A 57671-nucleotide genomic window follows, 5' to 3' on the forward strand; every position below is an offset into this window, starting at 1 on the left:
CGCGGCCGACCCTCGACGTCCTGTCCGCGCTCGTCGAGGACGTCGCCACGGACGCCGACTGCGCCGCCAGCGCCGCCACCATGGTCGGCGTGGACGGGCACGTCGAACTGGGCGTCGGAGGCTGGGAACCGACCGTCACCCGGGCCCTCGTGCACTCGAGCGGGCTGCACAAGATCCTGCCCAGGGCGGGGGTGTACGCCAAGCCCCGGCCGCACGAGGACATCGACGTCGACTGGACGACGGGGGCCTGCATGGCGGTGCGCCGCAGCACGTTCCTCGAACTGGGCGGTTTCGACGAGGACTTCTACGTCTACAACGAGGACATGGCGTTCGGCCGCGCCGCCCGCGAGCGCGGGATGCACGAACGGCTGCGCACCGACCTGCTCGTCCCCCACTCCGCGGGCGGTTCGGGGGCTCCCTCGCTGGAGATGCTGCAGCTGCGCGGGGCGGCCATGTCGCGCTACCTCTCCCGGCACCACTCCCCCGCGACGCACAAGCTCCTGACGCTGGCCCTGGCCAGCGGTTACGCGGTGCGCACGGTGCAGCGCCGGGCGTTGAAGCAGACCGACCGGGCCGAGCAGCACTGGGCCTACGTGCGCGGGGTGCTGACCGGGACGGCGACCGTGGCCGGCCAGGTGGTCATGTCGCGCTGAGGACGCGTGCGGGTACGCGGACGTCGAAGGGCCCCGGGGGAAACCCCGGGGCCCTTCGACGTGGACGGGTCGTCAGCGCTCGGGTTTGTCCCACCGCAGCACGCGGTCACCGCGCAGGTACCGGCGCATGCCGCCGAAGGCCACGAGCTGCAGGTACAGGACCTGGGCGACGACGCGACCGGGCAGGGGGACGCGCACCCCCTTCTCCTGGGCCACGAGGGCGGCAGCGCCGACGGCGTGACCGGCCAGGAACAGGCGGGCGGTGCGACTGCGACGGACCGAGGCCGTCGCGACGCCGAGCAGGGCGAGGTGGGAGACCGGACCGAGGGTCGAGCGCCACAGCTTGTGGCCCCACAGTTCGGCGCTGACCAGACCGCGTCGCGGGTCCAGGAGGTGACGCTTGCGCGACATGACGTGCAGGCCCCCGCCCAGGACGCGCGTCTTGCGTTCCCAGGACAGGTTGAACGCCCCGATGGACGGTTCGGTCATGAGGGCGCGCGGTTCGTAGGCGACGGCCCACCCGCGGTCCATCTGGTCGAGCGCGATCCAGAAGTCGTCGTTGGAGATGTCCTGCGGGATCGGCTGCCAGGCTTCGCGACGGACGGCGCACAGGCCCCCGTCCAGGCCCAGGGTCGTGCCGAGCCGGGCCTCGTTGCGCTTGATCCAGGACTCGAAGCGCCAGTAGGCGAGTTCGCCCCCGGTCCCTTCGAGCTTCTCGCCCGCGACGGCTCCGGTCCCCTCGACGACGAGGCGCGACACGAGGTAGGCGAGGGCGTCGTACTCCAGCTCGGAGTTCGCGTCGGAGATGACGACGAGGTCGTGCGAGGCGGCGGCCATCCCCTTGTTGAGGGCCTGGGACTTGCCGTGGCGTTCCTCCAGCAGCAGGACCCGGGCGCCGGCCTCGCGGGCGACGGCGGCCGTCCGCGGGTCCCCGTCGGCCACGACGAGGATCTCGAGCTCGCCCTGGTAGCCGTTCTTCTCGACGTTGGCGATCTTGGCGGCGATGACCCCGGCCTCGAGGTAGGCGGGCACGAGCACCGTGACCGCGGGCCACTGCTCGGGCGCGGGCACGGGCTCGTCCGTGCGCCGACGGGCGGCTGCGGCCACCGCGAGCGGGTAGACGACGTGGCCGACGGCGGCCGACAGGCCCAGCGCGACGGCCAGCACGGATCGTTTGGTCGCCATGCGACTCCCCCCAACATCGACGGACGGTGACCGTCCGGCTCGTTCCCCCGGACCGTCGATCTCCCCACCGGGCCCCCGCCCGACATCGCAGTCCGTGGTCAGGGTAGCGGCGCAGAGCACTGCGGGGAAGCGCAGGTGGACCCAGGTGGCGCAACGATTTCGGAGAGATCACACGTCATCACTCTGAGTGAGAAAAGGGGGCGGGAGTCACCCCACGACGACGAACGGGCCAGGACCCGCAGGTCCTGACCCGTTCCACCGTTCAGCTCACAGGGGGTGCGCCGCTCAGAAGACCTCGCGGTACTTCGCCGCCGAGTTCGGCATCTTGGTGCCGTCGGTGATCAGCCAGCGGTGGTTGTCGATGTCCACGTTGAAGTAGACCTCGTACGCCACCTTGCCCGGGGCGTTGCCCGCGTTGGCCTGGAAGAAATCGTGCATGCCCTGGATGAAGGCCGGCGAGTCGCCGTTCTCCGCGTGACCGGCCCACTCGGAGACGACCAGCGGCAGACCGACGCTCTTGGCGTACGCCAGGTGGGTGGCCAGGCCCTTGGGGGCGCCGTACCCGTCGGTCTCCTGGATGGAGGAGTTGAAGACGGCCGCGGTGCCCGCGTACGGGTACTGGTTGTAGTAGTCGACCCCCATGGCGTCGACGTACTGCGCACCCGGGAAGGTCTGGCGCCAGTCCATGCCGTTGCCGACCGACTCGCGGTTGACGCTGAAGACCAGCTTGGAGGCCGGGAAGATCTGCTGCTGCAACGCGCGGTAGCGCTTCCAGCCGGCGATGAAGTCCGCCGAGTTCGACTTGTTGACCGACCAGGCGTACCAGTTGCCGTTCATCTCGTGCGCGAACCGGATGTACGGAGTGCCGGAGCGGTTGCCCCACTTGGCCTTCAGCGTGGTCAGGGACGCGGCCCAGCGGGCGTCGTACGCACCCTTGGCGGCGTTCGACCAGGACTCCCCGGAGCCGAGGGCGCCGACGGCGATGTCCAGGTCCTGGTTCCAGCTGCCGAACTCCGCACCCTTGTCGAGCTGCCAGAAGTTCGCCGCCGCGGTCGGGTTGTCGGCCCAGGTCGAGGAGACCTGCAGGGCCTGGCCGCGCCAGCTGCCGGCCTGGCCGCTGGTCGCACCGACGCCGGACATGCCGGACTTCCAGGTGCCGGCCGTGGCGGGGGTGCTGGGCGCGGGCGCCGGGGTCGTGGGCGCAGGGGTCGTGGGGGCCGGGGCCGGGGTGGTCGGCGCCGGGACGCTCGGGGTCGGCGTCGGCTGCGTCGGACGCGGGTTCGGCGTCACGACCGGGGTGCTGCCCGTGGAACCGACCGACTGCACGAGGATCCCGTCGACCTTGGCGTTGTTCTTCGTGGCGGAGAAACCGAGGTCGATCGACCCGTCGGTGACCTTGACCTGGAACTTCTTGTCCACCGCGGCGTTCTTGCCGGCCGCGGCGAACAGGTCGAGGTCGCCGACGACCCTCTGCCCCTCGGCGGTCACGGAGAAGACGCGGATGTTCTTGCCGGAGAAGTAGGTCTCGGCCATCTTCAGCGTGACGTCGTAGGTGCCGTTCGGGACCTGCGCGCTCCACTTCGACATGCCCCAGTGCTCGTTCTGGTAGAGCGGGGAGGCGTCGGTGCCGGCGATGCCCGCGGACGTGACGTTCGACACCTGGTAGCCGCCGACGAAGCCGCTGTCCTTCTTCCAGACGTTGCCGGCCGGGTCGGTGTAGTCGGCCTTGGCGGTGCCCTGGCGGATCGTGACGCCGCCCTCGGCCGAGGCGGAGGAGACGCCGGCCGTGGTGAGGCCGGCGGCGACGGTGGCGACGGCGGCGGCGGAGAGGAGGAACTTCGAAACCTTGGACATGGGGGTGGATCAACCTCGCTGTGGTCAGGGTCCCAGCCGCAGGAGGGGGGCGGCGGAACCGGTAAGGCCCGTTCGGGGTGACACAGGAGTCATCGGGCCCGGGCCGCGAGGCCTTGAGGAAAAAGTTCCGGCGAACCTGTAACGCGGGGTCCTCACCCAGCGATAGGTGTGCCCTCCGTGATCACTTCACCCCTCCGGGTGACCGGCGGTCGCTACGATCGGGGGGTGAGAATCCACGTCGTCTACCGCTCGCACGGCGGGGAGAACAGCAAGGCCCGGCCGGACTGGTACTCCAAGCTCGTGGGTCTGCAGTCGTTCTGCCGCGCGGTGGAGACGCTGGCGTCCCAGCGACCCGCCGCCGGCCCCGAGGTCGTCTTCCTCAACGACGGGCCGATCCCCCGGGACCGGGCGCAGCTCATGGCGGCCTGGGGCGACCCGGTGACCATCTCGGCCGGCTCCAACCGCAGGAGCTACCTCACGGGACTGTCCCTGGCTCGGCGGCGGGGGTGGGACGTCCACGACCTCGTGCTGCTGGCCGAGGACGACTACCTCTGGCGGCCCGAGACCCTCGTCAGCCTCCTCGACGCCGCCTGCGACCCGCGCTCGGCCCGCGCGGACTACTTCGCCCCCTACGCCGAGCCCGTCCCCGACGACGGCCGGCCCGCCCGGTGGGGGCCCGTGGAGTCCACGACCAGCACCTTCGCCGTCCGGGTGGGGGCCCTCCTGCAGGACGAGCGGTTGCTGCAGCTGTGCGCCTACTCCGGCGGGGACTTCGACTACGCCAGCTGCCTGACGCTGCAGGGCCGGCGACGCTTCAGCCTGCGCGAACTCGTCTCCCACCACGCCGAGGACGGCGGCTCCTCGCCGCTGCGCGCCCTCGCGCGCGGCGCGTACCTCACGGGGATGCGCTCGGCGGTGAACCTGCGCTCGCTGCGGCGGCCGTCGCGCCGGCGCGTGCTGCTGGGCGCGCAGCCGGCGCTGGCCACGCACATGGAGGAGGGCTGGATCTCCCCCGGCCCCTGGGAGCGGATCGCGCGGGACGCGGCCGACGTCTGAGCCGCGGGGCGGGCCGGGGTCCGGCTCGTGGACGCATCGCGCCAAACCTATTGGCGCGATGCGTCCACGAGCCCGGACCCCGAGCCACCCCCGGACGCACGAGGAGGGGCACCCCGCAGCTGCGGGGTGCCCCTCCTCGTGCGTGTCGGGTGCGTCAGCCTCGGCGGCCGGCCACCTCGGGGGACGGCTGCGGGGTGCCGCCGGCCGGACGCGACCGCTGCTCGAGGCGGTGGTTCTCCCCGCCCCCCGAGCTGGACGTGTCACCGACGACGACCTGCGCCACGACGTCCGGTGCGGCGATGGACAGCTGCGCGAGCGTCTTGCTGACGACCTCGGCGCGCGGGTCGGCCTCGACCTGGACGAGCACGGCGTCGACCTCACCGGCGACCGCGAAGGCCACCGGGCTGGAGACGACCGAGCCACCCACGAAGATCACCAGGTACCCGGCCTCGACGAGGTGGCGGACACCGGAGCCGACGGCGTGCGGCTGCAGCGCCCGGGCGTCCAGCGGCAGGACGCCGACGACGGCACCGCCCCCGACGACCCACGGGCGGATCTCCTCGCTCCAGCGGCCCTGCGGGACGCTGGCGGCGGCCTCGGCGACCGGGGCGCCGAACATCGCCAGCCGGCTGCCCGACTCGTCGGCGTCGACCATCACGACGCGACGGCCGGAGCGGGCCGCGGAGGCGGCAAGGCCCAGGGCGAGCGCACCGGCGTTGCCCGACGCGGCGGTGACCAGCACGGAGCTGACCTCCAGCCGCGGCGTGCGCAGGTGACCCAGGTGCTGCAGACCGACGAGCACGACGCCCGTCGACCGGCTCGGCTCGCTCAGCGGGTCGCTCAGGGAGCGGAACGACGGCAGCGTGTTCCAGCGGGCCAGCTCCGCGACGCCCCCCAGCGGCGGAGCCGTGACGCGCTGCTTGAGGTGCGCGGCCCACGCGACGGCACCGGCGGCCGCCAGCAGGCCGACGATCCCGGCGACCAGGGCGATCTGCCACGGGTACGGGGCGGCGGCCGTGGTCGGGACGAACGCCGCGTCGATGCTCGCCACCCCCGAGCCGTAGGTCGTGGCCGCGAGGTTGATCTGCTGGATCGTCGCGGTGTCGGTGCGCTCGACGTTCGCCAGGGCGGCGTCGCGGGCCGCCGTGACGCCCTGGGCCGCGAGAGCGCGGTAGGCGTACGCGACGGCGTCGGCGGTGTCCGCCGCGTCCTGCGCGCGGGAGGCCGAGCTGGTCACCGTGATCTGGTTGGTGTCCGTCTTGGCCGTGACCGTCAGGCCGTCGCGGAAGGTGTCGGCGTCGGCGGCCGGGACCTGCACCGTGCCCGTGCCCGTGCCCGTCGCCACCGGGGCGGTGGCCGCCTCGAGGACGGCGCTGGACTGCACGACCGCGGCCTGCAGGGCCGCCCACTGCGTGGGGTCACCGAGCTGGGCGCCGTTGTTGCCCGTCGCGGTCGCGTCGAACGGGCGGTCCTTGGACAGCGTGATCGTCGTCGTCGCCGTGTAGACCGGCGGGATGAGGTTCGCGGCTCCGAGGTAGCCGGCCACCGCCATGACGACGGCGACCACGAGCACCTTCCAGCGGTGCCGGAACACGGCCGCCCAGGCCCCCGGGCCGCTCCGTTCCGTCGTCCCCATCGTCGTCGCCGCCACTCGAGTCCCTCCTGGTTTCCTCGGATGTCCCCCACCCGGCCCGGCCGTCCGTCGACGAACCGTCGCGTCACTATCCCACCCGCCCACCGGTCCGGGCTCCCTCGCGGAGGGCGCGGAGCGCGGTGCAACCCGTCCGGAGCAGCAGTTCGTCACTCCGATCGGGTGAAGCGGTCACCCAGCGCGCACGATGTGGGGATCCGCCGCTGATCCGGCCCCCCGACCGACGCACCGCGACCTACCATTGCACGCACGGCGCCGTCCTCGACCGCCGTTCACAGATCCCCTACCTCCGACTCCGGGAGCGGCCGCGTGACGACGACCACCGACGTACCGACGCCGGGTGGGCCCGCGCGCCCGGGCCGCACCGCGGCCGGGGCGAGCACCGTCGCCGACCGGCGCGTGCTCGCGGTGGTGACGGTCGTCATCGTCTCCATCACGCTCCTGCAGCGCATCGGGCTCCCCCTCGGCGGGACCCAGCTGTCGGTCAGCGTCCCCGTCGCGATCGGCGGCCTCGCCTACCTGCTCTACCACGGCGACGCCGTGGAGAACCCGCGCGCGACCCGCGTCTTCGTCGTCGCGATGGCCGTGGCGTTCCTCGTCGCCGGCATCGCCCTGTGGCGCGACGGGACCGGGGCGCTGACGTCCCTGATCTACCTCCCGCTCATCTGGGGGGTGTTCTGCTTCCGGCTGCACCCGGCCCGTCACCACTTGTACGAACGCGTCGTCGACCGGTTCGAGACCCTGATGGCCGTCCTCGGCGGCATCGGCGTCCTGCAGACCGCGACCCAGGCCGTGGGCCTGTGGTCCTACGTCGACGTCGTCAAGCAGGTCGTCCCCAGCACGTTCCTGTTCCTGGGGTACAACACCTCCTACCCCATCCAGTACGGCTCCCCGATCATCAAGGCCAACGGGTTCGTGTTCGTGGAGCCCTCGGTCTACGCGCAGTTCCTGGCCCTGGCGATCCTGTCGACGCTGGTCCGCCGGGCGGGCACGTTCCGCGCGATCGTCATGGCGATCGCCCTGGTGTGCACCATCTCCGGGACCGGGATCCTGTTCCTGGCCTTCGGGATCGCGGTCCTGGCCGTGCGCCGCGGTGGGCGCTGGACGGCCCGCATCGTCGCCTTCGTCGTCGTCATCGGCGGCGGTGCGCTGCTCACGCCGTTCGGCAAGATCATCCTCAGCCGCACGACCGAGACGTCGGAGACGAACTCCTCCGGCAGCCTGCGCTTCGTGCAGCCGTACGAACGGATCGTGGAGCAGTGGGGGAACGATCCCCTCAGCGTGCTCATCGGCCGGGGCGCCGGTTCCGCGGACCGGCTGGCCGACCAGATCTTCAAGGCCACCGGTCTGCCCATCAACTTCTCGGGCCTGGCCAAGCTCCTCATGGAGTACGGCATCCCGGCCACGGTCCTGTTCTGCGTGTTCGTGGCGTTCGCCGTCACCACGCGCTCCCCGTCGCCCACGCTGGCCCTGGCGTCGGTGTTCGCCAGCGCGTTCCTCACCGGGTCCCTGCTGCAGCCGCAGGTCCTGTACGTGATGCTGCCGCTGTGCTCGCTGTTCCTCGGGTACCGGTTCGAGGCCGAACGCGACCGCGAGCGCCGCACGTACCGGCTGGAGCACCAGCACCACCGGGAAGCCCGGCCGGTGACGGGTCCGGTGCCCGTCACCGTGCCGCCCGCCTCGCCGGACGGCGGTCTGCGCCGCCGCTGAGCCCGGCCGTCAGGTCTCGAGGGGTCCCGCCCGCAGGCGGGGCCCCTCGTCGCGTTCCGGGGCCCCGGCGCGCGTTCGGGCACGTTGTCCGGCGCTGGGCGCCGGCTCCATCCACGGTCGCTCTCATTGGGACCGGGGAGGCAGCGTGCTCGAACGCGTGCGAGCGGGGGTACCGGCACGTTGACTCACCGGTCGCTTTCATCGCGACCGCGGAGTCAACGTGCCGATACCCCGCCCCCGATGCGCTGGGCCCGGGACGCAGGACGGGCCGGCCCCGCGAGGGGACCGGGCCGTGGCGGGGCGGACGTCAGGCGTGCGGAGCGGCGGGTTCGCCCACCTCGTCGGGGCGGGGGGCGACGGCCTCGGCGGACCGGCGCACGTGGCGGCGGGCGGCCAGGAACCACCACGGGACGGTGAACCAGAACGCGCCGGCCATCCCCCAGGCCGTCCCGACCGCGCCCCAGAGCACGGCGCCCAGGGTCGACAGGCCGATGAGCAGGATCGCGTAGACCGTGTGCAGCCGGATGGTGACCTTGGCCCCCTCGCTGGCGTAGAGCACGGCGGCGGGGCCGACGGACAACGCCGACCCGGCCTGCCCGACGATGATCGGGACCAGCACCTCCCGGGTGCCGGCCCAGGAGTCGCCCAGGACGTACAGCCCCACGGAGTCGGGCAGCATCAGGAACAGCGAACCCCACACCACGCCGGTGGTGGCGACGAGCCCGGAGATGACCCAGGCCGCCACCGTCCACTGCCGCAGCGAGGTGCGTGCGCGCCGGCGGGCGAGCTCGGGGACGGCGAACGACATGAGCCCGGTGGACAGGATGGTCGCCGGGACGGTCAGCATGTTCGCGCCGCGCAGCGAGCCGGCGGCGGCGGTGCCCGCGACGGCGGCGACCACGAGGATCGCGATCTGGGCCCCGGACTGCAGCAGGACGTACTCGGGGACGAGGTAGCGCGTGAGCGAGGACTGCTCCCGCAGCCACGTCAGCGCGGCGGCGGGCCGGGGCCGGGTGCGCATCGAGGCGAACCCGACGAAGGAGGCCGCGAGCGCGGCCCCGCCCCAGGCCACGACGTACGCCGACACCGAGCTGACCCCCTGGGCGAACAGCAGCAGGACGGCGACGAGCTGGAGGACGCCCCAGGTGCCGTCGAGCAGGCAGGCCGCGGCCGGGCGCAGCCGGGCGAACAGGACCTGGCGCCAGGCGTCCTGCAGCAGCAGGCCGGGCAGGATGACGCCGAGGGCGATGAGCGAGTGCCCCAGGACGGTCGGGAACGGGTAGAGGAGCCCAGCGGCGACGAGGACCAGGCCGAGCAGGACGCTGCCCGTGAAGGTCAGGCCCACCGAGGCGGACGTGACGCGGCCGAACTCACGGTCGTCGGCGTCGGCGAACCGCATCCCGAGGGGTGTCGTCGACAGTGCGCGGAAGAACCCGATGGCGACGGAGAAGATCGAGAAGACGATGGCGAAGGTGCCGAAGTCGTCGTCGCTCACGGACTTCGCGATGACGATCTGCACCAGGAAGTTGTTGCCGCTGGAGATCAGCTGGTCGCCGATGTTCCAGAGGCTGCGGGTCATGCCCCCGCTGCGCAGTTTGGCGAGCAGCCCCACCGTCGTTCCCCCTCCGATCCGCCGGTGCGACCAGCAGGCACCCGGCGTCCCCCTCGACGTTACCCTGCGTCAGGAACCGTCCGGGACCACGTCACCCGATGCGCCGAAGCGCTTCAGGAACGCCTCGGACCCGTTCGGGGCGTCGGCCAGGGTCATGCCCACACCGCCGTCGGGGGTGTTGAAGTAGGCCTGGTAGCGCAGGTTCGCGGCCTTCATGACGTCGGCCATCTGGTTGACGAACTCGGGGCTGTCCCCGCCGCCCTGGGTGCTGCCGGAGGCGACCATGGCCCACTCGGGGAAGCTCACGGGCTTGTCGCGGCTGGCCGCGAAGTCGACGACGGCCGAGATGCTGTTGACCTTCTCGTCCTTGGCCTGCCAGCGGGCGGTGGGGTCGATCGGGGAGATGTAGGAGTCGTAGACGTCGACGCCGATGACGTCGACGTAGTCGTCCCCCGGGTAGAGGTCCTCGATGGAGACGGAGTTCTGCGGGCCCTCGGCGATGTTGAAGTCGACCTCGAAGTTCGACCCCTCGACCTCCATGGCCTTGACGATGCGGCGGAAGTACTCCTTCCACTGCTCGCGCTTGTCGGCCGTGTCGCCGACGTAGTGCGTGGCGTACCACTTGCCGTTGAGCTCCCACCCGATGCGCACGATCGAGGAGCCGAGGCCGGCGTCGACGAGGTTCTGGCCGAACTTCACCCAGTGCTCGTCGTACTCCCCCGCCGCGCCACGGGCGCGCCAGTCGTCGTCGGGGTTCTTGGGGACCATGGCGGTGGAGATCACCAGGGTGTGGTTGTCGGGGTCGTCGCGGACCCACTGCGCCCAGTCCTGGCCCTGCGGGGCGTCGATGGCGAACCAGGGCCCTTCGATGGCGGGCCAGTCGGTCTCGGCGCCGAAGACGACGACGCAGTTCAGCGGGCGTCCGAGGTAGTCCTCGAACTGCTGGGCGACGGCGACGTCGTGGGTCTGCACGCCGATCCACTTGGAGTCCAGGTCCGCGGCGGGCACGTGGGCCCGGGGCTGCCAGGTGTGCGGGGTGGGCTGCGGCGCGGCGGGCGTGGCGGGCCCGGACGTGTCGCGCGTGCCCCACCAGACGCCGGCTCCCGCCGCCGCGGCGGCGAGCACGCCGACGCCCGCGCCGATGACCTTGCGCCGGCCGTGCTTGCGCGGCGGCTTCGGCCCACCGGTCGCGGGGCTCTCCTGGTGCGTCGTGTCCACCACTGCGCGAGTCCGCCTTCCCCCTCGGACAGGGGTGACCGGTCGCGTCGACCCCCGTCACCCTCGACCGCACCGCCCCCCGGCCGTGCGAGCCCCTCGTCACGAGGCGCTGGGCACGACTGTAGGTGAGATCCGCCAACTTTGACGCAACGTGAGAGTGGCCGTTCACGGAATCTTCGACCGCGTGGGCGAGCGTCGTGACCCACCGTCTCGCAACCAGTACCGCCAGTGAGGGAAGTGGTGGCGGGCGCGGTGTTCACCGTGATCGTAGGCTGCCGCCGTGGGTCGATTCGAGAACGTCGCGAACCTCGCCGCCATCGCGGAGGGGTCGACCGCCCTCGACCTGGCGTGCGGGGCGGGCCGCACCACCCGGGCCCTGCTGGCGGCCGGGCCGCGCCTCGTGCACGCCGTCGACGTCGGCGCGACCCTCGACGACGACCTGCTGCTCGACCCCCGCGTCCGCACGCACATCGCCGAGCTCGACAGCCTGCCGCTCGAGGACGGCAGCGTCGACCACGCCGTGACCCTCAACGCCGTCGAGCACCTCGCCGACGTCGGCGCCCACCTGCACGAGGTGCACCGCGTCCTGCGCCCCGGGGGCACCGCCGTCCTCGCGCACTCGGACTGGGACACCGCCCTGTTCACCAGCGACGACGACGAGCTGACGCGCGAGCTGCTCGACCGGTTCGTCGCGCACGTGCCCGCCGAGGGCGCCCGCACCGACGGGTTCGCGGGGCGCAAGCTCCTGCGGCACGCCGCGGCGAGCCCCTTCACCGTCGAGTCGGTGCACTCCTGGGCCGACCCGCACCGCCGCTTCGACGAGACGTCGGTCGCGTGGAAGGTCGCGGCGGGCGTCCTCGCCGCCGTCGGCGACGACCCCGACCTCGCCGCCCGGGCCGCGGGCTGGGTCGAGGGGCTGCGCCGGCACGCGCGGGCCGGGACGTTCCTGTTCGCCGTCACCGACGTCGCGGTCGTCCTGCGCAAGTAGTGCGAAACCCCCGCGGCCGGTGCACCGTTGGACCCCACGAGGACGAACGTGCACGACGAGACCGAGGAGGCAGACGTGGCAGGGCTGGTCGGCAAGCTGGGAGCGTTCCTGAAGTCCCCCGAGGGCAAGCGGCTGAGCCAGCAGGTGCAGCGCGCGGCCAAGGACCCCGCGACGCGCAGGAAGCTGACGGACGCCGTCGCGCAGCTGCGGGGCAAGGGCACCACCGGCCGCTCCCCGCGGTGACCGGGTGCTGACCGGGTGCTGACCGGGTGAGTCCCGCGCCCGCGGGAGCGGGCGCGGTCCTCCGTGGGCACCACGCACTCTGACGCTTGGTTAGAGTTCGCCGGTGACCTCCGCCCTCCCGCTGCCCGGTGCTGCCCTGCGCCGGCCGCCGTGGCTGCGGTCCTTCACCGTCCTGCGCACCGAGGTCCTCGCCGGTCTCGTCGTCGCGCTGGCCCTGGTGCCCGAGGCCATCTCGTTCTCGATCGTCGCGGGCGTCGACCCCCGCGTCGGCCTCATCTCCTCCTTCGTCATGGGGGTCACCACCTCGTTCGTCGGGGGCCGGCCCGCGATGATCTCGGCCGCCACCGGGGCCGTCGCCCTCGTCGTGGCCCCCCTCTCGCACGCCCACGGGGTCGGGTACCTCATCGCCGCGATCCTGCTGGCCGGGCTGCTGCAGATCGCGCTCGGCCTGCTCGGGGTCGCGCGGCTCATGCGGTTCGTCCCGCGCAGCGTCACGACGGGCTTCGTCAACGCGCTCGCCATCTCGATCTTCCTGGCCCAGCTGCCCAACCTGCGCGGCGCCGGGCCCACCGGGTACGCCGTGCTGGCGGCGGGGCTCGTGCTGCTCGTCGTGCTGCCGCGCTTCGTGAAGTCGATCCCGGCGCCGCTGATCACCGTCGCGCTCCTGACGGTCGTGACCGTGCTCACCCACGCGGGCGTCCGCACCGTCGGCGACGACGGCGCCCTGCCGCACACGCTGCCCTCCCTCGGGCTGCCCGACGTGCCGCTCACCCTCGACACGCTGCGGACCATCGCGCCGTTCTCCGTCGGGGTCGCGCTCGTGGGGCTCATGGAATCGCTCATGACGGCCCAGCTTGTCGACGAGCTCACCGACACCCGCTCCAGCAAGACCCGCGAGTGCGTCGGGCAGGGCACCGCGCAGATCGTCACCGGCCTGTTCGGCGGGATGGGCGGCTGCGCCGTCATCGGCCAGACGATGATCAACGTCAAGGTCTCCGGCGCCCGCACCCGCCTGTCGACGTTCCTCGCCGGGGCGCTGCTGCTCGTGCTCGTCGTCGGGTTCGGCGACGTCGTCGCGCAGATCCCGATGGCCGCGCTCGTCGCCGTCATGTTCATCGTCTGCCACGGCGCCTTCGACTGGCACAGCATCCGCCCCGCGACGCTGAAGGCCATGCCGCGCAGCGAGACCGCCGTCATGGTCGTCACCGTCGTCATCGTCCTGCTGACCCACAACCTGGCCTACGGCGTCCTCGGCGGGACCCTCCTGGCGTGCGTGCTGTTCGCCCGCCGCGTCGCCCACCTCGTCGAGGTCCGCGGGAGCGGCGGGGCCTACACCGTCCACGGGCAGGTGTTCTTCGCCTCCTCCGGGGACCTCGTCACGCAGTTCGACTACGCGGGCGACCCGGCCGAGGTGAGCATCGACTTCAGCGACGCGCACGTGTGGGACGCCAGCTCCGTCGCCGCCCTGGACGCCGTGAGCCGCAAGTACGCCGAGCACGGCAAGCACGCCGAGATCGTCGGGATGAACCCGACCACCGCGGCGTTCTACGACCGGCTCGCCGGGCGGGTCAGCGCGGACTGACCCCGGCAGGTCCGCGCGCCGGGTCAACCCGGCCCCGCGGTGTGCCGATGAGCTCCGGGGGGGACCGACCCGCCCGCTCCTCCTGCGAGGGGCACCACCGCTCGTGAGGAGCAGCCGTGCCGCGACGACGCACGACCCCGTTCTCGGTGGCGCTCACCGCCGGCGCGGCCACCGGTGCCCTGCTCCTGGGCGGCTGCGGGGGCGACGCGACCGCGGACCCGGCCCCCGCCCCGACCCCGCCGGCCACCTCCGCCTACCACCTGCTCACCCCGGGCACGCTCACGTTCGCCCTGGACGTGAGCTACCCGCCGTTCGAGTACGTGGAGAACGGCCGGCCGACCGGGGTCGACGTCGAGCTGGACACCGACCTCGCCCACCGCCTCGGGCTCGAGCCGGTCTTCGTGAACACGCCCTTCGACGACCTCATCGCGACGGTCGACGCCGGGAAGGCGGACGTCATCTCCTCGACCATGACCGACCGCGCGGGGCGGCAGGAGAAGGTCGACTTCGTCGACTACTTCATCGCCGGCACCCAGGCGATGGTCGCCGGGGGCAACCCGCTGGGCATCGCCGGCGCCTCGACCTGGTGCGGGCACCGGATCGCCACCCACGCCGGGACCACGAACGGGGACCTGGTGACGGCCCAGTCCGCGGCGTGCGTCGCCGCCGGACAGGCCCCGGTGACCCTGGTGGACACGGCCAACGGCCAGAGCCAGGACGCCGTCCTGTCCGGTGCGGCCGACATCGGCCTGGAGGACTACCCGTCGGCGGTGCTGACCGCCGCGCAGTCGTCGGGGAAGGTGGCCACCGCCGGCGACCAGCTCCAGCCCGCCCCCTACGGGTACGGCCTGGCCAAGCGGAACACCGCGCTGCGCGACGCGCTGCAGCGGGCGCTGCAGGAGTCCATCGCGGACGGCACCTACGACGCGATCTTGAAGAAGTACGACGTCGAGGCCGGGGCGCTGAGGACGACGGCCCTCAACGGCGGGGCCTGAGCAGGACCCGTCCCCGGCCCGGACCTCAGCGGCCGGTCATCCACCGCTCGGGGCCGGACCCGGCGCGGGCGGCGCGGGCCCGGGCGGTCTGCTCGCGCAGCAGCAGCGCCGCGACGTGCTCGTCGAGGTGGTCGACGCGGGGCGAGACCTTGCCCGGCGTGGAGTGCAGGCGCACGCTCGCCAGCCCGAGCCGACGCTGCCACGGCCCCTGCGTCAGCCCCAGCGACTGGGTGCGGGCGTGCGGGACGACGTCCAGGCCCCGCACGACCCGCCCGTTGCGCGAGAGGAACGCGTGGTCGGTGACGAGGTAGCCGCGGCGGCGCCAGCTGATCCAGTCCAGCCAGCGCGCCTGCCGCGGGACCGGGGTGAACCCCCCGTCCGTGCCCGACCCCGTGAGCCCGGCGCGCACGACGTCCAGCGGCGACGCCTCGGAGGTCCCCAGGTCCGGCAGCACGATGGCCAGGACGTGGCCGAGCTCGTCGACGGTGCCCACGGGCAGCAGCGTCGTGCTCTGCTCCGCCCCCTTGCCGCTCTCCCCGGAGTACCCGGCGACGTTGACCTCGACCTTCCACCACCCCTTGCCGCGCCACAGCAGCGGCTGGGTGATCCGCAACGCCTGCACCCGGCCCGGAGGGACCGTCTGGGCGCGCTGCTCGAGCAGGCCGTGGGTCATCCGCAGCCCGTCCGGGGAGTCGCCGACGGTGAAGTTGAACCCCGTGTTGAACCGCTGCCACACGGCCGAGACGCCCCCCAGGACCGCTGCGGCGGAGCCGAACAGCGGGGCGAAGCTCTTGGCGAACCAGCACCCGACGCCGATCCCGACGACGGCCAGGACGACCCAGATCGTCAGCCCCGAGCGCAGCGTCGAGACGATCAGCCGCGTCGCGGGGACCTGGACGACCTCGCGCTCGGGGGCCTCCGGAGCGTCCTCGCCCTCGGCGACGACGACGCCCGCGGACGCCGCGAGGAGGGCGTTGCGCACCCGCTGCGCCTCCTCCTCCTTCAAGTACGCCAGGGACACCCGCGACCCCGACCCGCCGGCGACCTCCAGCCGCAGCTCGGCCAGGCCGAACAACCGCCCCAGCAGCGGGCGCACCACGTCGACGGCCTGCAGCCGGTCCAGCTGCGCGCGCCGCTGCTGGCGCCACAGGATGCCGCGTTCGACGTGGACGGCCTCGGCGTCGATCCGGTACCGCATCCTGCGCCAGGCCAGCGCGCTGTAGACCGCGCCGACGAGCGCCAGCGCGAGCAGCCCGCCGAGGACGCTCAGCGTCAGCACCCACCCCGGCAGCTCCAGGCGCAGGATGTCGTCGACGTTCTGCCCCACCACGACGGCCACGACCGCGGCGACGACCTTCCACGCCCGCAGGACCGGGGTGACCGGGTGCAGCTTGCGCCAGCCCGGGTCCGCCAGGACCGCGCGGGTCGGGGCGTCGAGCCGGACCGCGACCTCGTCGGGGACCGCCTCGACCGCCGGTTCCTCGCTCACAGCCCCGCCAGCCGGGCCTCGCCCCGGGCGGCCAGCCGGTCGCGCAACCGGGCCGCCTCCTCCGGGCGCAGCCCGGGGATCGCGGCGTCGGTGTCCGAGCTCGCCGTGTGCAGCTGGACGGTGGCCAGCCCGAACCTGCGGTCGACCGGACCGGCCTCGACGTCGACGTACTGCAGGCGCCCGTAGGGAACGACGACGAGCGAGCGGAACATGATCCCCTTGACCACGAGCAGGTCGTCGTCGCGCTCGGCGTAGCCCCACGCCTTCACGCGCCGGCCGTCCCAGACGAAGTCCCACAGCCACAGCGGGACGACCACGACCAGCGCCGTCCAGACCCACGGGGTCACCAGGACCGCGAGCACGACCGCGACCACGACGAGGACCGCCGCGACGATCGCGCCCACCAGGCGCTGGGCGGTGGCCCACTTCGGGTCGATCCGCTGCCAGACGACGTCGGCGGGCGCGAAGGGTTCGTCGAGAGCCGTGGGCTGGGGGTCGACGCTGGCCATGTGCTCCACCTTGTCAGACCGGCCCCGCCGGCACCGTCCGACGAACGTCTCGGACGACCCGCGTTGCCGATCCCCGCCGCCGTCGGCGAGGCTGGCGAGGTGATCACCGACAGCGAGGAGCTGGACACCGGCATCGACGACGTCATCCGCTTCGAGAACGTCGTCAAGCGCTACGGCCGCCGCGACGCCCCCGCCGTCACCGACCTCACGTTCTCCGTGCGCCGCGGCGAGCTCGTCGCCCTCGTCGGCCCGTCCGGCTGCGGGAAGTCGACGATCCTGCGGATGGTCAACCGCCTCGTCGAACCCACCGGCGGCCGCGTCGTCGTCGACGGCCGCGACACCTCCCACGTCGACGTCGTCGACCTGCGCCGCGGCATCGGCTACGTCATCCAGGCCGGCGGCCTGCTGCCGCACCGCACGATCCGGCAGAACGTCGCCACCGTCCCCCGGCTGCTCGGCTGGGACGCCTCCGCCCAGCAGCGCCGCGTCGACGAACTGCTCGACCTCGTCGGCCTGGACCCCGCGACCTACGGGGACCGCTACCCCGCGCAGCTGTCCGGCGGCCAGCAGCAACGCGTCGGCGTCGCCCGCGCCCTGGCCGCCGACCCGCCCGTCCTGCTCATGGACGAACCGTTCGGGGCCGTCGACCCCGTCGTGCGCGACCGGCTGCAGACGCAGTTCCGCCGCATCCAGACCGACCTGCGCAAGACCGTCCTGTTCGTCACCCACGACCTCGACGAAGCCGTCCGGATCGCCGACCGCATCGCGCTGTTCTCCGCCGGCGGCGTCCTGGAGCAGTTCGCCGACCCCCGCACGCTGCTGTCCGCGCCCGCCACGGAGTTCGTCGTCGAGTTCACCGGCTCCGACCGCGGGCTGCGCCGGCTGGCCGTCACCCCCCTGCACGTGGAGGACCTCGCCAAACCCCTCGTGCTCGCCCCCGGCGACGGCGCCGCGTACGCCGCGACCGCCCTCGACGTCGACCGCGGGGACGTGGCCGTCGTGGTCTCGGACGGGCGGGTGCTGGGCTGGGTCGCCCGCGGCCGGCTGCGCGAGGCGGCCCGTTCGCGCGACGCCCGCGTGCGCGACGTCGTCCAGCCCTTCACCGCCACCGTCTCGGTGCGCGACGGCCTGCGGGGCGCGTTCTCGGCGCTGCTCGCCCAGGACGCCCCGCTGCTGCCCGTCCTGGACGGCGACCGGTACGTCGGGGCCCTGACCCCCGACGTCGTGCACGACGCGCTGCGCCGCGACGTCGACGCCTGACCCCGCACCCCGCACCCCGCCGCGATCGAGGAAACCCCCACCGCGATCGAGGACGACTGGGTCCTCGATCGACATGGCCGTTTCCTTGATCGCGGTGGGTGTCCTTGATCGCGGTGGGTGTCCTTGATCGCGGTGGGTGTCCTTGATCGCGGTGGGTGTCCTTGATCGCGGTGGGTGTCCTTGATCGCGGTGCGGGTTTCCTCGACCGCGGTGGGGTGGGGACCCTACGCCGGGGGTACGCACCACGGGACCGGCGTCCCGTCGTGAACGGTTCCCCGGGCCGATGCCCCGGACCCCCTCGCGGCGGTTCGATCGCAGCATGCGAATCCTCCTCGGAGCCGACACCTACGCCCCCGACGTCAACGGTGCCTCGACGTTCGCGCAACGTCTCGCCGCCGGCCTGGCCGCCCGCCACGAGGTGCACGTCGTGGCCCCCGGCCGCGGGCTGCGCCCCACGACGGAACGCCTCGCCTCCGGCGTCACCGAGCACCGCCTGCCCGCCGTCCCCGTCGTCGTCGGCGGCACGGGGTTGCGGTTCTGCCCGCCCGTCGGGCTCGTCCGGCGGGCCACCGCGCTGCTGCGCGCCGTCCGCCCGGACGTCGTGCACGTCCAGAGCCACTTCCTCGTCGGGCGCGCGCTCGTCACCGCCGCGAACCGGCTGCGGATCCCCGTCGTCGCCACCAACCACTTCATGCCCGAGAACCTCACCCACCACGTCCCGCTCGGGCCGGGCGTGCAGCGCCGGCTGCACGCCTGGGCGTGGGCCGACGCGGCCGGGGTGTTCACCCGCGCCGACGTCGTCACCGCCCCCACCCCCTACGCCGCGGCCCTGGCCGAACGCGCCGGGATCCCCGGCCCCGTCCTGCCGATCTCCTGCGGCATGGACCTGCGCCGGTTCGCCCCCGACCCCGGCGGCACGCTGCGCCGGGGTTTCCGCGCCCGCTACGGCGTCCCGGACCGGCCCACGATCGGGTACGTCGGCCGGCTGGCCCCGGAGAAGAACGTCTCCGAGCTCGTCGACGCCCTCGCCCTCGTCCACCGGCTGCGCCCCGAGCTCGACGCCCAGCTGCTGCTCGTCGGCGACGGCGCGCTGCGCCCCGCGCTGCTGGCGCAGGCCGCCCGGCTCGGGATCGCCGACCGCGTGGTGTCCACCGGTTTCGTCCCCGAGGAGGACCTGCCCGCCGCCTACCTGGCCTGCGACGTGTTCGCCAACGCCGGCACCGCGGAACTGCAGTCCCTCGTCGTGCTGGAGGCCATGGCCTGCGGGCTGCCCGTCCTCGGCGTCGACGCCTGCGCCCTGCCCCACCTGGTCCGCGACGGCGAGAACGGGTTCCTCTTCCCCCACGCCCGGCCCGCGGCGCTCGCGGCCCGCCTCGCGCTCCTGCTGGCCGACCCCGGACTGCGCGCGCGGATGGGGTCGCGCAGCAGCCGGATCGCCGCCGAGCACGACGAACGCACGACGCTGGCCCGGTTCGAGGAGCTGTACGCGCTGCGGACCCCGTCGCGGCCTACGACGGCCCCGGCCCTCACCGCCGGCGCCCTGTAGCAGAATGCGGGCGTGCCCCCGACGCCGAGCCGGCGCCCGGGGTGGCGCCGTCCGCTGCGCGACCTCGCGACGGGGTACGGCGTCCTCGCCACCGTCGCCCTGCTCGTCGTCCTGGTGGTCTCCGACGGGCACACCGTCAGCTACGTGCTGGGCCTGTTCGCCGTGTGGTGGCTGGCCCCCGCGCTGGTGCTCGTCCCCCTCGCGACGGCGTTCCGGTCCTGGCGGACCCTGGCCGCGGCCCTGGTCCCGGCCGTCGCCGCCGGTGGCCTGCTCGGCCCCTACGCCCTGCACCGCCTCACCTCCGCCCTCGACGCCGACCGGGAACGGCCCGACCTGCGGATCGCGACGTTCAACACCTCCACCTGGAAGGGGACGGCCGGTCTGGAACAGCTCGTGCGCGAGCACCACCCCGACGTCCTGGCCCTGCAGGAGATCGCGCCGCGGCAGCGGACCGGGTACGACCGGGAGTTCGCCGCGCAGTACCCGTACCGCAGCTACACCCCGGCCAGCAGCCAGGGCGACGGCGACGCGGTGTGGTCGAGGTACCCGATCGTGTCCGTGCAGCCCGTGACGGGACTGCCCGCCGGAGCCCGCCCCAGCGACGTCGTGGTCCTCGACGTCGACGGCCGCCGCCTCGCCGTGGTCTCGGTGCACCTGGCCTCGCCGTGCCTGTTCTGCTCGCCGAGGGCCGCCGCGAACAGCCCCGCGGGGACGACGGGCGAGGCCGCCCGGGTCCGGGTCGGGGAGGCCCGCCGGTTCGCCGACCTGGCCTCGGGGTTGCGCTCGGCCGGGGACGCCGTCGTCGTGGCCGGTGACCTGAACTCCGCCGAGCTCAACGAGCCGCTGCGCGAACTGCGCTCGCACGGCCTCGTCGACGCCCACTGGGCGGTGGGCACCCAGCCCGGGCTGACGCGCGGGTCGTCACCGGGTTTCGCGCGCGTCGACGTGGTGCTGCTGTCCAGACTGGACCCCGTCGACACGTTCGAGGGGGCACCGGGCGGCAGCACCCACTCCCCCGTCGTCGCCGACGTCGCCTGGCCGCGCTGAAAACTCCTGGCCCCGCACCCGGCGGCGGTCCTAGCGTGGTCGGCCGTGAGCGGGGACGTGTGGGGCGAGGACGTCGCCCGGACCTACGACGAGGACTCGGCGTGGATGTCCACCCCCGAGGTGCTCGGGCCGACGCTGGACGTGCTGGCCGACCTCGCCGGGTCGGACCGGGCGCTGGAGTTCGCGGTCGGGACGGGGCGCGTCGCGCTGCCGCTGGCCGCCCGCGGCATCCCCGTCAGCGGGGTCGAACTGTCGGTCCCGATGCTGGACCGGTTGCGCGCCAAGGACGGTGCCGACGCGCTGGACCTCGTCGAGGGTGACATGGCCCGGACCCGCGTCGACGGGGAGTTCACCCTCGTGTACCTGGTCTACAACACGATCACGAACCTGCTGGAGCAGGACGAGCAGGTCGCGTGCTTCGTCAACGCCGCCCGCCACCTGGTGCCCGGCGGGTTCTTCCTGATCGAGGTGTTCGTCCCTGACCTGCAGCGCCTGCCGCCCGGGGAGACCGCCCGGCCCTTCCACCTCAGCGCCGACCACCTCGGGTTCGACAGCTACGACCTGGTGAACTCGCGCCTCACGTCCCACCACTACCGGCCCGGGCGCGGGACCGTGGTCGAGTCCCACCACCGCTACGCGTGGCCCGCCGAGTACGACCTCATGGCCCGCATCGCCGGACTCGAACCGCACGCCCGGTGGGCCGGGTGGGACCGCTCGGAGTTCACGGCCGACTCGCGCTCGCACGTGTCGGTGTGGCGGCGACCGACGTGAGGAACGCGCCGATCCGCCGCAACCCCTCGGTCAGCTCCTCCCTCGACGCGGCGTACGACAGCCGGACGTGGGTACCGGCCATCGTGGCCGAGAAGTCGCGCCCGGGCGTCAGCGCGACGTGCTGCTCGGCCAGGGCCCGTTCGCAGAACTCCCACGCGTCCAGGCCCGTGGAGCTCACGTCGACGTAGACGTAGAAGGCGCCGTCGGGTTCGACGGGGACGGGCAGCCCGAGGGCGGCGAGCCCGTCGAGGACGAGGCGGCGGCGGGCGACGAACTCGCGCCGGCGTTCGGCGCACAACGCCAGCGACGCGGGCGTGAAGCAGGCCAGCGCGGCGTGCTGCACGGGAGTCGAGGCCGCGATGAAGTAGTTCTGCGCCAGACGTTCCACCGGGGCGACGAGGGCTTCCGGCAGCACCGCCCAGCCCAGCCGCCAGCCCGTCATGCCGAAGAACTTCGAGAAGCTGTTCACGACGATCGCGTCGGGGTCGGACGCCAGGACCGTGCGCGCGGGCGTCCCGTCGGCGGCGGGGTCGGACAGGTCGAGGTAGATCTCGTCCACGAGGCGCCACGCGCCGCGCTCGCGGGCCTGCTCGCAGATCCGGGCGAGCTCGCCGGGCGGCACCGAGGTCCCCGTCGGGTTCGACGGGGACGCGACCATGACGACGCCCGTCCGGTCCGTCCACGCGTCCCGGACGGCGTCGGCGGTGAGCTGGTACCGCTGGGCGGGCGTCGTCGGCACCGTCAGCGCCCGGCCCCCGAAGGTCGAGATCAGCTGGCGGTTGCACGGGTACGACGGGTCGGCCAGCAGCACGTCGTCGCCCGGGTCGACGGTCGCGGCCAGCACCAGCAGCAGCGCGGCCGAGGCGCCCGAGGTCACGATCACGCGCGCGGGGTCGACGTCGACGCCGTGGCGGTCGCGGTAGTCCGCGGCGATGGCCGCGCGCAGCGCCGGCAGGCCCAGCGCCACCGTGTACGGCAGCTCCCGGCCGTCCATCGCGTCCCGCATCGCGGCCCGCACGTCGGGCGGCGCCCCGAAGTCGGGTTCGCCGATGGACAGCCGCACGACGTGGTGCCCCCGGGCCTGCAGCGCGGCGGCCTGCGCCCCGAAGGCGAGCGCGTGGAACGGTTCGGTCGTGGCGGCGCGGGTCGACACCTTCACGCGCGGGCTCCCGTCTGCTCGTCCTCGTCCGGGGGCACCCGGCACCAGCGTTCGACGAGCAGCCCGGCGACGAGCAGCAGCACCGACACGACGACGTCGGCGACCGCCACGACCGTCTCGCTGCGGCGCGCCGCGATGTGCAGGGTCGGCAGGTAGTGCACGGTCCAGCCGAGGAAGACACCCACCAGCAGGGCCCCGGCGACCGAGGCCGCCTTGGCCAGGGCGGCGGTGCGCGCCGCGCGCAGGGCGTCGATGCGGCGGGCCTTGTCGCCGTCGACCCACTGCTTCACGGGCCAGCCGACGCCGAAGACCGCGACGGCGAGCAGGCCGATGGTCAACGTGGTGCGCCACATCAGGTCCGGTTCGGCGTGGCCCGAGGAGACCCACACCTGCAGCCCCGACCAGGCCAGGACGGCGGCGAGGAACCCCAGCCCGGTGAGCAGCCCGGGACGCGAGGGCCTCACCGCGCGGTCCGGGCGAGCAGGTCCGCGACCCGGCCCTGCGGCAGCTCCGCGTCGGGGTCGAGCTCGAGCCAGGGCCCCAGGACGAACGCCCGTTCGTGGGCGCGCGGGTGGGGCAGGACGAGACCGTCCTCGTCGAGCTCGACGTCGCCCCCGGAGTCCCGGTAGGCGATGACGTCGACGTCGATGGGCCGGGGCCCGTCGACGACCTTCGTCGCGCGGTCCAGGCCGAGGGACGCCTCGACGGCGTGGGCCGCGGCGAGCAGGTCGTGGGGCCCGAGGCTCGTCGTCACGAGGACGACGGCGTTGAGGAAGTCGGGCTGGTCGGGGACGGCGCCGACGGGCGCGGTCTCCACGATCGTCGAGACCGCGTCGACGCTGATCCCCTCGCTCGCGCGCAGGGCGTCCACCGCGGCGTGCAGCGTCGCGGCGCGGTGCCCGACGTTGGCGCCCAGGGCCAGCACGGCCCTCACGAGCGGGTCCTGCGGATCACCAGTTCCACGTCGTCGAACGGGACGGGGACCGGGGCCTGCGGCTTGTGGACGACGACGTCGACCGCCTCGACGCGCCCGGAGGCGGCCAGGCAGGTGTCGGCGACGCGCTGCGCCAGCGTCTCCAGCAGGTCCACCGGGTCGCCGGCGAGGACCTGCTCGAGCTGCTGGGCGAGGGTGCCGTAGTTCACCGTGGCGGTCAGGTCGTCGCCCGCGGCGGCCTCACGGGTGTCCAGGTGCAGCGCGACGTCGAGACCGAACCGCTGCCCCAGCGCGCGCTCGGGGTCGAGGACGCCGTGGCGGCCGCGGGCGGACAGACCGCGCAGGACGATGCGGTCCAGGGCGCGGCCGCGGGCGTCGAGGACGGGACCGGCGGTGTCGAGGGAGCTCACGCGGCGCTCCCCCGTCCGGCGGCCGACCACGCGGCGGCGACCTTCACCGCGGCGACGGTGGAGGGGACGTCGTGCACCCGGACCCCCCAGACCCCCCGCGCCGCGGCCAGGGCGGAGACGGCGGCCGTCGCGGCGTCCCGGTCCGCGGGGGCGGGGACCTCGCCGCCGGCCGCCAGCAGGGACCCGAGGAAGCGCTTGCGGGAGGCGCCGACGAGCAGCGGGCAGCCCAGCGCGGCGAGCTCGTCGAGACCGGCGAGCAGCGACCAGTCGTGCTCGGCGGTCTTGGCGAAGCCCAGCCCGGGGTCCAGCACGACCCGGTCGCGGGCGACCCCGGCGGCCGTCACGGCGGCCAGGCGCCCGGCCAGCTCGGCCCGCACCTCGGCGACCGGGTCGGCGTACACGGCCAGGGAGTTCATGACGTCGGAGAACCCGCGCCAGTGGCTCAGCACGTACACGCAGTCCAGCCCGGCGACCGTGGCCGCCATGTCCTCGTCGGCCAGGCCGCCGGAGACGTCGTTGACGACGAGCGCGCCCGCCGCGACGACCGCGCGGGCCGTGGCGGCGCGCATGGTGTCGACGCTGACGGGGACCCCCGCCGCGACCAGGCCCTCGACGACGGGCAGGACGCGGCGCAGCTCCTCGGCCGCCTCCACGCGCGTCGCGCCGGGGCGGGTGGACTCCCCGCCGACGTCGACGAGGTCGGCGCCCGCGGCGTGCAGCGCGACCCCGCGGGCCACCGCGTCCGGGTGGGCCAGGTGCCGGCCGCCGTCGGAGAACGAGTCGGGCGTGACGTTGAGGACACCCAGCACCCGCGTCGGGCCCGGGGTGAGCAGAGGGTTCACCGGTGCCCCGCGACGATGAGGCTCATCGCCTCGGCGCGGGTGGCGGCGTTGCGCAGCGCCCCCCGCACCGCGGACGTCACGGTCTTCGCGCCGGGTTTGCGGACACCGCGGTACGTCATGCACGAGTGCTCGGCCTCGACGACGACGATCGCCCCGCGCGGGCGCAGGTGGTCCACGAGGGCGTCGGCGACCTGCGTCGTCAGCCGCTCCTGCAGCTGCGGGCGGCGCGCGTACACGTCGACGAGCCGCGCCAGCTTCGACAGTCCCGTCACGCGGCCGTGCTCACCCGGGATGTACCCGACGTGCGCTACCCCGTGGAAGGGCAGCAGGTGGTGCTCGCAGGTCGACTGGACCTCGATGTCCTTCACCAGCACGAGCTCGTCGTGCTCGAGGCCGAAGTCGGTGACGAGGACGTCGGCCGGTTCCAGCCAGAGCCCGGCGAACAGTTCCGTCGCGGCCTTGGCGACCCGCTGCGGGGTGTCGCGCAGGCCCTCGCGGTCCGGGTCCTCCCCGATGGCGAGGAGGAACTCCCGGACCGCGTTCTCGGCCCGCGCCCGGTCGAACGTCCCCGGGACGGGGGGAGCATCGCTCACGGCTGCTCGTTCGACCCGTTCTCGTAGGTCACCGGGGTCTGGAAACCCCCGGCGTGACCGTTGAGCGAGCCCTCGTTGGGGCCCTTCACCGGCGGGATGTCGGAGACGTGCCGGCGTTCGGACGACAGCCACACCGGCCGCTGCGGGCGCTTCACCACGGGGGCGAAGATCTCCGCGAGCTCGGCCTGGTTCAGCGTCTCCTTGTCCAGCAGCGCGACGACCAGGGCGTCGAGGACGGGGCGGTGCTCGACGAGGATCTCCCACGCCTCGTCGTGCGCGGCCTCGATGAGCCGGCGCACCTCCTCGTCGACGATCCCGGCGACGCCCTCGGAGTAGTCGCGCTCGTGCCCCATGTCGCGGCCGAGGAAGACCTCGCCCCCGCCGTTGCCGAGCTTGATCGCGCCGACGCGCTCGGACATGCCGTACTGGGTGACCATCTTGCGGGCCATCCCGGTGGCCTTCTCGATGTCGTTCGAGGCGCCCGTCGTCGGGTCGTGGAAGACGAGCTCCTCGGCGACGCGGCCGCCGAGGGCGTACGCGAGCTGGTCGAGGATCTCGTTGCGCGACGTCGAGTACTTGTCCTCGGTCGGCAGGACCATCGTGTAGCCCAGCGCGCGACCGCGCGGCAGGATCGTCACCTTGGTCACCGGGTCGGTGTTCGGCAGGGCCGCGGCCACCAGAGCGTGCCCACCCTCGTGGTACGCGGTGACCTTCAGCTCCTTCTCGCTCATCCGCCGGGTCTTCTTCTGCGGACCGGCCATGACGCGGTCGATGGCCTCGTCCACGGCCGCGTCGTCGATGACCTTCGCGTCCGCGCGGGCCGTCAGCAGCGCGGCCTCGTTGAGCACGTTGGCCAGGTCGGCGCCGGAGAAGCCGGGCGTGCGGCGGGCCACGGAGAGCAGGTCCGTGCCGGGCGCCATGGGCTTGCCCTTGGCGTGGACCTGCAGGATCTTGTGCCGGCCCTCCATGTCGGGGGCCTCGACGGCGATCTGGCGGTCGAAGCGGCCCGGGCGCAGCAGCGCCGGGTCGAGGATGTCGGGACGGTTCGTCGCCGCGATCATGATGACGTTCGTCTTGACGTCGAAGCCGTCCATCTCGACGAGGAGCTGGTTCAGGGTCTGCTCGCGCTCGTCGTGACCGCCGCCCAGACCGGCGCCGCGGTGACGGCCGACGGCGTCGATCTCGTCGACGAAGATGATCGCGGGCGAGTTCGCCTTGGCCTGCTCGAACAGGTCGCGGACGCGGGAGGCGCCGACACCGACGAACATCTCGACGAAGTCCGACCCGGAGATCGAGTAGAACGGCACCCCGGCCTCACCGGCGACGGCGCGCGCCAGCAGCGTCTTGCCGGTGCCGGGCGGGCCGTAGAGCAGGACACCCTTGGGGATCTTGGCCCCGACGGCCTGGAACTTCTCGCGGTCGGAGAGGAACTCCTTGATCTCGTAGAGCTCCTCGACGGCCTCGTCGGCCCCGGCGACGTCGGCGAACGTCGTCTTCGGGGTGTCCTTGGTCATCATCTTGGCCTTGGACTTGCCGAAGTTCATGACCCGGCTGCCGCCGCCCTGCATCTGCGAGATGAGGAACCAGAACAGGACCAGCATCAGCAGGATCGGACCGACCGTGAACAGCAGCGACTGCAGGATCCCGGTGCTGGGCACCTCGTCGGTGACGCCGTCCGGCGGCGGGTTCTCGTTGAGCGCCTGCACGACCAGGCTGCCGCGCTGGGCGATGTAGTAGGAGCGCACGGTGGTGGCACCGTCGACCTTCTCGCCGGACTTCAGCTTCAGGTCGATGCGCTGGTTGCCGTCGGTGAGCGTGGCGCTCTGGACCTTCTCCTCCTGGATCAGCTGCAGCGCGCGGGTCGTGGAGACCTCGGCGGTGCCGCTGGAGGCGAAGAAGGAGGCGCCGATCGCGACGGCCGCGATGGCCACCACGATCCACAGCCACGGGCCGCGCACGATGCGCTTGAGAGTGTTGGGCATCAGATGGAGGGGTCGCCCCCTGTCCCTCCTGCTCGTTCCTGACCGACGATCGACGGTACACCGCGGCGGCGACACGCCGCCGCGGGTCCTTGCCCGCAGGTCCTTCGGTGGTCGAACGGGTGGGAGCGGAGTGCTGTTCCGGGGTGCGGCTGCGGGTTCGCTGAGGGCGGACGCGCCGCGGCGGCTCAGCTGTAGACGTGCGGGGCCAGCGTCGCGACGCAGTCGAGGTTGCGGTACTTGTCCGCGAAGTCCAGCCCGTACCCGACGACGAACTCGTTGGGGATGTCGTGGCCGACGTACGCGACGTCCACCTCGACCTTGGCGGCCTCGGGCTTGCGCAGCAGCGCGCACACCTTCACCGACGCCGGCCCGCGCGAGGACAGGTTCGCCAGCAGCCAGGACAGCGTCAGGCCGGAGTCGATGATGTCCTCCACGACCAGGACGTGGCGGCCGGAGATGTCGGTGTCGAGGTCCTTGAGGATCCGCACCACGCCGGAGCTCTTGGTGCCCGAGCCGTAGGAGCTGACAGCCATGAAGTCCATGGACAGCGGGATCTGCATGGCGCGGGACAGGTCGGCCATGACCATCGCCGCGCCCTTGAGGACGCCGACGAGCAGGACGTCCTTGTCGGCGTAGTCGCGGTCGAGCTCGGCGGCCAGCTCGGCGACCCGGGTCGCCACCTGGTCCTTGGTCAGCAGCACGTGCTCGAGGTCGGTCCCGGCGGTCGCGGCGTCCACGCAAGTTCTCCCGAGGTTCAGCGGTGGGGGGTGAGCACGAGCCTGCCACACGCGCGGGCGCCGCTTGCACCGCCCGGCAGGTGCACGGGCCCCTGCCCGCGCCAGCGCAGGACGAGCGCCTCGAGGGCGTCGACGTGCCCGGCGGTCAGCGCACCCGCCGGGCAGCCGGCGGCGAGCGCCGCGGAGCGCAGCCAGCGCCGGCGCAGGGCGGGCCGGGCGGCGCCGAGGTCGTCGACGGCCGCCGACCCGTCGCGGAAGGGGGTGCTCGCGGCGGCGAGCTCGTCGAGGGCGTCGGCGTCATCGCGGGCGGCGCGGGCCGTGCGGGCCAGCGCGGCGGCCACGCCCGGCCCGAGGCGGGACTCCAGGAACGGCAGCACGTCGTGCCGCACGCGGGTGCGCGTGAAGGCGGGGTCGGCGTTGGCGGGGTCCTCCCACGGCTCCAGCGCGCAGGCCGCGCGGACGACGTCGCGGGGCACCCCCAGCAGGGGGCGGTGGAAGACCCCGCGGACGGCGGGCATCCCGGCCAGCGACCGGGTGCCCGAGCCGCGGGCCAGGCCCAGCAGGACCGTCTCGGCCTGGTCGTCCAGGGTGTGGGCCAGGAGCACGGCGACGGCGCCCTCCTGCTCGGCGACGCGTTCCAGGGCGGCGTAGCGGGCGGAGCGGGCGGCGCCCTCGGGTCCACCCGTTCGGCCCACCGCGGCCCGTTCGCAGCGGACGGGGTCCAGGCCCAGGGCGCGGCCCTGCGCGACGACGCGGGCGGCGACGGCGGCGGAGTCCGCGTGCAGGCCGTGATCGATCGTCACGAGGCCCGCGCGCTGCTCGGACCGCTGACGCATCGGTCCAGTCCTATCGTCCCGATGCGTCAACGGTCCGGACCCGCGGGACGCCTCGGAGGCACGTTCGAAGGCGAGGGCCTCGGCGAGGGCCAGGGAGTCCGCTCCCCCGGAGCAGGCGACGAGGACGAGGCCGTCGACGTCGGCGAGCGCCCGCCGGAGCGCGACGCGGACGGCCGCGACCGCCAGGGACGGCCCCGTCACGCGCTCACCCGTGGACGCGCGCGACCCAGGCCGACGGGTCGGCGATCTCGGCGGGCAGCGGCAGGTGCTCGGGCGCGGTCCACACGACGTTGAGGCCGTCCCAGCCGACGGCCCCGACGACGCCGCGCACGAAGCGTGCCCCGTCGGCGTACTGCCGGGTCTTGGCGTCGAGCCCGAGGAAGCGGCGCACGACCTGGTCGAGGGACCCGCGGCCCTTGCGGCGCTGGGTGAAGCGGGCCCGGATGGTCGCCACGGAGGGCACGACCCGGGGGCCGACGTCGTCCATCACGACGTCGGCGTGGCCTTCGAGCAGGCTCATGACGGCGACGAGCCGGCCGACGCGCTCGCGCTGGGCGGGGGTCTGCAGGAGGTCGGCGAGGCCCACGCCGGAACCGGTGGACGTGCCGCGCAGGACGTCGGGCAGCGACCGCGCGACCCCGGCGAGGCGCTCGCCGAGGTCGCGGGACTGGGACAGCAGCTCGGACGACAGGCCGCGGGCCTCGTCGGTGACCCAGCGGCGCAGCCAGGGGTGGGCGCCGAACTGCAGGCGGTGGGCCTCCTCGTGCAGGCAGACCCAGCGGCGGAAGTCGTGGGGGTCGACGTCGAGGTCGCGTTCGACCTGCACGACGTTCGGGGCCACGAGCAGCAGCCGCCCGGCGCTGCCGTCGTCGACGCCGGTGAAGGCGTCGAACTGGCCGAGGACGCGGCTGGACAGGAACGCGAGCAGGCTGCCGAGCTCGGCGCCGGTGGTGCGCCGGCCGACGGCGGTGCCCGCGCGGTCGAGCGCCCCGGGCGCGCCGGGGGTCGCCCCGGGGCGGGAGCCGACGACGACGGGGCCCAACAGCGAGCGGAAGGCGTCGACGTTGGCGTGGGCCCAGGAGACGCGGTCGACGACGAGCGCGGGCGGCATCGGGACCGGGGAGGGCAGGTGCGCGGTCGCGGCCACCGGGCCGGCGGCCTCGGTGGCGGCCAGGCGCAGTTCGGCGACGACGTCGGTGATCTCGTCGCGGCCGAGCCTGGGGCCGGGGCGCACGAGGCGGGCGGCGACCTGGGCGGCGAGGTCGAAGTCGACGAGGTCGACGACGGGCCGCCCGTCCCGTTCCCCGCCCGGACCGTCCCCGGGGCCGTCTCCCGGGCCGTCTCCCGGGCCGTCCCCGACGCCCCGGTCCCCGCCCGGGACCTGCAGCCGTTCGTCCCCCCGTGCACGCATGCCCGCACGGTACGCGGGCGGGCCGTGGGGCCGGCGGCGGGTGCAGCCGCGGGACCGGCGTCAGCGGCAGCCGCAGGCCGCGAGGGCGGTGGCGAAGCGGTCCTGCGCCCGGCGGGCCGTCACGGACCCGCCGGGGGTGACGCTGTCGGACATCACGGCGAAGGCCAGCAGCCGGCCGTCGGCGTCGCGCAGGAACCCGGCGAGGCTGCTGACGCCGGTGAGGGTCCCGGTCTTGGCGCGCACGACCCCGGCGGCGGCGGTGGAGTCGGGCTGGTCGTAGCGGTCGGCCAGGGTCCCGCTGACCGCCGCGACGGGCAGTCCCGCGGCGACGGCGCCGAGCTCGGGGTGCTTCCCGGCGGCGATCACGGACAGCAGCGAGGTGAGGGTGCGGGCCGGGATGCGCGCGTCGCGCCCGAGGCCGCTGGCGCCCTGGAGGTGGACGCCGGTCACGTCGACGCCGAGGGCGGCGACCTCGTCGACGACGGCGGCCGAGGCGTCGTCGAAGGTGCCCGTGCGGCCGGTGGCGAGGGCGACGCGGCGCGCGAGCACCTCCGCGAGGGTGTTGTCGCTGTCGGTGAGCATGAGCTCGACCTGCTCGGCGGTGGTGGCCGAGCTGACCGCCGCGAGCTGCTTGGCGCCCGGTTGCGCCGCGGCCCGCGCGACCGGCACCGACGAGGAACCGCTGCCCTGGTCCAGGACCGTGATGCCGTCGGCGGTGAGGGCCTGCACGAAGAGGAGGGCGGCGCCGAGGGCGGGGTCGGCGGCGCGCGGGGCGTTCTCCCCCGGCCCGAGCCTGGCCTCGTCGACGGCCAGCGGGGCGATGGGCATGACGAAGCCGGAGCCGACGTCGCCCGCGCCCCACCCCGGGGACGTGGCGGGGCCGGTGAACGAGCCGTCGTCGAGGCGGACGGCGACGCTGGTGCGGCCCGCGGCGCGCAGGGCGGCGGCGGTCTGCGCGGCGAGGTCGCCCAGCCCGGCGTGCCCGGCGACGGCCTCGGGGTCCCCGGCGCCCGCGGCGAGCAGCACGTCCCCGCCGGCGACGAGGACGACCTCGTCGGCGGTGGCCCCGGCCACGACCCGCGTGGTGGCGCGGGAGGTGTCGCCCAGGGCCCGCAGCGCGGCGACGGCGGTGAGGATCTTCGTGGTCGAGGCCGGGGTGCGGGCCACGTCGTCGGCCGAGGCCAGCAGGGTCCGGCCGGTGAGGGCGTCGACGACGCTGGCCGAGACGGACGCCCCGAGCGCCGGGTCGGTCAGCAGCGGCCCGACGGTGCCGCCGAGGACGGCGGGGTCGGGCACGGGCGCGGCCGCGTCCAGCGTCGGCAGCACGGGGACGGGGCTGGGGGCGGGCACGTTCGCGCCGGGTGCCGTCGGCAGGGGCGCGGCCGTCGGCGCCGGTGTCGTCGTCAGCGGCCCGGGGACGGCTCCGGCGACGTCCAGCCCGGCGTACCCGCCGACCAGGACGAGCGCGGTGGCGGCGGTGACGACGGCGGCCGCGGCCTTGCGCACGCTGGTGTCTCCCCCGTCGTCCCGGTCACGCCCGGTCACGGGCGGCTGCGGCCCGGTTCGTTCCACGGGCCCCTCCTGCGCGACACTAGCGCGGTCCGTCGGCCGGGAGTCCTCCGGTCGGCCGTCCCGAAGCGCAGAGCAGTGCCGAGATGAGGAGCCACGTGAGCACCCCAGCCGAGTTCGACGCGACCATCGAGATCCCCAAGGGTCAGCGCAACAAGTACGAGGTCGACCACGAGTCCGGGCGCATCCGCCTGGACCGGATGCTGTTCACCTCGACCCGCTACCCGCACGACTACGGGTTCATCGAGGGCACGCTGGGTGAGGACGGGGACCCGCTGGACGTCCTCGTCATCCTCGAGGAGCCGACGTTCCCGGGCTGCCTCATCACGTGCCGCGCGATCGGCCTGTTCCACATGCGCGACGAGGCCGGCGGCGACGACAAGATCCTCGCCGTCCCCGCGGGCGACCCGCGCTGGGCGAACATCCAGGACCTGTCGGACGTGTCGGACTTCGACCGCCTGGAGATCCAGCACTTCTTCGAGACCTACAAGGACCTCGAGCCCGGCAAGAGCGTCGAGGGCGCCAACTGGGCCGGTCGTGCGGAGGCCGAGGCGGAGATCGCCGCGAGCTTCGAGCGCGCCAAGGGGACCTCGTACGAGCTGGGCGCCTCCAAGCACTGAGGCCGCGCGTTCCGGCACGTTGACTCCCCGGTCGCTTTGACCGGGACCGTTGAGTCAACGTGCCGTTCCGCGTCTCCCGGCACGTTGACTCAACGGTCGCTTTGACCGGGACCGTTGAGTCAACGTGCCGTTCGGCGTTCGGGTCAGCTGGGCCGGGTGCCGAACGCCATGAGGCCGGAGCGGTAGATCGACGCCGTCCGCACGTTCGCGCCGGTGTGCGGGGCCTCCACCATCGTGCCGGGGGCGATGACCATCCCGACGTGGTGGATGGTCGAGGCGTCGGACGTGTTCGTCGCGTAGAAGACGAGGTCGCCGGGTTCGAGGTCGGCGAGGTCGACCTTGGCCTGGCCGGAGTACTGCAGCCGCGAGGAGTGCGGCAGGGCGACGCCGGCCGCGCCCCAGGCCCGCAGGGTCAGGCCGGAGCAGTCGAAGGAGTCGGGCCCGTCCGCGGCCCACAGGTAGGGCTTGCCGAGCTGGGCCAGGGCCCAGTCGACCGCGGTGTCTGCTCCCGCGGTGGGGCCCGCGGCGCGGCGCACCGACGCCGAGCCGGACGAGGGACCCGACCCCGCGCGTGACGCCGAGGCCCGGGCGGCGGCTTCGGCGGCGGCCTTGGCGGCGGCGGCCGCGGCGGCCTGCCGTTCGGCTTCGAGACCGGCCTGCCGCTGCTGCTCGAGGGCCACCGACGTCTGCTGCAGCTGCGCGAGCTGGGCGACGAGGGCGTCGTTCTCCTGCTGGGTGCTCGCGACGAGGGCGTCGGCGGTGTCGGCCGCGCGCTGCGCGGCGGTGCGGGCGGCGGCGGCCTTCGCGGTGGCGTCCTGCTGGGCCTGCCGGGCGGTGGCGGCCGCGGCGGAGGTGGAGTCGGCGAGCGCCTGGGCGTCGGCGGCGCGCTGCTGGACGTCGGCGCGGTTGCCGGTGAGGTGCTCGAGGGTGGCGCGGTTGGTGACGTAGTCGTCGACCGAGCCGGACGTGAGGGCGCTGGTCAGCGGGGAGTAGTCGTCGGAGGTGCCGCGGTAGGTCGCCGAGGCCATCCGGCCCAGGTCGACGCGGGCGACGGCGTAGGCGGCGGCGGCGCGGTCGGCGGCGGCCCGGGCGGCGTCGGCCTCGGCGGTGCGCTGCCCGAGCAGGGCGTCGGCCTCGTCGTAGTCCTCGGCGGCGACGGACAGCGCCGTCTGCGCGGCGTCGAGCTGGTCCTGCTGGGCGGTGAGCCGGGCCTGCAGCGCGTCGACCTGCGCGGCCTTGGCGGCGGCGGCGGCGTTGGCCTGGTCGACCTGGTCCTGCGAGGGGTAGACGGGGTCGGCGACCGCCGTCCCGCCGAGGGCGAGGAGCGGGACCGAGGTGGCCATCGCCAGCAGCAGGGTGCGGCGGGTGGCACGCTCAGTCACGAACATCACCCTCGGTAGTCAGACGCGTCACAGCGTGAAGACTAGCCACCCTGCACCCCGCGGGGAACACCCGAGCCCGGCGGGTCGTGACCCCGGACGACCTCACAGGAACCGGCGAACGGGCGACGCGGTTCGCCGGGAACACCGGAACCCCGTGGCCGCACCGTTACGATCGACTGTCGTCGCGAAGGCTCAGCGCGCCGCCACCGTCGTCGAGCAGGGGGAAAGATGTCCGGACTCATGCAGATCGGCGAGGTCGTCGAACGGGTCGGGTACAGCTTCCGCACGATCCGCTACTACGACGAGATGGGGCTGGTCAGCCCCACCCAGCGCACCCCCGGCGGCTTCCGGCTCTACACCGAGATGGACGTCTACCGGCTGCTCGTCCTCAAGCGCATGAAACCGCTCGACTTCTCCCTCGACGAGATGCGTGAGCTGCTCTCCGTGCTCGACGCCCTCGACGGCCGCATCCCCTCCGCGACGCCCCGCGAGCAGCTGTTCGCCAAGCTCGACGAGTTCCGGCAGGCCGCCGACGCCCGCGTCGAGAAGCTGCGCGACCGGCTGATGATGGCCGAGGAGTTCGCCCAGCGCCTGCGCGACGAGGCCGAGGGCCGCACCGACGGCGGCTCCCCCGCCCCCGAACCGCCCGTCCGCGAGACGGTCTGACTCAAGGCCGCGCCCCCGGCCGCCGACGAGGGGACGTGGTCCGTCGCGCGCTCCCGGTCGTCGTCGCGGCCGTCCTGCTCGCCTTCGCCGCGGTCGTCCTGCTGCGCCAGCCCCCGGCGACCACCGCCGCCGGGCGCGTCACCGAGGCCCGTCCCGGCCGGGTGTGCCTGCGGACCGCCGGTCACGACGTCTGCCTGGACTCCCGGCACGTCGAGCACCTGCGGGTGGCCGGGCTGCACGCCGGCGACTGCGCCGACGTGACGTGGACCGGCGACCTCGTCGTCGCCGAGTCCCTCGTCAGCGTCGTCGCGGCGCCGTGTCAGCCCGCGTAGGGCAGCGCCGGCAGGCCCTTGACCCCGGGCACGTAGCGGAAGATGCTCCCCGCCGCCGGGTCGTCGTCGTCCGCGAGGTTCTCCCGCGACGTCGTGATGAACAGCTCCGAGTAGTCGTCCCCGCCGAAGGTGCACGCCGTGACCTGGCGCGCGCCCACCTCCACGACGGCGTCCAGGGTGCCGTCGGGGGCGTACCGGCGCACGGCCGACCCGCCGAACAGGCCCGTCCACACCCCGCCCTCGGCGTCCACGGTCAGGCCGTCGGGCCGGTTCTTCCCGCTGTCGTCGTTGACCTGCGCGAACAGGCGCCGGTCGGTCAGCCCACCCTCGCGCGAGTAGTCGAAGACGTCGGTGCGTCCGGTCGGGGTGTCGTTGTAGTACGCCAGCGTCCCGTCCGGGCTCCAGCCGAGACCGTTGGAGATGGTGACCTGCCCGACGACGACCTCGACGCGCCCGTCGGCGTCGAAGCGGTACACCGACGCCCGGCCCTGCCCCTTGCCGTCGGCCTGGTCGTAGGCCATGTTCCCGGCGTAGAAGCGGCCGTCGGGGTCGCAGCCGCCCTCGTTCATCCGCAGCCGGGCGTCCGCGCTCCACAGCTCCGGCTGGGCGTGCAGGGACCCGTCGGCGTCCTCCAGCACGATGCCCCGCTCGACGGCCAGGACCGCTCCCCCGCCCACGCGGGGCCGGGTGATCGCGACGACCTCGCCGTAGTGCTTCCGCGTGGTCGAACCGTCCGCGGCCAGGGTCACGACGTCGCCCGCGTAGAGGTCGACGAACCGCAACCCTCCCCACGTCGGTGACCAGCACGGCCCTTCGCCGTGTCCCACGAGCCGGTCGGTGATGCGCTCCGCTGCTGCCACGCCCAGCACCCTAGTGAGGCGCGGTGCGCCGGGCCCGGGGAGGGAGGCGGCAAGTCGGCGGCAAGTGGGCCGAAGGCGCCGGCGGGCACCGTCGTCGCCATGAGCACAGCACCCCTGTCCCGCCGGTTCTCCGCCCTCGCCGCGACCGCGGCCCCCGGCTCGCGCACGGCGCGCTTCGTCACCGCCGTCAGCCGCGCGCACGTCCGCGTCCACCGCGCCACCGGCGGCCGGCTCGGCGGCGCCATGGGCCCCGTCGAGATCGCACTCCTGACCACGACGGGACGGCGCAGCGGCGCACCCCGCACGAGCGCCCTGGCCTGCTTCCGGTTCCCGGAGTTCGGCGACCAGCTCGTCCTGGTCGCCTCCAACGCCGGCGCCGCGCGGCACCCGGCGTGGTTCCACAACGCCCTGGCGCACCCCGACGTCCGGCTCGAGCGCCGCGGCCGCAGCGAGGACCTGCGCGCCCGCCCCGCGACCGAGGCCGAGCGCGCCGTGCTGTGGCCGCTGGTCGTGGCGGCCGCCGACACCTACGCGGCGTACCAGGAACTCACCGACCGGCGGATCCCGCTGCTCCTGCTCGAACCCCGCCCCGCCCCCCGCACCGCGGCCGAGGGGCTGCAGCTGCTCGCCGAGCTCGGCAAGCACCTCGACGGTGACGTGCACCTGCCGGGCACACCGCGCTACGCCGAGCTCGCCGCCCCCTGGAACGTCACCGTGCCCGTCACCCCCGCCGCGGTCGTCGCCGCCCGCTCCGCCCGCGACGTCGCCGCGGCCGTCCGCACCGCCGGGTCGCTGGGCCTGACGGTCGCCGTGCAGCGCACGGGCCACGGCGCGTGCCCCGTCGACCGCGGCACGCTCCTGGTCCACACCGGTGGGCTCGACGGGTGCTCGATCGACCCCGTGGCCCGCACCGCCCGGGTGGGCGCCGGGTCGCTGTGGACCGGGGTCGTCGCCGCCGCCGCCGAGCACGGCCTGGCCGCCCCGTGCGGTTCGGCGCCGGGCGTCGGCGTCGCGGGTTTCCTCACCGGCGGCGGCCTCGGACCGCTGGCCCGCACCATCGGCCCGAGCTCGGACCTCGTGCGCGCCTTCGACGTCGTGACCGGCGACGGGGAACTGCGGCACGTGACGCCCGAGACCGAACCGGACCTGTTCTGGGGCCTGCGCGGCGGGAAGGCGACCCTCGGGATCGTCACCGCCGTCGAGGTCGAGCTGCTGCCGATCACCGAGGTGCTCGGGGGTGCGCTGTGGTTCGCGGCCGAGCGGGCCGGAACCGTCCTGCACCGCTGGGCGCGCTGGTGCGCCGACCTGCCGACGCAGGCCACGACGTCGGTCGTCCTCGCGCAACTGCCCCCGCTGCCCGACCTGCCGCCCGCGCTCGCGGGGCGCTCGGTCGTGGGCGTCCGGTTCGTGTGGACCGGCGGGACCGGGGACGGCGAACGGCTCCTGGAACCCCTGCGCGAACTGGCCCCCGTGCTCGACACGGTCGCCGTGATGCCCTACGCCGCCATCGGTTCTGTCCACGCCGACCCCACCGACCCCGTCCCCGCGACGGAACGTTCCGGGTTGCTCACCGAACTGCCTCCGGCGGCCGTCGACGCCCTGCTCGCCGTGGCCGGCCCGGACTCCGGGACCCCGCTGCTGGCCGTGGAACTGCGCCAGCTCGGCGGGGCCGTCGCCGCCGCCCCCGCGCACCCCAGCGCGCTGTGCCACCGTGACGCCGGTTTCACCGTCCTCACCCTCGGTCTGGCGCTGCCCGGCGCCCCCGACGCGGGCGCCGCGGGCGAGGCCGTCCTGGACGCCCTGCGGGACTGGTCGCACCCCGGGGCGCTGCCGAACTTCGCCGGCGGTGACGACCCCGCCCGGTTCGCCCGCTGCTACGACGACGAGACCCGCACCCGGCTGCGCGACCTGGGTGATCGCTACGATCGGCACCGCGTCCTGGCCACGGGACGGGTCGTCCGCGGGTAGCTTCTGCCGGGTGCGTGCACCGGCGGGCGACAGGGTGCGGGTGTCCGTGCTCGGACCGGTCCGCGCCGAGGTCGACGGGAGGGGAGTCGACCTCGGCGGGCCAGTCCGCCGCTCGGTCCTGACCCGCCTCGTCGCCGCGCACGGGCAGGTCGTCTCCACCGACCGGCTGCTGGAGGACCTGTGGCCGGCCGTGCCCTCGCCCACGGCCCTGGCCGCCCTGCAGGTCCACGTCTCGCACCTGCGCCGCGCCCTCGAACCCGACCGTCCCCCGCGCGCCCGGGCCGAGGTGCTCGTCAGCGCCGCCCCGGGGTACGCGCTGCGCCTGCCGCGCGCGAACGTCGACGCGTGGCGGTTCGAGGACGCCGTCGCCGCCGGGACCGACCTCGAGCACGCCCTCGCCGACGGGGCCGGTCCCCCCTACGCCGAGGTGTCCGACACCGCCTGGGCCGCACCGGAGGCCGCACGGCTCACCGAGCTGCGCCTGGGCGCGGTGGAGACCCTCGCCGCCGAGCGGCTCGGGGCCGGTGACCCCGCCGCCGTCGTCGCCCTGCTCGACCGGCACGCCGCCGAGCACCCCACCCGCGAGGAGGCCGTCCGGCTGCTGGCCCTGGGCCTGTACCGCTGCGGGCGGCAGGCCGACGCCCTGGCCGTCCTGCGTCGCACCCGCCGGCACCTGGCCGACGAGTTCGGCGTCGACCCCGGCCCGGTGCTGCGGTCCGTCGAACAGGCCGTGCTGCAGCAGGACCCGGGGTTGTGGCCGGCGGTCCCGCCGGTCCCCCGCACCGCGCGGACCGTCGAGGCGGACCCCCGCGCGCTCGTGGGCCGCGACCCCGAGCTGGCGGTGCTGACCGCGGCCGCCCGTGACGCCGCAGCCGCCGGCGAGGTCCGCGTCGTGTGGGTCGACGGCGAGGCCGGCGCGGGCAAGACGACCCTGCTCGACGCGTTCACCCGCACCCTCACCGGCTGGACCACGACGTGGGGCCGCTGCCCGGAGGTCGACGGGGCGCCGCCCGGGTGGGCCTGGCGCGAGGTCCTCGACGACCTCGGCCACACGGACCCGTTGCCGCAGAACACCTTCCACCTGGCCCGCACCGTCGCCGACCACCTCGCCGCGGTCGCTCCCGTGCTGGTCGTCCTCGACGACGCGCACCGCGCCGACGACGTCACCCGCCAGCTCCTGCGGCAGGTCGTCGACCAGCTCGACGAGACCGCGGCCGTCGTCGTCTGCGCCTACCGCGGCACCGAGGCCGGGGCCGGGCTCGGTCTCGTCCGGGCCGCGCTGGCCCCCGCCGCCGCGGCGCACCTGGACCTGGCGGGTCTGGGGCGCGAGGCCGTCGCCGCCCTCGCGCGCTCGGCCGGCGGGCGGGCGCTGGACCCCACGACCGTCGACTGGCTCACCGACCGCACCGGCGGGAACCCGCTGTTCGTCCGCGAGCTCGCCCGCCTGCTCGCCGGGCCCGGTCCGCTGGCCCCCGCCACCGGCCCGCCGACCACCGTGCCGGCCGGCATCGCGGACGTGCTGCGCGCCCGGCTCGCGCGGCTGCCCGCCGCGACGGTGGACCTGCTGCGCACCGCGGCCCTGCTCGGGCGCGAGCTCGACGTCGACGTCCTGGCCCGCGTCCTGGACGGCGTCCCGGGCGAGGCCGGAGGGGACGGAGACGGCGGGGACGCCGTGGAGGACGGGCTCGACACCGCCGTCGTGGCCGGGCTGCTGGAGGAGACGACCCCGGGCCGCGTCCGGTTCACCCACGCCCTCGTGCGCGACGTCCTCGCCGACGACCTGCTCCCGGCCCGCCGGCGGCGCACGCACGGACGCGTCCTGGCGGTGCTGGAGGACCTCGCGCCCCACGACGTCGACGCCCTGGCCCACCACGCCCTGGCCGGGCTGACCCCCGCCACGGCGGCCCGGGCCCGCGAGCACGCCGAACGCGCCGCGACCCGCGCCGCCCGCACCTCGCCCCAGCGGGCCGCCGAGCTGCTCACCGGGGCCCTGAGCGCCCACGACCTCACCCGGGCCCCGGACCCGGCCGTCGAGACGCGCCTGCGCTGCGCCCTCGTGGCCGCCCTCGCCGCCGCCGGCGACGCCGTGGCCGCGCGCGCCGCGCAGACCACCGCGCTGGCCCGGGCCGGCGACGACGAGCAGCTGCTGCACGCCGTCCTCACCTGCTGGGACGCCCCCCTGGTGTGGACGGTGCGCCGGGAGACCGCGGGCGACCCGCTGCGCCTGCGCCTGCTCGACCGGCTGCCCGCCCCCACCGGCCCCGCCGACGTCGTCCGCCGCGAGCACGCCCGGTTCCTGGAGCTGGAGACCTGGGACGTGCCCGCCGCGATCGCGTGCAGCGCCCGGGCCCTGGCCGCCGCCCGGCAGGCCGGCGACCCGCGGCTGCTGTGCCTGGCCCTGAACCTGCGCGGGTACGCCGCCCTCGGTCCCGACCTGGACGCCGAGCGGGGCGCGCTCGCCGACGAGCTCGTCGACCTCGCCGGCCGGCACGGCCTCGACGACTTCCTCGCCGTGGGGCTGTGGCTGCGGTTCCTGGCGCGCGCCTCCCGCGGCGACCGCGCGGGCGCCACCGCGGCGGTCGCCGAGGCCACCGCGGTCGCCGGGTCCGGGCAGCTGGGCCACCTGCTGCTCGTGCTGTCGCTGTGGCACGCCGTCGTGGACCTCACCGACGGGCGGCTGGAGGAGGGGGCCCGCCGGTACGCCGGGGCCACCGCGGCCCTGGCGGCCGCCGGGGACGCGACGGCGCCGTACATGGCGGCCGTGGGGCGCTTCGCGACGGCCTGGCACCGCGGCCGGCCCCGCGAGGCGCTGGCGGAGGTGCGGGCCGCCGACGCCTCGGGCCGCGGCGCGACGGCCGCCCCGCTGGTGCTGTGCCTGCTCGACGCCGGCCGGCAGGAGGAGGCCCGGCGGCGCTGGGCGGCCCGGGAGCCCGTGCGCCGGGACATGCTGTGGCTGGCGCTGACCGCTCTGCACGCGCACGCCGCGGCCCGGCTCGGGGACGCCGAGGCCGCCCGCGAGCTCCACGCCGACCTGCTGCCGTTCGCCGGCCGGTACGCCGGGCTCGACTGCGGCACCCTGCCCGTCGGTCCCGTCGACGACACCCTGGCCGTCCTGCGCCCGCTGCTCTGAGGGGGTTCAGAGCGCGGGCGTCGGGTGGTAGGCCAGTTCCGGACGACCCGACCCGCCGTAGCGGGGTTCGCGCCGGGCCCGGCCCGTCGTCGTGAGGTGTTCGAGGTACCGGCGCGCCGAGACCCGGGACAACCCGGTGACCGTCGCGACCTCGGCGGCCGATAGCCCTTGTCCCGCAGGGGCTTCGCGCAGGGCGGCGACCACGGTCTGCAACGTCGGGGCCGCCACCCCGCGCGCCGGCCCGTTCGCGGTCCGCAACTGCGCCAGCGCCTCGTCGATGGCCTGCTGGTCGATCCCGAACTCCCCCGAGGCCGCGGCGACGTCGGCCCGGAACCGCGCGTAGGCGCGCAGCCGCTCCTCCAGGGCCGCGGTGGTGAAGGGTTTCAGCAGGTACTGCACGACGCCCATCGACAGCGCCTGGCGCACGACCGCCGGGTCGCGCGCGGCCGTCACCGCGATGACGTCGGCGGGCACCGCGGCCGCCCGCAGCGCGCGCAGGACCTGCAGCCCGTCGACGTCGGGCAGCGTCATGTCGAGCAGCACGAGGTCGACGGCGTGGGCCCCGACGGCGGCGAGGGCCTCGCGCCCGGAGTGGGCGACCGCCACGACCGCGAACCCCGGGACCCGGGCGACCTTCTCGGCGTGCCCGGCGGCCAGCAGCGGGTCGTCCTCGACGACGAGGACCCCGATCACGGCTGCCCCACCGGCAGCTCCACGACCAGGGTCCCGCCGCCGTCGTCGAGCGTCACGGGTTCCTCGACGCGCACAGACCCCCCGTGCCGGCGCACGACCTGCCCGACGAGGGCCAGCCCCAGCCCGTGCGCACCCCCCGGCGAGAGCCGGTGCTCCTTGCGCGACCAGCCGCGCTGCATCGCCAGGTCCAGGTCGTCGGCCCGCAGCCCGGCGCCGGAGTCGGTCACGCGCACCTCCACGCGCTCGCCGACCCCCCGGATCCGGACCCGCACCCACCGCGGCCCGGGCGCCCCCAGGGCCGCCTCGACGGCGTTGTCGACGAGGTTGCCGACGACCGTCACGAGGTCGCGCGCCGGCAGCAGCCCGTCCGCGAGCGCGGTGTCGGGTTCCACCTCCAGCTCGACGCCCCGCTCGGCGGCCTGGGCGGACTTGCCGACGAGCAGCGCCGCGACGGCCGGGTCGGCGACGTCGGCGACGACGAGGTCGGTGAGCTGCTGCGCCGCAGCCAGTTCCGCAGTGGCGAACGCGACGGCCCGCTCGGGCTGGCCCTGTTCGACGAGGGTCACGACGACGTGCAGCCGGTTCGCGGACTCGTGGGCCTGGGAGCGCAGCGCGTCGGCGAGCCCGCGCACGGCGTCGAGGTCGCGGGTGAGGGCCTGCAGCTCGGTGTGGTCGCGCAGGGTGACGACGGTCCCGACGCGGCGGCCCTCCCAGTGCGCGTCGAGGCGGCTGACGACCAGGACCCGGTCGTCGGTGACCTGGACGTCGTCGACGACGTCCTCCGCCGAGTCCAGGAGCCGTTGCAGCGCAGGGGGCACGTCGAGGGTCCCGTCCTCGCGCGTGGGCAGCAGGCGGCGGGCCTCGTCGTTGACGACGCGCTGGCGGCCGGCGGGGTCGACGACGACGAGCCCTTCGCGCAGGGAGTGCAGGACGGCGTCGTTGACCTCCCACAGCCGGGTGAGGTCGGCCGGTTCGAGGCCGTGGGTGCGGCGGCGGACCCAGCGCGACAGCAGCCACGACCCGGCCACCGACAGCCCCAGCGCCAGGGCGAGGGCGGCGACGAGGACGGGCAGCCGGTCGAGCAGGTCCTGGGTGACCGAGCGGGTGGCGACCCCGACGGCGACGGCGCCCACGACCGCCCCGTCGTCCCCGCGGACCGGCAGCACGGCGCGCACGGACGGGCCGAGGGTCCCCGTGTAGGTCTCCACGACGCGGCCCCCGGCGAGGGCCTCGTCGGCGTGCCCGACGAACGGCTGGCCGATGCGGGCGGGGTCGGGGTGCGTCCAGCGGATCTTGTCGCGGTCCATGACGGTGATGAAGTAGACGCCCGTGGCCCGGCGGACGGCCTCGACGTGCGCGTCGATCGCGGCCCGGTCGGCGCTGGCGGGGTCGGCCAGGCCGTCGCGGACGTCGGGGGACTGCGCGACGGCGGCGGCGACGTCGGTGACCTCGACGGTCGCGTCGCGGCGGGTGTCGGTGCGCAGCTGCCAGCCCAGGGCCGCGGTGGCGCCGACGACGACGACCAGGACGACGAGCAGCTGCAGGACGAGGACGCGCGAGGCCAGCGTCCAGTGCCGTTCACGGCGCCCGCGCCGTCCGCGCGGGCGTCCGGGCGGTCGTCCCGGGACGTGAACGAAACGACCGGAAGCAGACGACTTCGACGTCGACGTGACCACCATCACCCAGCACCGCTCCCGCCGTCGCGACCACCCACGAGAGGGTCCCATGAGCACTGTCGCTCAGAAGCACACGCGAGACCGCACGCACTTCCTCTACATCGCCGTCATCGTGGCGGTGGGCCTGGGCATCGCCGTGGGCCTGCTGTTCCCCGACGTGGGCAAGGAGCTCAAGCCGCTGGGGACCGGGTTCGTGAACCTGGTCCGGATGATGATCGCCCCGGTCATCTTCTGCACCATCGTGCTCGGCATCGGGTCGGTCCGGGCCGCGGCGCAGGTCGGCCGCGTCGGCGGCACGGCCCTGCTGTACTTCCTGGCGATGAGCGGGTTCGCGCTCGTCATCGGCCTGCTCGTCGGCAACGTGCTGCCGGTGACCGACCTGCAGCTCACCGACGACCTGCGCGGGCAGGGCGCCCAGCTCGCCGAGAAGGCCCACGAGAGCGGCGGCTCGGTCGACTTCCTGCTCGGGATCATCCCGACGTCGCTGTTCTCGGCCCTGACCGACGGGTCCGTGCTGGAGGCGCTGTTCGTGGCGCTGCTCGTCGGGTTCGCGCTGCAGGGCCTCGGCGAGACGGGGCAGCGGGCGCTGCGGGCGATCGAGACGGTCAAGAAGGTCGTCTTCAAGGTCCTCGCGATGGTCATGTGGGCCGCGCCCGTCGGGGCGTTCGGCGCGATCGCGGCCGTCGTCGGCGAGACCGGGGTCGACGCCCTGAAGGCGCTGGCCACGGTGATGGTCGGGTTCTACCTGACCTGCGCCGTGTTCGTGTTGGTCGTGCTGGGGCTCGTGCTGCGCGTCGTCGCGAAGCTGAACATCTTCAAGGTCCTGCGCTACACGGCCCGCGAGATCCTGCTCATCGTCTCCACGTCGAGCTCGGAGACGGCGCTGCCGCGGCTCATCGCCAAGATGGAGCACGCCGGGGTCTCGAAGTCGACCGTCGGGATCACCGTCCCGACGGGGTACTCCTTCAACCTCGACGGCACCGCGATCTACCTGACGATGGCCTCGCTGTTCATCGCCAACTCCCTCGGGCAGCCCATGTCGGTGGGCCAGCAGGTCTCGCTGCTGCTGTTCATGGTCATCGCCTCCAAGGGGGCCGCGGGCGTCTCCGGCGCCGGGCTGGCGACCCTCGCCGGCGGCCTGGCCTCGCACAAGCCCGCGCTGCTGGACGGGGTCGGGCTCATCGTCGGCATCGACCGGTTCATGTCCGAGGCGCGCGCGGTGACGAACTTCATCGGCAACACCGTCGGGACCCTGGTCATCGCGACGTGGAGCCGGACGCTGGACCGCGAGCAGCTCACCGAGGTGCTCGCCGGCCGCCGCCCGTTCGACGAGACGTCGATGGACCCGGCGAACGAGGCGGTCACGGACGTGCGCGCGGAGTCCCGCGTCCCCGCCTGAGCGGTTCCCTGAGGGCCGTGGCCGGTGCGCTCGCACCGGCCGCGGCCCTCAGCGGCGTCCGAGGGCCAGCGTCTCGGCCACGAGCGGGGCGATCTGGTCGGCCTCCAGCAGGAACCCGTCGTGCCCGGACGTCGAGCGCACGACGCGCAGCCCGCCGACGGCGGCGGGGGCCGCCTCGACGATGCGCCGGGAGTCGGCCACCGGGTAGAGCCGGTCGGAGTCGACGGCGACGACGACCAGGGGCGTCGTGATCGCCGCGAGCGCCACGTCGGTGCCCCCGCGCCCGAGGCCGACGTCCCAGGTGTTCATGGCGTCGGTGAGCGCGACGTAGGAACCGGCGTCGAAGCGGCGCACGAGCTTGTCGGCGTGGTGGTCGAGGTAGCTCTGGACGGCGTAGCGGCCCGGCTCGGTCGGGGACAGCGGGTCCTCGCCGAACTGGGCTTCGCGGCCGAAGCGCAGGTCGAGCTCGGCCGCGGTCCGGTACGACAGGTGCGCCAGGCGCCGGGCCAGGCCGAGGCCGGTGTGCGGGCCCTGCCCGTCGGGGGCGGAGTGGTAGTCCCCGCCGCGCCAGCCGGGGTCGGAGACGATGGCGGTGATCTGGGCGCTCTGGCCGCCGATCTGGTCGGCCGTGGCGGCCGCGGCGGAGGCCAGGACGAGCGCGGCGCCGACGCGGCCGGGGTGCGCCGCGGCCCACTCCAGGGACCGCATGCCGCCCATGGAGCCGCCGAGGACGGCCGCGAACCGGGCGACGCCGAGGTGGTCGGCCAGGCGCGCCTCGGCGGCGACCTGGTCGGCGACGGTGAGCCGCGGGAACGCCGAGCCCCACGGCCGCGTCGTGCCCGGCCGGTGCGACGAGGGGCCCGTGGAGCCCTGGCAGCCGCCGACGACGTTGGCCGCCACGACGAACCACTCGTCGGTGTCGAGGGCCTTGCCGGGGCCGACGAGGGCGGACCACCACCCGGCGGTGGGGTGCCCGGGACCGGCCTCGCCGGTGACGTGGGTGTCGCCGGTGAGGGCGTGCTCGACGAGGACGGCGTTGGAGGCGTCGGCGTTCAGCGTCCCCCACGTCTCGTAGGCCAGGCGGACCTGCGGGAGGAGACCGCCGAGCTGCAGAGGGAGGTCGCCGACGTCGGCGAACCGCCGGTGCCCGGCGGGGTCGCCCTCGCGCCAGCCGCCCGACGCCGGGGGCGGGGCCGGGCGGAAGGCCCGCGCCACCTGTCCCGGGACCTCGGACGCCAGATCCTGACCCGCACCCACGTCGACGACCACCACTCCTGCTCGATCCCCCGCTCGGCTTCCCAGTGTCCCTGACGTGCGCGGGTCAGGCGGACGCGCTGGTCGACGCCGGGGCCGACGCCGAGGCGGCGGCCGCGAAGCCGAGCTCGAGGTCGGCGAGGATGTCGTCGACGTTCTCCACGCCCACGGCGAGGCGGACCAGGCCGGGGGTGACGCCGGAGGCGGCCTGCTCCTGCGGGGTGAGCTGGCTGTGGGTCGTCGAGGCGGGGTGGATGACCAGGGAGCGGACGTCGCCGATGTTGGCGACGTGGCTGTGCAGCCGCAGCGCCTCGACGAAGGCCTTCCCGGCGGGCAGGCCGCCGGCGATCTCGAAGGCCAGGACGGCTCCGGACCCCTTCGGGGCGTACTTGCGCGCCTGCGCGTGCCAGGGCGAGGACGGCAGCGAGGCCCAGTTCACCGACAGGACGTCGTCGCGGCCCTCGAGGAACCGGGCGACCTTCCCGGCGTTCTCGACGTGCCGCTCCATGCGCAGCGACAGCGTCTCCAGGCCCTGGGCGATGAGGAAGGCGTTGAAGGGCGCGACGGCGGGGCCGAGGTCGCGCAGGAGCTGGACGCGCAGCTTGATGAGGTAGGCCAGCGGGCCGACGGCGTCGGTGAAGACGACGCCGTGGTAGCTGGGGTCGGGCGTGGTCAGGCCGGGGAAGCGGTCGGAGGCGGCCCAGTCGAAGCGGCCGGAGTCGACGACGGCGCCGGCGACGGAGGTGCCGTGCCCGCCGAGGTACTTCGTCGCCGAGTGCACGACGACGTCCGCGCCGTGCTCGAAGGGGCGGATCAGGTAGGGCGTGGCGATGGTGTTGTCGACGACCAGCGGGACGCCGTGCTCGTGGGCGACGCCCGCGACGGTCTCGATGTCGAGGACGTCGCCGGCGGGGTTGGAGATCGTCTCGCCGTAGAACAGCTTGGTCTCGGGGCGCACGGCCGCGGCCCAGCTGGCGGCGTCGTCGGGGTCGGCGACGAAGGACACGGTGATGCCCATCTTGGGCAGCGTGTGGTGGAAGAGGTTGTACGTCCCGCCGTACAGGCGCGGGCTGGAGACGACGTGGTCGCCGGCGGAGGCGATGTTGAGGATCGCCAGCGTCTCGGCGGCCTGGCCGGAGGCGACGAGCAGGGCCCCGACGCCGCCCTCGAGCGCGGCGATGCGCTGCTCGACGGTGTCCTGCGTCGGGTTCATGATCCGCGTGTAGATGTTGCCGAGCTCGGCCAGGCCGAACAGCGCGGCGGCGTGGTCGGTGTCGCGGAACTGGTAGCTGGTGGTCTGGTAGATCGGCAGCGCACGGGCCCCGGTCGCGGGGTCGGGCGTCTGGCCGGCGTGGACCTGGAGGGTCTCGAACTTCCAGGCAGCAGCGGGTTCGGGGGTGGCGTCGGTGCTCACGGGGGGTCCTTCGGGTCGACGGGTTCGGGGTCGGGCACGCCTAGGGGCGCCGACACAGCCCGTCGAAGAGGTAGGCGCGTCGGCTCGGCCAGAACGGGTCGAGCACGACCAGCGTCGGGAGCACGTTCCGATGGTGCCGCCGCGGTGTTCCCCGGGGCAACTCGCCCGTGGGGACGATCACCGGACGGGACGCACCAAGATCCACTGAGAGTGTTCTCGCGAACACGCGACGAAATCACGAGGAGCGTGGCAGGCTGACCCCGCAACTCTGTGCGATGACTTGATCACGTTCAGCAGCACCCTAGGGCACCTACTACTCATCACGTGGAGCGTCGATGGACGACCAGAGCACCCCCGCGGGCACCCCCGTCGCCGACGAGAGCCTGCAGGTCATCCGCTGGGACACTCCCTCGTGGGCCTCCCGCGGCCTGGAGGTCGAGGGCGGCTGGCTGCACAGCTTCGAGGCGCGCGTCGTCCCGCTCGAGGGCGACGAGGGCGCCGAGCGCCCCTGCCCGGTGCGCCTGGAGTCGACGGACCTCACCTACGCCGAGAACGGGCAGACCGTCCTGCGCCGCTTCGGTCCCCGCGTCTTCATCGGCGACATCGCCCAGCTGTCGCTGCCCGAGGCCCAGCGCCTCGTCGCCGCACTGTCCGAGGTCATCGAGCGCGCCGCGGGCGAGCGCGCCTGACGCTGCCCCTGTCGCCCCGTAGCGGCACGTTGACTCCCCGGTCCCGGTGAAAGAGACCGGGGAGTCAGCGTGCCGCAACAGGTGTGGGCACCGGCGGGGGCACGTTGACTCCCCGGTCCCGGTGAAAGAGCCCCGGGAGGCAACGTGCCGAAACGGGCGGCCCGCCTGGGCCGGTACGTTGCGCCCATGACGCAACGCACCGGCCGCGCCGTCCAGATCACCGAGCCCGGCACCCTCGAACTCCTCGACGCCCCCGCGGCCGAACCCGGCCCCGGCCAGGCGCTGGTCCAGGTCGCCTACTGCGGCATCTGCGGGTCCGACCGCGAGGTCTTCGCCGGGACCCGGCCCGCGGAGTTCGTCCGCTACCCCGTCGTCCCAGGGCACGAGTGGTCCGGCACCGTGGCGGCGGTCGGCCCGGGCGTGCCGGAGTCCCTCGTCGGGCGCGGGGTCGTCGGCCAGGGCATCCGCACCGCCGAGGGCACCCCCGCCTCCCTGGAGGGCGACACCGAGGGCTGGCCGCAGGAGTACGAGGAGACCGGCTTCACCCTCCCCGGCGGCTGGTCGACGTGGCTGACGCTGCCCGCGCGCTACCTGCACGTGCTGCCCGAGGGCGCCGACCTGCGCGCGGCCGCCGGCATCGAGCCCGCGGCGTGCGTGGCCGAGGCCGTCCTGCTCGCCGACGTCTCGGCCGGGTCCAAGGTCGCCGTCGTCGGCGCGGGGACCCTGGGCCTGCTGGCCGTGCAGCTGCTGAAGGGTGCCGGCTGCGAGGTGACCGTCGTGCACCACAACGACGAGCGCCGGGAGCTGGCCACCACGTGCGGGGCCGCGCACTACACCGGTGACGCCACGACGCTGGGCGCCACGTTCGACGCCGTGATCGAGGCCGCGGGCGTGCCCGGCATCGCCCGCACCGCCGTCCGCCTCGCCCGCCGGGGCGGGCGCGTCGTCCTGACAGGCATCCCCGCGCAGGACGCCGACGACCTGTCCTCGCTGGAGCTGGTCAGCCGCAACGTGCACGTCCTGACCGTCTTCGGCGCCCCGACGCGGGCGTGGGCGTACGCCGTCCGCGCGTTCTCCGCCGGCGTCCTGGACCCCACCCCGCTCATCACGCACGAGTTCGACCTCACCGACGCGCAGGCGGCCCTCGACGAGCTCGCCGCCCGCCGCGGCGCGCTGAAGGTCCTTCTGAAGCCCTGAGGTTCTAGACGCGGACCCCCTGCCGTTCTAGGGGATCCGCGGCAGACGGGTGGTTCCGGCCGCCGGCGCTCAACCAGCGCGGTGGCCGGGACGACGACGGCCACGTGACCGCTGCGCGCACCGACACCCCCCGCCCGCGACGCCGCGCGCCCGGCCGCAGCCGCCCCCTGCAGAACACGCTCCTGGCCCTCGTCCTCGTCCCCGTCGTCGGGCTCGGCGCCACGGCCGGGCTCGGCGTCGTGGACCGGCTCGCCCGCGCCCGCGGCGCCGAGACGGCCCTGGCCGAGGTCCGGGCCGCCGTCGCCCTCGGCGACGTCCGCAGCGCCGTCGGCCAGGAGGTCGTCCCCGCCCTCGGCGCGGCCTCCCTGTCCCGGCCCGACGGCCGGGACCCCGTCGCCGGGTCCGACCTGCTCGCCGAGCTGCGCGGCACGACGGCGCTGGGTGACAGCGAACGGGTCACCGACCGAGCCGTGCTCGCCGCCCGCACCGACGCGGGCGCCGACCTGGACGGCTTCCCGGCCCGCCTGACCCAGGCCCGCACGCTGACGGGCACGGACGCCGACACGGGGCTGGCGCTGTACGGCGACCTGCTCGACGAGCTGACCACGGCCGTCAACGCGCACCTGCGCGCCGCGCGCCGGCTCGGCCTGGAAGGCGACCTGGCCACCGCGCTCACCGACCTGCAGCGCGTCTCGCGGGCCGGGGCGCTGGCCAGCCAGGAGACCACCTCCTACCTGAGCGCGGTCCTGCCCGCGCAGACGGGGCGGCGCGACGACTTCCTGCGCACCTGGGGCGGCTACCAGCAGGCCTCGACCGACGTCCTGACGAGCACGACCCCGGGGGTGGCGGCGGCCTGGTCCGAGGCCACCGGCTCGGCCGCGGTCCGGCGGCTGGACCAGGTCCTGGGCCACGCCGCCCTGACCGGCGCGCCGCCGTCGGCGGCGGACCTGTCGACCGTCGGGCAGGGCGCGGCGGCCCGCGACCAGGCCCTCAGCGACGTCCTGGCCGACGCGGCCGGGGTCGTCGTCGAGCTGGCCCAGCAGCAGGCGGACCGGGACCGGGCCGACCTGGACCGGCTGCTCGTGCTCAGCGGTGCGCTCGTCGCGGCGACCCTGGCGGGGACGCTGCTCGTGCGGCGCGAGATCGCCCGGCCGCTGAACCGGCTCGCGGCGCAGTCGCGCGCGGTCGCCGCCGGCGAGCTCGTCGACGTCGACGAGCTGGGTCCGACGGAGGTCCGCGTCGTCGCGCAGGGCCTGTCCGCGGCCGTCGACAGCCTGCGCCGCGTCCGGGCGCAGGCCGACGCGATCGCCGCGGGCGACCTGGACTGCGAGGTCGTGCGCACCGCGGTGCCGGGCCCCCTGGGCGAGGTCGTGCACGCCTCGGTGACGCAGGTCCTGGCCGCCTTCCACGAGCGCGAGCGCCTGCGGGCCGACCTGGCCCACCAGGCGGCGCACGACGCGCTGACGGAACTGCCCAACCGGGCCGAGACCCTCGTCCTGACCGGCCGGGCCCTGCACCGCGCCGCGCGGCAGTTCGGGCGGGTGGGTCTGCTGTTCGTCGACCTGGACCACTTCAAGGCCGTCAACGACAGCTTCGGGCACGCCGCGGGGGACGCGCTGCTGCGCACGGTCGCGACCCGCATGCACGAGACGGTGCGCGGCGGGGACGTCGTGTGCCGCCTCGGCGGGGACGAGTTCGTCGTCCTCGTCGAGGGCGTGGAGGACGAGAAGGGGCTCGTGGACCTCGCCGAGCGGCTCATCGTCGCCGTCAGCGCGCCGGTGGCGCTGACGGGTCTGCCGCAGGCCCAGCACGTGCGGGTGGGGGCCAGCGTCGGGGTCGCCGTCAGCACCCCCGGGGCGCTGGACGCCGAACGGCTCGTCCGGGACGCCGACGCGGCCGTCTACCGCGCCAAGGCCGCCGGCCGGGGCGTCGTGGAGGTGTTCGACGACGAGCTGCGCGCCGAGCTCGCGGCCCGCACGGAGCTGGAGCACGCCCTGCGCCACGGGCTGGAGACGGGTGAGCTCGTCCTCTACTACCAGCCCGTCCTGGACCTGGAGACGGGCCGGACCAAGAGCGTCGAGGCGCTGGTGCGCTGGCAGCGGCCCGGGCACGGGCTGGTGCCGCCGGACGCGTTCATCCCCGTCGCCGAGGCGTCCTCCCTCGTGTGCGACCTGGGGCGCTGGGCGCTGGCGGAGGCGACGGCGCAGCTGGTCCGCTGGGACGCCGAGGGCGGCCACCGCGCGGGGCTGGAGGTGGCGGTGAACATCTCGGGGCGCCACCTGGCGCAGGCGCACCTGCTGGACGACGTCACCGACGCCCTGGCGGACTCCGGGATCGCCCCGTCGCGGCTGACCGTGGAGATCACCGAGACCGTCCTGGTCGACGAACCCCTCGCGCTGGAGCACCTGCGCTCGTTGCGCGAGCTGGGGGTGCGGGTCGCGATCGACGACTTCGGGACGGGGTACACCTCGATCGGGCAGCTGTCGCGGCTGCCCGTCGACGTCCTGAAGATCGACCGCAGCTTCGTGTCCTCGGGCGACGCGGGGCACACCGAGCTCGTGAAGCTGCTCATCAGCGCGGCGCACAGCTTCTCCCTCGGGGTCGTCGCCGAGGGGGTCGAGGAGGACACGCAGCTGTCGGCGCTGCTGGCCGCCTCGTGCGACGCCGCGCAGGGGTACCTGTTCGCCCGGCCCGTCCCGGCCGCCGACCTGCCGGCGGCGGAGGTGCCGGTGGCGGCCGACGCCGTCGCCATCGCCGCCGAGCCCGGGGCGTGAGGCGCCGCCGGTTCAGCGGGCCCGCAGCCGCCGCACCAGGCTGACGACGCCGGAGGCGGCCAACCCGAACGCGACGGCCGCGACCACGCTCACCCACGGCCGGTCGCTGACCCCGCGACCGGCCAGCCCCAGCAGCGCGTACGCCAGCGCCCAGCACACCGCGGGCACGACGTTCGCGACGGCGAAGCGCACCACGGGGTACTCGGTGGCCGCCGCCGCGGCCAGCACGGGGATCCGCGCCCCCGGCAGCAACCGGGACGTCACGAGCGTCCCGACGTCGTGCCGGGACAACCGCTCCCCCAGCTCGTCGAGGTGGCCGTGCGCCTCCGCGCGCCGCTGCAGCCGGCGGCCGAGCCGCGTGTGCGCCCCGCGCAGCAGCAGCGTGTAGAGCACGACGTCGGCCACGTAGGCCGCGGCCGCCCCGACCACGACGACCTCGCCGAGGGAGACCCACGAGCGGTGGTGCCCGAGCGCCGCCATCGCCGAGACGACCGCGCCCGTGGGCAGGACCGGCAGCAGTGCCCCCAGGACCACGGCGGCGAGCAGCACGCACAGGGCCCAGAGCCAGTTGTCGGCGTGGGCGGTCGGGTTCAGCAGGTCGGTCAGCACGGTGCCCCCAGCTTGTCAGGGGCGGTCGCCGACCGTGAGGGCACCTCACGCGGGGCGCCCGTCCCGCGTCCGTACCGGTGACGTCGGGGCTTCGGGCGCCGTCCGCCGCGCGCAGCTTCCTACAGTCCGGGACGTGAGGTTCAACCCGCCGCCGAACTGGCCGCACGCGAACTCCGCGTGGATCCCGCCGGCCGACTGGGCACCCGAACCCGAGTGGGGCCCGGTGCCGGCGGGCTGGCCGCTGCTCGTGGAGGACGAGGCCAGCCGGCGCCGGCGCGCCGGCGCCCTGCTCCTGGGGGCGCTCGCCGGGTTCGTCGCCGGTGCGCTGGTCGTCGTGGCGCTCGACCTGGTCCGCGTCCTCGTCCTCGGGGCCGGACCGCTGCGCGACCTGCAGCACGGCCTCGAGCTCGTCGTCCCCTGGGGCACGGCCGCGGCCGGTGGCGCGCTGAACCTGCGCGCCTGCCGGCGGCGGGCCGCCGAACGCGCGGCGCGGATCGTCGACCTGGCGCGCGACCGGCTCGGCCGCTGAGGCTCCCGGGCCGGACAGGTGCGTCCCCGGGCGGGGCCCCGGTGGCCGGGCCGCCGATCACCCTGATGCCGTAGTCAGGCCGTCGGCCGCGCGTCCGATGCTCCACCGTCGGAGGACGCCGGCGCGCTGAGCGCGGACGCCGCAGCTCCCCGGCGGAGGAGGAGACGGGCATGTCCGGTCAGCGCGTGGTCGAGGCCGCACCGGTGCGGGGGGGCGGCGCGCACGCCGACGCGGGCGACGGTGCGGGGTCCGCGGTGGACGCGGCCTGGGTCGGTCTGCAGGCGATCTGCACCGGTCAGGGCGAGGTGTACGGGTACGAGCTGCTGCACCGCACCGGGGCGGCGAACCGCACCTGGCTGGTGGGCGAGAACGAGCAGGAACGAGCCACCGCCCAGGTCATCGCGGCCACCTTCGGGGCGTTCGGCACCGAGGAGCTGGCCGCGGGCCGCCGCCTGTTCCTCAACCTGACGCGCTCGTTCGTCACCGGGCAGCTGCCGTTGCCCTTCTCCCCCGAGGGGGTGGTGCTGGAGCTGCTGGAGACCGTCGACGTCGACCGCCGGGTGCTGCAGGGGCTGGAGGCGCTGAAGCAGCGCGGGTTCGCCCTGGCCCTCGACGACTTCGACGGCGAGGAGTGGCGGATCCCCGCCGTGGCCCTGGTCGACTACGTCAAGATCGACGTGCAGGTCAGCGGGGACCGCCTGCCGGAGGTCGTCGCCCTGGTCCGGCGGGTGAACCCGGCCGCTGTCGTGGTCGCCGAGCGGGTGGAGACGCAGGAGCAGTTCCAGGTGTGCCGCCGGCTGGGCATCGAGCTGTTCCAGGGGTACCTGCTGCACCGTCCCGACGTCCTGGCCCAGCCGGTGCTCAGCGCCTCGCACCTGACCTGCGTGCGGTTGATCGCGTCGCTGTCGGACCGCGAGGTGGCGCTCAGCCGGGTCGTGGACCTGCTGTCGGCCGACCCGGGCCTGAGCACGCGGATCCTGAAGACGGTCAGCTCGGCCGCCTACGCCCCGGCCGGGGGCATCACCTCCCTGCACCAGGCGGTGGTGATGCTGGGCCCGCGCGAGCTGCGTCACTGGGCGGTGCTGGTGCTGCTGGCCGGGCCCGGGTCGGTGCAGGTCCCCGAGCAGACCCTGACGTGGATCTTCGCCCGCGCCGAGGCGTGCCGGCTGCTGACCCCGACCGACCCCGAGGCGGCCTCCACCGTGGGGCTGCTGTCGGCGGCGGCGCAGGCGCTGCGCTTCGACGTGAGCCGGATCACCGAGGGGTGCGCGCTGCAGCCGGCCATCCGGCAGGCGCTGCTGGACGGGGCCGGGCCCCTGGGAGCCGTCCTCGAAGCCGTCCGCCGGCACGAGGGCGCCCTCCACGAGCGGACCGCCGTCGAGCCCGGGACCTCCCGGCCCGGTGCTGCACGCCCGGCCGGCCTCCGGGGCCCGGCCCTCCCGACGGCCACCGGGACCGGCTCCGGTGGCGTGCCGGTGCCCGCCTTCCCCGGGGCCCTGCGCCCCGCGGCGGTCTCCGCGGCCTACCTGCGCGCCCACGTCGCGGCAGCGGCGAAGGTCGCCGCGCTGAACGGCCGGGCCGTCCAGCCGTGACGGTGGCGCAGGGCGCCTCCGGGGCCGGACCCCACCGTCGCGACCTGCACCGGACGGGACGGGCCGACCGGTGGGCGCTCGCCGTGACCCATCGGTGGTCGTCCCCGCGGTGGGGGCACGGAACCGGGCCGTGAACGACGGAACCGCAGGCCCTCGACCCCTTGCGGGGCCGCTGACCTGCGGTTCTGCGTGGAGCCGCCTCGGGGAATCGAACCCCGGACCTACGCTTTACGAGAGCGTCGCTCTGGCCGACTGAGCTAAGGCGGCACTTCTGGTGGTGCAGCACCCTCTCGGGTACGGACAGTGAGCCTACAGGACGTCGGGGGGTCCTCTCACCACGGCGGACGGCCGGCAGGTTTCGGCACGTTGACTCCTCGGTCCCGTTCAACGGGACCGGGGAGTCAACGTGCCGCCCGCGCCGTCTCCACCGCCGCGCGGGCGTCGGCCAGCACCAGGTCACCGTTGATCGCCGCCCCGGCGAGCACCCCGGCGCCGGTCGAGGCGGCGACCATCGCCCCCGGGTCGGCGACGTTCCCCGCCGCCCACACCCCGGGGACGTCCGTGGCGCCGCCGGTCGAGGTGGGCACGAACTCGCCCATCGCGTTCTGCGCGAGCTGCCCGCCGAGCTGGGCGAACACCTCGGCCCGGGCGCGGAAGAACGGGGTGACGACGAGGGCGTGGACCGCGACCTCCTCGGAGCCCACCTCGGAGCCCACCTCGACCCGCAGGTCGCCGTCGGCACCCCCGACGCGACGCACGGTCCCGGTGCGCACGGTGATCCCGAGGGCCCGGAACTGCTCGGCGGTCTCGGCGGGCACCGTCAGGTCCTGCACGAACAGCGTCACGCGGGGCGTCAGCTGCCGGAACAGCAGGGCCTGGTGCAGCGCGGACGGGCGGGACCCGAGGACCCCGACGTGCTGCCCGCGCACCTCCCAGCCGTGGCAGAAGGGGCAGTGCAGGACGCTGCGACCCCAGGACTCCCGCACGCCGGGGACGTCGGGGAGCTCGTCGAGGAGTCCCGTCGCCAGCAGCAGGCGCCGGGCGCGCACGACCGCGCCGCCGAGGAGCTCGACCACGAACCCGGCGTCGTCGCGGCGCGCGAGCACGGCCCGGTCGTCGAGGAACCGGACGCCGTACCCCTCGGCCTCGCGACGTCCCGCGGCGAGCAGGTCCCGCGGCGCGGTCCCCTCACGACCCAGCACGTTGTGGGCGTGGTCGGCCGGGGCGTTGCGGGGTTGACCCGCGTCGACGACGACCACGGACCGCAGAGAGCGGGCGAGGGCGACCGCCCCGGCCAGCCCCGCCGCCCCTCCCCCGAGGACGCCGACGTCGCACGCGACATCGCGAGGGACGGCGCTCACCGGGCGGTCCACACCGCACGGGTGGCCCGGGGGCGCAGGTCGAGCTCGCCGGCCAGCAGGGCGGCGAGCGCGTCGGGGTCGGCGCCGGGCATCTGGGCGTAGCGGGGCAGCCACAGCCGGGCGTACTCCTCGGCCTGCGCCGAGGCGTCGGCCTCGATCGTGAGGTCCTGCCGCTGCACGGCGAAACCGGCGGCCCGCAGGGCGGGCGTCCAGTCGGGGTGGTGGTTCCAGCCGGCGGCGAGGGCGGCCTCGCGTCCGCGGGTCTCGGCCGGGGCGTCGGTGAACGCCGGCAGGCCTTCGAGCTCGACGACGGCGAGGGTGCCGCCGGGGGCCAGGGCCGCGCGGATCCCGGTGAGCAACCGGGCGGGGTCGGCGACGTGGTGCAGCGACGACGCCGCCCAGACGAGGTCCACGTCCCCGACGTCGGGGAACCCGGCGTCGAGGTCGGCCTCGCGGGTCGCGAACCCCTGGTGGCGCAGGTGGTCGAGCATCCTCGGGTCGCGGTCGACGGCCAGGAGGTCGGCGTCGGGGAACCGCTCGCGCAGCAGCCGGCTGCCGGCACCCGTCCCGGCGCCCAGGTCGACGACCCGGCGCGGGGCGAGGGGGCCGAGCGCGTCGAGGACGGCGGACAGCTGCGGCGCGAAGACGAGGGCGTCGAGGTCGAGGACCCGCCGGTGGCCGCCGTGGCGGTGGTCGTGGTCGTGGTGCTGGTCGTGGCCCATGCGGTCCACGGTAGGTCCCTCGTGCGTCACGGGCATAGACTCTTGCGCGTGGAGCAAGATGTCGACACCCTCATCCGCCGACGGATCCGGGGCTTGCGGCTGGCCCGGGGCTGGTCCCTGGACAACCTCGCGGCCCGCTGCTTCCTCAGCCCGTCGACGCTGAGCAGGCTGGAGACCGGCGGCCGGCGCATCGCACTGGACCAGCTCGTCCCCATCGCCCGCGCCCTCGACACCACCCTCGACGACCTCGTGGCGACCGCCGAGGACGAGGACGTCCTCCTGCGCCCCGAACCCGGGCACCGTCCCGGCGTCACGACCTGGCTGCTCTCGCGCGAACGCGCCGTCGCCGGGCAGACGGTGGCGAAGATGCGCTTCGGCGGAGCCCTCTCGGACGAACCGGCGGTGCACCCCGGCCGCGAGTGGTTCACCGTGCTGTCCGGCCGCGCGCGTCTCGAACTCGGCGACCGCGTCGTCGACGTCGAACCGGGCCAGGCCGCGGAGTTCTCCACGATGGTCCCGCACCGCCTCAGCGCCGCGCCCGGGACGGGAGAGGTGGAGATCCTGTCGATCTTCGACCGCGACGGCGAACGCGCCCACCTGCACGGCTGACCCGTCCCGGACCCCGACGGCACGGCCTGCGGACCTCCAGGGGGAACTGCTCCGCCCGGGGGGTGTCGTCCCTGCAGACGGGTGACACGGCAGAAGGTTCTCGCCGGCACGGACCGACGAGGACTGCATGAGCCGTTCCGCGCACCGATCCGCCCTCGGGCTGCCGCGTCCCCTCGCGTGGGCCGCCGCCACGACCGCTGTGCTCGCCGCGGGGAGCTGCCTGGTGGGGCTGGCCTCGCCGGCCCACGCCGCCGGCCCGGCGACGCCGGTCGACTCCGCGACGTCGACGCTGGTGAACCCCGAGCTCGACGTCGACGGGAACGCCCCCGTCGCCGGCATCGGCGCTCCGCAGA

Annotated in this window: 51 protein-coding genes and 1 tRNA gene (2 of these 52 cut by a window edge); 24 read left to right on the forward strand and 28 right to left on the reverse strand. The window is 74.9% G+C overall.

The features are described from left to right. On the forward strand, positions 1 to 653 hold the 3' portion of the coding sequence (locus CLV37_RS10250; protein WP_106209872.1) for a glycosyltransferase family 2 protein. It extends 256 nt beyond the left edge of the window; the window shows 653 of its 909 coding nt (coding positions 257-909); its start codon lies off the left edge, out of view; the stop codon is at positions 651 to 653. A 72-nt stretch (positions 654 to 725) separates the two neighbouring features. On the opposite strand, the gene CLV37_RS10255 is transcribed toward CLV37_RS10250, so the two are convergent. Both CLV37_RS10255 and CLV37_RS10260 read right to left on the reverse strand, forming a co-directional pair. Then, on the reverse strand, positions 726 to 1838 hold the full coding sequence (locus CLV37_RS10255; protein WP_106209874.1) for a glycosyltransferase: 1113 nt from the start codon (positions 1836 to 1838) through the stop codon (positions 726 to 728). Between the two features lie 285 nt (positions 1839 to 2123). Then, on the reverse strand, positions 2124 to 3692 hold the full coding sequence (locus CLV37_RS10260; RefSeq protein ID WP_106209876.1) for a malectin domain-containing carbohydrate-binding protein: 1569 nt from the start codon (positions 3690 to 3692) through the stop codon (positions 2124 to 2126). Positions 3693 to 3917: 225 nt separating this feature from the next. Here CLV37_RS10260 and CLV37_RS10265 point away from each other — a divergent pair, with 225 nt between their 5' ends. Next, positions 3918 to 4748 carry a hypothetical protein gene (locus tag CLV37_RS10265; RefSeq protein WP_106209878.1) on the forward strand — a complete coding sequence of 277 codons (831 nt, stop codon included), beginning with the start codon at positions 3918 to 3920 and terminating at the stop codon, positions 4746 to 4748. A 154-nt stretch (positions 4749 to 4902) separates the two neighbouring features. Here the strand turns inward: CLV37_RS10265 and CLV37_RS10270 are convergent, their stop codons facing one another. Then, positions 4903 to 6399: a Wzz/FepE/Etk N-terminal domain-containing protein gene (locus CLV37_RS10270; protein WP_106209880.1), complete on the reverse strand. Its 1497-nt coding sequence runs from the start codon at positions 6397 to 6399 to the stop codon at positions 4903 to 4905. A 309-nt stretch (positions 6400 to 6708) separates the two neighbouring features. On the opposite strand from CLV37_RS10270, the gene CLV37_RS10275 reads away from it, so the two are divergent. Then, complete coding sequence (locus CLV37_RS10275) at positions 6709 to 8109, forward strand: hypothetical protein (protein WP_106209882.1); 1401 nt, start codon at positions 6709 to 6711, stop codon at positions 8107 to 8109. A gap of 307 nt (positions 8110 to 8416) precedes the next feature. Here CLV37_RS10275 and CLV37_RS10280 read toward each other — a convergent pair whose 3' ends face one another. Next, positions 8417 to 9688, reverse strand: coding sequence for an MATE family efflux transporter (locus CLV37_RS10280; protein ID WP_170127167.1), 1272 nt, complete (start codon positions 9686 to 9688; stop codon positions 8417 to 8419). Positions 9689 to 9790: 102 nt separating this feature from the next. Next, a complete protein-coding gene (locus CLV37_RS10285; RefSeq protein WP_146149359.1) occupies positions 9791 to 10939 on the reverse strand; it encodes a glycosyl hydrolase in 1149 nt (382 codons plus the stop codon). Positions 10940 to 11219: 280 nt separating this feature from the next. Between CLV37_RS10285 and CLV37_RS10290 the strand changes: the two genes are divergently transcribed. From CLV37_RS10290 to CLV37_RS10305, 4 genes are all read left to right on the forward strand, one after another. Beyond that, the gene (locus CLV37_RS10290; protein ID WP_106209888.1) at positions 11220 to 11927 is read left to right on the forward strand and encodes a methyltransferase domain-containing protein; all 708 of its coding nucleotides are present in this window, start codon (positions 11220 to 11222) and stop codon (positions 11925 to 11927) included. A gap of 75 nt (positions 11928 to 12002) precedes the next feature. After that, complete coding sequence (locus tag CLV37_RS27510) at positions 12003 to 12170, forward strand: hypothetical protein (RefSeq protein ID WP_170127168.1); 168 nt, start codon at positions 12003 to 12005, stop codon at positions 12168 to 12170. A 103-nt stretch (positions 12171 to 12273) separates the two neighbouring features. Beyond that, positions 12274 to 13752, forward strand: coding sequence for a SulP family inorganic anion transporter (locus tag CLV37_RS10300; protein WP_106209892.1), 1479 nt, complete (start codon positions 12274 to 12276; stop codon positions 13750 to 13752). A gap of 116 nt (positions 13753 to 13868) precedes the next feature. Then, positions 13869 to 14747: an ABC transporter substrate-binding protein gene (locus CLV37_RS10305; RefSeq protein WP_106209894.1), complete on the forward strand. Its 879-nt coding sequence runs from the start codon at positions 13869 to 13871 to the stop codon at positions 14745 to 14747. A gap of 25 nt (positions 14748 to 14772) precedes the next feature. Here the strand turns inward: CLV37_RS10305 and CLV37_RS10310 are convergent, their stop codons facing one another. Next, the gene (locus tag CLV37_RS10310; protein ID WP_106209896.1) at positions 14773 to 16236 is read right to left on the reverse strand and encodes a PH domain-containing protein; all 1464 of its coding nucleotides are present in this window, start codon (positions 16234 to 16236) and stop codon (positions 14773 to 14775) included. Then, positions 16233 to 16745, reverse strand: a complete 513-nt coding sequence (locus CLV37_RS10315; protein WP_106209898.1) for a PH domain-containing protein — start codon at positions 16743 to 16745, stop codon at positions 16233 to 16235. The genes CLV37_RS10310 and CLV37_RS10315 overlap by 4 nt, the downstream gene beginning before the upstream one ends. A 99-nt stretch (positions 16746 to 16844) precedes the next feature. On the opposite strand from CLV37_RS10315, the gene CLV37_RS10320 reads away from it, so the two are divergent. The 4 genes from CLV37_RS10320 to CLV37_RS10335 all read left to right on the forward strand — a co-directional run bounded on the left by CLV37_RS10320 (position 16845) and on the right by CLV37_RS10335 (position 21369). Further along, positions 16845 to 18005: an ABC transporter ATP-binding protein gene (locus CLV37_RS10320; protein WP_245885342.1), complete on the forward strand. Its 1161-nt coding sequence runs from the start codon at positions 16845 to 16847 to the stop codon at positions 18003 to 18005. A 319-nt stretch (positions 18006 to 18324) separates the two neighbouring features. Further along, on the forward strand, positions 18325 to 19551 hold the full coding sequence (locus CLV37_RS10325) for a glycosyltransferase (RefSeq protein ID WP_211298537.1): 1227 nt from the start codon (positions 18325 to 18327) through the stop codon (positions 19549 to 19551). A 12-nt stretch (positions 19552 to 19563) separates the two neighbouring features. Then, entirely contained in the window at positions 19564 to 20598 is a 1035-nt protein-coding gene (locus tag CLV37_RS10330) for an endonuclease/exonuclease/phosphatase family protein (RefSeq protein ID WP_106209902.1), read from the forward strand. A gap of 105 nt (positions 20599 to 20703) precedes the next feature. Beyond that, positions 20704 to 21369 (forward strand): methyltransferase domain-containing protein, encoded by a 666-nt coding sequence (locus CLV37_RS10335; RefSeq protein ID WP_106210178.1) that lies wholly within the window; start codon positions 20704 to 20706, stop codon positions 21367 to 21369. Here CLV37_RS10335 and CLV37_RS10340 read toward each other — a convergent pair. The 11 genes from CLV37_RS10340 to dacB form a co-directional block, all read right to left on the reverse strand. Continuing rightward, the gene (locus CLV37_RS10340; RefSeq protein WP_106209904.1) at positions 21320 to 22528 is read right to left on the reverse strand and encodes an aminotransferase class I/II-fold pyridoxal phosphate-dependent enzyme; all 1209 of its coding nucleotides are present in this window, start codon (positions 22526 to 22528) and stop codon (positions 21320 to 21322) included. The genes CLV37_RS10335 and CLV37_RS10340 overlap by 50 nt on opposite strands. Then, positions 22525 to 22992 carry a DUF3180 domain-containing protein gene (locus CLV37_RS10345; RefSeq protein WP_170127169.1) on the reverse strand — a complete coding sequence of 156 codons (468 nt, stop codon included), beginning with the start codon at positions 22990 to 22992 and terminating at the stop codon, positions 22525 to 22527. Before CLV37_RS10345 ends, CLV37_RS10340 begins: the two co-directional genes overlap by 4 nt. After that, the gene (gene folK, locus CLV37_RS10350; protein ID WP_106209908.1) at positions 22989 to 23462 is read right to left on the reverse strand and encodes a 2-amino-4-hydroxy-6-hydroxymethyldihydropteridine diphosphokinase; all 474 of its coding nucleotides are present in this window, start codon (positions 23460 to 23462) and stop codon (positions 22989 to 22991) included. Before folK ends, CLV37_RS10345 begins: the two co-directional genes overlap by 4 nt. After that, entirely contained in the window at positions 23459 to 23872 is a 414-nt protein-coding gene (gene folB / locus CLV37_RS10355; protein WP_106210180.1) for a dihydroneopterin aldolase, read from the reverse strand. Before folB ends, folK begins: the two co-directional genes overlap by 4 nt. Further along, positions 23869 to 24714 (reverse strand): dihydropteroate synthase, encoded by an 846-nt coding sequence (gene folP, locus CLV37_RS10360; protein ID WP_106209910.1) that lies wholly within the window; start codon positions 24712 to 24714, stop codon positions 23869 to 23871. The genes folB and folP overlap by 4 nt, the downstream gene beginning before the upstream one ends. After that, positions 24711 to 25307 (reverse strand): GTP cyclohydrolase I FolE, encoded by a 597-nt coding sequence (gene folE / locus CLV37_RS10365; RefSeq protein WP_106209912.1) that lies wholly within the window; start codon positions 25305 to 25307, stop codon positions 24711 to 24713. Before folE ends, folP begins: the two co-directional genes overlap by 4 nt. Further along, the gene (gene ftsH / locus CLV37_RS10370; protein ID WP_106209914.1) at positions 25304 to 27289 is read right to left on the reverse strand and encodes an ATP-dependent zinc metalloprotease FtsH; all 1986 of its coding nucleotides are present in this window, start codon (positions 27287 to 27289) and stop codon (positions 25304 to 25306) included. Before ftsH ends, folE begins: the two co-directional genes overlap by 4 nt. 185 nt (positions 27290 to 27474) lie before the next feature. Then, a complete protein-coding gene (gene hpt / locus CLV37_RS10375; RefSeq protein WP_106209915.1) occupies positions 27475 to 28026 on the reverse strand; it encodes a hypoxanthine phosphoribosyltransferase in 552 nt (183 codons plus the stop codon). A gap of 17 nt (positions 28027 to 28043) precedes the next feature. Next, positions 28044 to 29063, reverse strand: a complete 1020-nt coding sequence (tilS, locus tag CLV37_RS10380; RefSeq protein WP_106209917.1) for a tRNA lysidine(34) synthetase TilS — start codon at positions 29061 to 29063, stop codon at positions 28044 to 28046. A gap of 4 nt (positions 29064 to 29067) precedes the next feature. Further along, complete coding sequence (locus CLV37_RS10385; RefSeq protein WP_106209919.1) at positions 29068 to 30273, reverse strand: zinc-dependent metalloprotease; 1206 nt, start codon at positions 30271 to 30273, stop codon at positions 29068 to 29070. Positions 30274 to 30333: 60 nt separating this feature from the next. Then, entirely contained in the window at positions 30334 to 31845 is a 1512-nt protein-coding gene (gene dacB, locus CLV37_RS10390; protein ID WP_211298538.1) for a D-alanyl-D-alanine carboxypeptidase/D-alanyl-D-alanine endopeptidase, read from the reverse strand. Between the two features lie 83 nt (positions 31846 to 31928). On the opposite strand from dacB, the gene CLV37_RS10395 reads away from it, so the two are divergent. Then, on the forward strand, positions 31929 to 32462 hold the full coding sequence (locus CLV37_RS10395) for an inorganic diphosphatase (RefSeq protein WP_106209921.1): 534 nt from the start codon (positions 31929 to 31931) through the stop codon (positions 32460 to 32462). Between the two features lie 143 nt (positions 32463 to 32605). Here CLV37_RS10395 and CLV37_RS10400 read toward each other — a convergent pair whose 3' ends face one another. Beyond that, entirely contained in the window at positions 32606 to 33844 is a 1239-nt protein-coding gene (locus CLV37_RS10400) for a C40 family peptidase (protein ID WP_146149361.1), read from the reverse strand. A gap of 228 nt (positions 33845 to 34072) precedes the next feature. Between CLV37_RS10400 and CLV37_RS10405 the strand changes: the two genes are divergently transcribed. Together CLV37_RS10405 and CLV37_RS10410 are read left to right on the forward strand one after the other, a co-directional pair. Further along, positions 34073 to 34510 (forward strand): MerR family transcriptional regulator, encoded by a 438-nt coding sequence (locus CLV37_RS10405; RefSeq protein WP_106209925.1) that lies wholly within the window; start codon positions 34073 to 34075, stop codon positions 34508 to 34510. Between the two features lie 35 nt (positions 34511 to 34545). Then, positions 34546 to 34842 carry a hypothetical protein gene (locus CLV37_RS10410; protein ID WP_106209926.1) on the forward strand — a complete coding sequence of 99 codons (297 nt, stop codon included), beginning with the start codon at positions 34546 to 34548 and terminating at the stop codon, positions 34840 to 34842. Here CLV37_RS10410 and CLV37_RS10415 read toward each other — a convergent pair. Then, on the reverse strand, positions 34830 to 35702 hold the full coding sequence (locus CLV37_RS10415; protein WP_106209928.1) for an SMP-30/gluconolactonase/LRE family protein: 873 nt from the start codon (positions 35700 to 35702) through the stop codon (positions 34830 to 34832). The genes CLV37_RS10410 and CLV37_RS10415 overlap by 13 nt on opposite strands. 99 nt (positions 35703 to 35801) lie before the next feature. Between CLV37_RS10415 and CLV37_RS10420 the strand changes: the two genes are divergently transcribed. Together CLV37_RS10420 and CLV37_RS10425 are read left to right on the forward strand one after the other, a co-directional pair. Continuing rightward, complete coding sequence (locus CLV37_RS10420) at positions 35802 to 37670, forward strand: nitroreductase/quinone reductase family protein (protein WP_106209930.1); 1869 nt, start codon at positions 35802 to 35804, stop codon at positions 37668 to 37670. 46 nt (positions 37671 to 37716) lie between these two features. Next, positions 37717 to 40800 (forward strand): ATP-binding protein, encoded by a 3084-nt coding sequence (locus CLV37_RS10425; RefSeq protein WP_170127170.1) that lies wholly within the window; start codon positions 37717 to 37719, stop codon positions 40798 to 40800. 6 nt (positions 40801 to 40806) lie between these two features. Here the strand turns inward: CLV37_RS10425 and CLV37_RS10430 are convergent, their stop codons facing one another. Beyond that, on the reverse strand, positions 40807 to 41493 hold the full coding sequence (locus CLV37_RS10430) for a response regulator (RefSeq protein WP_106209934.1): 687 nt from the start codon (positions 41491 to 41493) through the stop codon (positions 40807 to 40809). Next, positions 41490 to 43172, reverse strand: coding sequence for a sensor histidine kinase (locus CLV37_RS10435; protein WP_106210184.1), 1683 nt, complete (start codon positions 43170 to 43172; stop codon positions 41490 to 41492). Before CLV37_RS10435 ends, CLV37_RS10430 begins: the two co-directional genes overlap by 4 nt. 46 nt (positions 43173 to 43218) lie before the next feature. Between CLV37_RS10435 and CLV37_RS10440 the strand changes: the two genes are divergently transcribed. Continuing rightward, positions 43219 to 44568, forward strand: coding sequence for a cation:dicarboxylate symporter family transporter (locus tag CLV37_RS10440; RefSeq protein WP_106209936.1), 1350 nt, complete (start codon positions 43219 to 43221; stop codon positions 44566 to 44568). A 48-nt stretch (positions 44569 to 44616) separates the two neighbouring features. Here CLV37_RS10440 and metX read toward each other — a convergent pair whose 3' ends face one another. Then, positions 44617 to 45783, reverse strand: coding sequence for a homoserine O-acetyltransferase MetX (gene metX / locus CLV37_RS10445; protein ID WP_106210186.1), 1167 nt, complete (start codon positions 45781 to 45783; stop codon positions 44617 to 44619). 106 nt (positions 45784 to 45889) lie between these two features. Then, positions 45890 to 47236 (reverse strand): bifunctional o-acetylhomoserine/o-acetylserine sulfhydrylase, encoded by a 1347-nt coding sequence (locus tag CLV37_RS10450; RefSeq protein ID WP_106209938.1) that lies wholly within the window; start codon positions 47234 to 47236, stop codon positions 45890 to 45892. 335 nt (positions 47237 to 47571) lie between these two features. On the opposite strand from CLV37_RS10450, the gene CLV37_RS10455 reads away from it, so the two are divergent. The 3 genes from CLV37_RS10455 (at position 47572) to CLV37_RS10465 (ending at position 51896) form a co-directional block, all read left to right on the forward strand. After that, positions 47572 to 47925 carry a hypothetical protein gene (locus CLV37_RS10455; protein WP_106209940.1) on the forward strand — a complete coding sequence of 118 codons (354 nt, stop codon included), beginning with the start codon at positions 47572 to 47574 and terminating at the stop codon, positions 47923 to 47925. 186 nt (positions 47926 to 48111) lie between these two features. Further along, entirely contained in the window at positions 48112 to 49122 is a 1011-nt protein-coding gene (locus CLV37_RS10460; RefSeq protein ID WP_106209942.1) for a zinc-dependent alcohol dehydrogenase, read from the forward strand. A 104-nt stretch (positions 49123 to 49226) separates the two neighbouring features. After that, a complete protein-coding gene (locus CLV37_RS10465; RefSeq protein WP_106209943.1) occupies positions 49227 to 51896 on the forward strand; it encodes a putative bifunctional diguanylate cyclase/phosphodiesterase in 2670 nt (889 codons plus the stop codon). Positions 51897 to 51908: 12 nt separating this feature from the next. On the opposite strand, the gene CLV37_RS10470 is transcribed toward CLV37_RS10465, so the two are convergent. Then, complete coding sequence (locus tag CLV37_RS10470) at positions 51909 to 52505, reverse strand: VTT domain-containing protein (RefSeq protein ID WP_106209945.1); 597 nt, start codon at positions 52503 to 52505, stop codon at positions 51909 to 51911. Between the two features lie 133 nt (positions 52506 to 52638). Between CLV37_RS10470 and CLV37_RS10475 the strand changes: the two genes are divergently transcribed. Together CLV37_RS10475 and CLV37_RS10480 are read left to right on the forward strand one after the other, a co-directional pair. Then, a complete protein-coding gene (locus CLV37_RS10475; protein WP_106209947.1) occupies positions 52639 to 53034 on the forward strand; it encodes a hypothetical protein in 396 nt (131 codons plus the stop codon). A 170-nt stretch (positions 53035 to 53204) separates the two neighbouring features. Then, positions 53205 to 54626 carry an EAL and HDOD domain-containing protein gene (locus CLV37_RS10480; RefSeq protein WP_106209949.1) on the forward strand — a complete coding sequence of 474 codons (1422 nt, stop codon included), beginning with the start codon at positions 53205 to 53207 and terminating at the stop codon, positions 54624 to 54626. A 190-nt stretch (positions 54627 to 54816) separates the two neighbouring features. Here CLV37_RS10480 and CLV37_RS10485 read toward each other — a convergent pair. From CLV37_RS10485 to CLV37_RS10495, 3 genes are all read right to left on the reverse strand, one after another. Further along, positions 54817 to 54893 (reverse strand) — tRNA-Thr (locus tag CLV37_RS10485). Between the two features lie 134 nt (positions 54894 to 55027). Next, on the reverse strand, positions 55028 to 55987 hold the full coding sequence (locus CLV37_RS10490) for an NAD(P)/FAD-dependent oxidoreductase (protein WP_106210188.1): 960 nt from the start codon (positions 55985 to 55987) through the stop codon (positions 55028 to 55030). Beyond that, a complete protein-coding gene (locus CLV37_RS10495; RefSeq protein WP_211298541.1) occupies positions 55984 to 56709 on the reverse strand; it encodes a class I SAM-dependent methyltransferase in 726 nt (241 codons plus the stop codon). Before CLV37_RS10495 ends, CLV37_RS10490 begins: the two co-directional genes overlap by 4 nt. A gap of 48 nt (positions 56710 to 56757) precedes the next feature. On the opposite strand from CLV37_RS10495, the gene CLV37_RS10500 reads away from it, so the two are divergent. Next, positions 56758 to 57318, forward strand: coding sequence for a helix-turn-helix domain-containing protein (locus tag CLV37_RS10500; protein ID WP_106209952.1), 561 nt, complete (start codon positions 56758 to 56760; stop codon positions 57316 to 57318). A 127-nt stretch (positions 57319 to 57445) separates the two neighbouring features. Then, positions 57446 to 57671, forward strand: the start of a protein-coding gene (locus CLV37_RS27520; protein WP_170127171.1) for a fibronectin type III domain-containing protein. Its footprint extends 3623 nt past the window's final position; only the first 226 of its 3849 coding nucleotides appear in the window; its start codon is at positions 57446 to 57448; its stop codon lies beyond the right edge, outside the window.

The sequence above is a fragment of the Kineococcus rhizosphaerae genome, assembly GCF_003002055.1.
Lineage (GTDB): Bacteria > Actinomycetota > Actinomycetes > Actinomycetales > Kineococcaceae > Kineococcus > Kineococcus rhizosphaerae.

Coding starts and splice junctions, on each gene's coding strand:
- CLV37_RS10280 (WP_170127167.1), bottom strand. CDS start 9,688: ATGACCCGCAGCCTCTGGAACATCGGCGACCAGCTGATCTCCAGCGGC.
- CLV37_RS10495 (WP_211298541.1), bottom strand. CDS start 56,709: ATGGGCCACGACCAGCACCACGACCACGACCACCGCCACGGCGGCCAC.
- CLV37_RS10460 (WP_106209942.1), top strand. CDS start 48,112: ATGACGCAACGCACCGGCCGCGCCGTCCAGATCACCGAGCCCGGCACC.
- CLV37_RS10325 (WP_211298537.1), top strand. CDS start 18,325: ATGCGAATCCTCCTCGGAGCCGACACCTACGCCCCCGACGTCAACGGT.
- CLV37_RS10440 (WP_106209936.1), top strand. CDS start 43,219: ATGAGCACTGTCGCTCAGAAGCACACGCGAGACCGCACGCACTTCCTC.
- CLV37_RS10395 (WP_106209921.1), top strand. CDS start 31,929: ATGAGGAGCCACGTGAGCACCCCAGCCGAGTTCGACGCGACCATCGAG.
- CLV37_RS10405 (WP_106209925.1), top strand. CDS start 34,073: ATGTCCGGACTCATGCAGATCGGCGAGGTCGTCGAACGGGTCGGGTAC.
- CLV37_RS10480 (WP_106209949.1), top strand. CDS start 53,205: ATGTCCGGTCAGCGCGTGGTCGAGGCCGCACCGGTGCGGGGGGGCGGC.
- ftsH (WP_106209914.1), bottom strand. CDS start 27,289: ATGCCCAACACTCTCAAGCGCATCGTGCGCGGCCCGTGGCTGTGGATC.
- CLV37_RS10315 (WP_106209898.1), bottom strand. CDS start 16,745: ATGGCCAGCGTCGACCCCCAGCCCACGGCTCTCGACGAACCCTTCGCG.
- CLV37_RS10420 (WP_106209930.1), top strand. CDS start 35,802: ATGAGCACAGCACCCCTGTCCCGCCGGTTCTCCGCCCTCGCCGCGACC.
- CLV37_RS10385 (WP_106209919.1), bottom strand. CDS start 30,273: ATGCGTGCACGGGGGGACGAACGGCTGCAGGTCCCGGGCGGGGACCGG.
- CLV37_RS10255 (WP_106209874.1), bottom strand. CDS start 1,838: ATGGCGACCAAACGATCCGTGCTGGCCGTCGCGCTGGGCCTGTCGGCC.
- CLV37_RS10260 (WP_106209876.1), bottom strand. CDS start 3,692: ATGTCCAAGGTTTCGAAGTTCCTCCTCTCCGCCGCCGCCGTCGCCACC.
- CLV37_RS10335 (WP_106210178.1), top strand. CDS start 20,704: ATGTCCACCCCCGAGGTGCTCGGGCCGACGCTGGACGTGCTGGCCGAC.
- CLV37_RS10455 (WP_106209940.1), top strand. CDS start 47,572: ATGGACGACCAGAGCACCCCCGCGGGCACCCCCGTCGCCGACGAGAGC.
- CLV37_RS10435 (WP_106210184.1), bottom strand. CDS start 43,172: ATGGTGGTCACGTCGACGTCGAAGTCGTCTGCTTCCGGTCGTTTCGTT.